We start from the raw sequence: 56,666 nt of genomic DNA on the forward strand, positions 1-56,666 counted from the left end.
GCGGCCGTCCTGGATGCGGATCTCGGTGCCGGACAAGGGGACACCCTCGTAGACGCAGCCGCCGCAGGTTTCGCTCATGCCGTAGGTGCGGACGACGTTGATGCCTGCGGTGCGGGCCCTTTCGAGGACCGGGGCAGGTGTCGCCGCGCCGCCGACCAGGACCGCGTCGAGCTGCGATAACGCCGCGGTGGCCACCGGCTCGTCGAGGGCCTTGATCAACTGGGTGGGGACCAGGGAGGTGTAGCGGCGGTCGCCGCGCATGCCGGCCACCGCGCTCGCGAGGCCCTGGGGGAGGAAGCCGCCGGAGACGTCGAGGATGGTCGGCTCGGTGCCCGCGAGAATGCTGCGCAGCAACACCTGGATGCCCGCGATGTGATGGGTGGGCAGCGCCAGCAGCCACTGGCCGGGGCCGCCGAGACGCTCGTGGGTGGCGTCCCCGCTGGCCCGCAGGGCGGACGCGGACAGCATGGCGCCCTTGGGGATTCCGGTCGTCCCGGAGGTGGTGACCACCAGGGCCACGTCCTCGTCGATGGGCTCGCCCGGACCCAGGCTGCCGCTGAGTCGCTTCGCCTCCCGGCGATCCGCGCTGGGCACGGGTAGCCAGGCAGGACCGTTGCCGTCCAAGGCTTCCCGGAGATGCGGCATAACGTCACCCAGTCCGGAGCCGGTGGGCATGGGAAGTGTGCGGAGGGTGCTGCTGCTCACGTTCGCGATCGTGTCATGTCGTCGGGTGGCGGCGCACGAACGGGTCGGCGCCCCTGGGTCGATGGGTCGTTCGGTCAGTCGGACGTCGGTGTCGCCAGCGGCCAGCCGCCGGCTGCGAGCCGAGAGGCCACCCGAGCGATATCGTCCTCGCCGGGCTGCTCCTTGGCAACTCGGGCAATGGCCGCTTCGATGTCGGCGCGCGCGATGTCGTCGGCCGCCACGCGGTCGCGCACCAGATGCTCGACCACCAGCTGCACCTCGTAATCGGTGAGCCGCCGATGCAGCACCGCCAGCAGCGCCACATAGTCCGACTGCGGAATACCCTGCGGATATCCGGCTTTCAGCCAGTCCAGCACCTTCTGCAGGACAGCGCTCCACGACTGCGGCGGCCGGATCGCATCGGGGCGACCGGCGGGGTTCGGCGATTCCTCTGAGCTCAATCTCGTGCCTTTCGGTACGGCGGCGTCACGCGCCGAGCAAATGTATGCCGAGCCGGGAGGCGAGGAAGCCACGTGCGATGAAGAGCACACCGACCACCACCGCGATCATGACTACCCCGAAACAGGTGGCGGACACCATGATCGACATCGTGCGCGCGGAACCCGTGGCCCCGTCGTCGATCCGGGCGCGATGCCGGATGCCGAGCGCGAAGATCGTGGGCAGCCCGGCCCCGAACAGCAGGGCGGCCAAGGTGACCTGCCAGAGGTCTTCCAGATTGGACAGGAACGTCTGCATGGTTGGCTCCCTAGCCGATTCCGTTGCTGACGGGCTTGCCGTCCTTGCGGGACGCCTTCGCCGGTGTGGCGGCGGTCTTCGCGGCCTGGTCGCCGGCCGCGTCCGCCGTGTTCGCCCCGGTCGCACCCGCGGCATCCGGCGCCTGCCAGTCGTCGTTCACATTGTGCGAGTTCACCGCATTGCGCTTGGAGCGCAACCAGATCAGCGTGGCCATGGCGATCAGCAGCGCGAACACCACCAGCACCCCGGCCGTCCCGCCGATGGCGTGCAGGATCGCCCAGCAGATGGCACCCACCACACCCGCCATGGGCAGGGTCAGGATCCAGGCCACCACCATGCGCCCCAGCACCGCCCAGCGCACCTCCGCGCCCGGCCGTCCCAGCCCCGAGCCGAGGATCGAGCCCGTCACGGTCTGTGTGGTGGACAGCGGCAGCCCGAAGTGCGCCGAGGTGAGAATGATCGCCGCCGAGGTGGATTCGGCCGCGAACCCCTGCGGCGGCGCGATGTCCACCAGCCCCTTGCCCAGCGTGCGAATGATGCGCCAGCCGCCCAGGCAGGTGCCCGCCGCGATGGCGACCGCGCACGACACGATCACCCACAGCGGCAGCGGATCGCTGGCCTTGGCGGATCCGTGCGCGATCAAGGCCAGGAAGATGATGCCCATGGTCTTCTGCGCGTCATTGGTGCCGTGCGCGAGCGAGACCAGCGAGGCGGAACCGATCTGCCCCCAGCGGAATCCGCCCTCCACGGTCCTCTCGTTGCTGCCGCGCGTGATCCGGTAGACCAGCCACGACCCGATGGCCGCCACCAGCGCGGCCACCACGGGCGCCAGCAGCGCCGGAATGATGATCTTGGCGAGCACACCCTTGTGGCCCGAGGTCCAGATGACCCCGCTCCAGCCGAGCGCCGCGATGGTCGCACCGATCAGACCGCCGAACAGCGCGTGCGAGGAACTCGACGGCAGGCCCAGCAGCCAGGTGAACAGATTCCACAGAATGCCGCCGACCAGACCCGCGAACACGATGTCGAGCAGTGCCTTACCGCTGACTTCGGAGAGGTCGACGATGCCCTCGGCGACCGTCGCGGCGACGGCGACGCTGAGGAAGGCGCCGATCAGATTCAGAGCTCCGGAAAGGAGTACGGCTGTACGCGGGCGGAGCGCACCGGTTGCGATCGAGGTGGCCATCGCGTTCGCGGTGTCGTGGAATCCGTTGGTGAAATCGAACGCCAGGGCCGTGAGAACAACGATCAGCAGAACAAGCAGTTCGGCAGACACGCGTCCAGTCTGCGCTACGCCATTAACGATTCGTTAACCGGTGCCCCCGCGCGTCGTCACACTCCCGTGCGTGCTAAAGGGTCCGCGTGTCCCGTCGGAGGGGGTGATCTGCGGGGACCTGGACCAGCACGATCGGCGTGCCGTCCGGATCGTGCACCCAGAGTTCGATCAAGCCCCATGGTTCCTGCTTGGGGCCGCGCACGATTCGTACGCCTTTGAGCGCGAGCTCCGCGGCGGCGTTCTCGCAATCGCGCACCTGCAACCAGATCGCCCCCGCGAACCCGGCCGGATCGTCGTCCTTGCGACCGTGGCCGGCCACCTCCAGCAGGGACTGCCCCGCGAAGAAGACGGTCCCGCCCGGATACTCCCGGGCGATGGCCAACCCCAGAGCATCCCGGTAGAACGCCAGCGTCCGCTCGTAGTCGACCGGACGCAGGATCACTCGACTGCCCAGAATCTCCATACCGAGACCATGCCACCTCAGAAGTAGTACGGGTACGGCTTCCAGTCGGGCTCGCGCTTTTCCAGGAAGGCGTCGCGGCCCTCGACGGCCTCGTCGGTCATGTAGGCGAGGCGGGTCGCCTCACCGGCGAACAGCTGCTGACCGACCAGACCATCGTCCTGAAGGTTGAAGGCGTACTTCAGCATCCGGATGGCCTGCGGCGATTTGCCCAGAATGTCCTTGGTCCATTCCAGCGCCACGTCCTCGAGTTCGGCGTGGTCGACGACCGCGTTCACCGCGCCCATGGCGTGCATCTCCTCGGCGGTGTACGGCCGCCCGAGGAAGAAGATCTCGCGAGCGAACTTCTGCCCCACCATCTTCGCCAGATACGCGCTGCCGTACCCGCCGTCGAAGCTGCCCACATCGGCGTCGGTCTGCTTGAACCGCGCGTGCTCGCGCGAGGCGAGAGTGAGATCACAGGTGACGTGCAGGCTGTGGCCACCACCGGCGGCCCACCCGTTCACCAGCGCGATGACGACCTTGGGCATGAAGCGGATCAACCGCTGCACCTCGAGAATGTGCAGCCGCCCGGCGCGGGCCTGATCCACGGTGTCGGCGGTCTCGCCGCTGGCGTACTGATAGCCGCTGCGCCCGCGAATGCGCTGGTCGCCGCCGGAGCAGAAGGCCCAGCCGCCGTCCTTGGGGCTCGGGCCGTTGCCGGTGAGCAGCACCGCGCCCACATCGGAGGTCATGCGCGCGTGATCGAGTGCGCGGTACAGCTCGTCGACGGTGTGCGGGCGGAAAGCGTTGCGCACCTCCGGCCGATCGAAGGCGATCCGGACGGTCCCCTGATCGATGTGCCGGTGATATGTGATGTCTGTGAGGTTCTCGAACCCGGGGACGGGTCGCCAGAGCGCTGCATTGAAGGTCACGGGCTTGAACATAGTGCTAGGGCGCACCTCACAGTGACTCCGACTTGGCCGTATTTGTCTTCGGCACGCTCGAACGCGTTCGCGGGATCGCACCTGTCGCCGTGGCTCGAAGATTGCCAAACTGGGCAGTCTTATTTTTCTGATACTGCCGGTCAGTGAACATCGCGAATCTGAAACGCTGCCAACCGATTGCGGAGGCTTTACAGTGCAGTTGCTGCGTGTGCGGCAACAGCCACGACGGCACCGTGTGCGCGGGGACACAGGTGCGTATAGTTGCGTGCGCTCGTTCATCGAAAAACTATCCGGAGGAACCTGAAAGTGGTTGCAGCACTGTCTGAATCCCTGCTCGATGACACCAAGCGTGCGGCCTTCCTGGCCGACGCCCAGGAGGTTCTGGACGCGGAGGTGTCGGGCAAGGGCGGCGCGTCGGGCCTCGCCGTGAAGGGTGGCTACGCCGCGATCAAGAAGGTCAGCCCCACCATCGTCGGTGACGCGCTGGCGTCCTTCGCCCCCAAGCTGGTCGGTCAGCTCGAGCCGTACTGGGCCGAATACCAGGCCAACCCGGCCGGCTCCTTCGCCGACCTGCTGGTCTCCAAGCAGGACGAGGTCGCCGAGGCCCTGCTCGCCGTCACCGACGCGCGCGCCGAGGCCTCCTCCCGCCCCGCCCTCACCAAGGTGTACAACTCGCTGCGCGGTTCGGCGAAGAAGCATGTCGCCGAGGCTCTTCCGCGCGTGGGTGACCTGGTTCAGCGCCACGCGTGAGTTTCCGGGGCGGCGCGAAAGCGCTTGCCGCCCCGAGAAACAGCAAAAGCCGGGTTCGCGTTCCTGCGGGACGCGAACCCGGCTTTTGTTTTTCGCTTATCCGGCGGCCTTGCCGATGCGCCAGTAACCGGTGAAAGTGATGTCCGCCTTGGGGATTTGGCGATCGTGGACCAGATGCCGGCGCACGCCCGCGACCAGGGCCTGCTCGCCGGCGAGGAAGGCGTAGACGCCGGTGGCCGGAAGGTCGGCGCGGCGCGCGGCATCGGCTGCGAGGGCGCCGATTTCGCCGTGCGCGTCGGTGCGGACCAGCCAATTCACCTGGACCCCAGCGGGTTCGCCCAGATCCTGTTTGTCTTCTTCGTTCGGAATCTCGAGGTAGGCCGCGCCCTTCAGATCCCGCGGGGCCGAGCGCAGCGCACCCGCGATGGCGGGCAGCGCGCTCTCGTCGCCGACCAGCAGGGTGAAATCCGCGTGCTCGGGGAGCTGGTACATGATGCCCTCGTCCAGCAGGCCGATCTTGCTGCCCGGGGTGGCATTGTTGGCCCACGTCGAGGCCGGGCTGTCGTCACCGTGCGAGACGAAGTCGATGTCGATCTCCGCGGTGCTGCCGAACTCCCCGAAACCGGCAGCACGGTAATCGCGCACGGTGTAGTTGCGCACCAGCGGCCGGTGCTCCTTGCCCATCATGAGGTACTGCGCGTACCAGCCCAGGCTGCTCGCCGAGGTCGGCAGCTTCAGGCCGCCGTCCTTGCCCGGCATGAACAACCGGAACCACTGGTCGAATCCCATTGCGGTGAACGACCCCAGCCCGTCGCCACCGATGGTGACGCGGACGAAGTTCGGGCTGATCCGCTTGCTGGCCAGAACTTCCGCGGTGAGGATCTCCCGGTGTTCGGGCTTGAGGTACTTGGTGCGCTTCGCCATGGGCTTAGGTTAGCAAAGCCTAACCTGCGGGAATAGGGCCGCGTGCTGCGAGGAGCGGGTCCGCCGAGCGGGTGTGAGCGGGCTGACGCAGCGCGATGATCGACTGTCTGAGAGGCTGGTGGTGTGAACCCTTCGACAGCACAGGCGCAAGTCGTCGTGGATGAACTCGCGCGCGGGGGTGTGCGGGACGTCGTCCTGTGCCCCGGATCCCGAAACGCTCCGCTGGCCTTCGCATTACAGGCCGCGGACGCCGCCGGGCGCATCCGCCTGCACATGCGCATCGACGAGCGCGGCGCCGGGTTCCTCGCCATCGGGCTCGCCGCGGCCTCCGGCCGGCCGGTCCCGGTGGTCATGACCTCGGGCACGGCTGTCGCCAATCTCGGGCCCGCCGTCCTCGAAGCCAACTACGCGCGGCTGCCGCTCATCGTGCTCAGCGCCAACCGGCCCTACGAGATGCTCGGCACCGGCGCCAACCAGACCGTCGAACAGTTCGGGCTGTTCGGGTCACAGGTGCGCGCGGCCATCAGCCTCGGCCTCGCCGAGGACGAACCGGGCGATCACCTCTACAGCAAGCAGAACAGCGTGTGGCGCTCCGCGGTCTGCCGCGTGCTCGCCGCCGCCCGCGGCACCCGCTCCGGCAATGCCGGGCCCGTGCACTTCGACATCCCGCTGCGCGAACCGCTCGTCCCGGACGCCACCGCCGGGGATCTGCTGCCGCCCGGCCGCGCCGACGACCGGCCTTGGACCGCAACGCAATACGCGACCCTCGACGTGCCGCTCGACATCGATCTCACCCCCGACACCGTGGTCATCTCCGGCCACGGCGCGGGGCACCGGCCCGAACTCGCGGCCCTGCCGACCGTCGCCGAACCCACCGCGCCCATGCACGGGCCGCCGCTGCATCCCCTCGCGCTGCCGCTGCTGAAACCCAAGCAGGCCATCATCACCGGACGGCCCACCCTGCACCGGCAGGTGTCGAAGGTGCTCGCCGATCCCGAGGTCACCGTGTACGCACTGACCACCGGCCCGCGCTGGCCCGACGTCTCCGGCAATGTGGTCGGAACCGGTACGCGCGCGGTCACATACGGCGCACCGCGGCCGGAATGGCTGGAGCTGTGCCGGGATCTGAACGAGAAGGCCACCCGCGTGGTCCGCACCGAACTGTCCGGGCATCCGAAAACCACCGGCCTGCATGTGGCGACCGTGGTCATGGACGCGCTGCGGGAAGGTGATCAGCTGCTGCTGGGCGCGTCCAATCCGGTGCGGGACGCCGCGCTCATCTCGCATCCGAAACCCGGTGTGCGCGTGCTGTCCAATCGTGGCGTGGCCGGAATCGACGGCACCGTGTCGGCGGCCGTCGGTGCGGCACTGACACATTCGGGCCGCACCATCTCGCTCATGGGCGACCTCACCTTCCTGCACGATGCCTGTGGCCTGCTCATCGGCCCCGGCGAACCGCGGCCGGAGGACCTCACCATCGTGGTCGCCAATGACGACGGCGGCGGCATCTTCGAACTCCTCGAGCAGGGTGATCCGCAGTACGCGGGCGTGTTCGAGCGCGTCTTCGGCACCCCGCACGGGATGGATCTGGCCGCGCTGTGCGCCGCCTACCGGGTGCCGCACCGGCAGGTCGATCCGGCCGAACTCGCCACCGAACTGGCCGGGCACGCCCACGGCATTCGCGTGCTGGAGGTCGTCACCGAGCGCTCCAGCCTGCGGGAACTGCACGCGGGCGTGCGCGCCAACGTGGCGAACTAGTACGCGCCGCCGGCGGCCTCGTCGTATTCGTCGTCCAGCGGGACGGGAATGGCCTGTTCGACGAGGTCGCCCTCGGCGGCCGTCCAGCCGATGTCGTCCTCGGGCACGGGCGGGATCTCGGAGTTCGCGTCGCTCGATTGCTCCGCCTCGGCGTCGGGATACGCCGGGATCTGCTGTTCGACGAGATCGGCCTCGGATACCGCGTCCATGATGCGATCGTTCATCGTGTGCTCCTCTCCGCCGGATCGGCCTGGCCGCTGCAGTCGGGACACCTTCGAGGATGCCCTCCGATCTACTCGTCGTCCAGGGGGCCCGGATCGGCGGGATGCTCGACCAGCGCCAGCACCCGGCCCGACAGGAAGCGGGCGGTGCGCACCGCCGTGCCCGTCCTGGTCACTTCACTGACCTCGACCACCCCGCGCGCGATGCGCACCTCGACCTTGCGGCCGGCGCGGGTAGCGGTCACCTCGTAATTGCGGGAACCGTCGCCGGTATCGACGACAATCTCCACTCGATCACCCTTCATCTTCCAATTCTCCTCCCCACCAGCGATTTTCGCCGCTAACGAGTCGGTTGCGACCGGTCGGTGCACGTGCATTCCGGCGCGACGCGATGAATTCCGGTGCAGCGGGTAGTCCTCATTCGTGAGCGTGGCCGCCGCCCGGCGACCGCCCGCGCCTCTGGGAGGACCCATGAACACTCCGCAATTCGATCTGGAACCCGCAGCGACGGACATGGAGGCCGTGGTCGCCGGCATCGGCGACTCGCAGATGGATGCCCCCACCCCGTGTGCCGGAACCTCCGTGCACATACTCCTCGCCCACGTCGTGGGCCTCACCGAAGCCTTCCGGCAGGCCGCCACCAAGGAAATGCTCGGCCGCTCGCAAACTCCCGCCTCGGCGCGCCCGGAACTCCCGCACGACTGGCGCAATCGGATACCCGCCCAGCTCAAGGCCCTGGTCGCCGCGTGGCGGGAACCCAGCGCCTGGACCGGTGACACCGAAGCCGGCGGCGTGCAGCTGCCCGCCACCCAGATGGCCGAGATCGCCCTGAACGAACTGGTCGTGCACGCCTGGGATCTGGCCCGCGCCACCGGCCAGCCCTACCTGCCCGACTCCGACGACCTGAACATCCTGCTCGACATGCTCCGCGACACCCCCGCGGAAGGCACCCCCGGCCTGTTCGGACCGGTCATCCCCATCCCCGACAACGCCTCCACCCTGGACCGCGTGCTCGGCCTCACCGGCCGAGATCCGGCCTGGACCGCACACAAGGCGACCGCCTGACCTTCCGGGCGGGGATCAGGGTTGCCGCTCAGGCGAATACGCCCGCTTCGGCGGCGAGGGCCGCGGCCTCGGCGGCCGAGGCGGCGGCCGCGTCGTCTATCGGATCGCCGCTGGCGAGGAGGCGATAGTAGAGCGGGGCCGACACGGCGGAGAGCACCGCGTGCGGGTCGGTGCCGGACGGGAGTTCGCCTCGGGCAATGGCGGATTCGACGACGGGGGCCCATTCGGCCAGTCGCGTCGCGTAGAAGCCGTGCAGGGCGGTGGCGGTCGTCTCGTCGCCGGTGGCCGCCGCGATGAGGGCGCGGAACAGGGGGCCCTGGCGGGGATCGGTGAGGGTTTTGGCGACCAGGCGGGCATTGGCCAGCAGGTCAGTGCGCAGCGAGCCCGTATTGCTGTGGGGGAGTGAGCTTTCCGCCATCTCCACCAGTAGATCCGCCACCAGTCCGGCCGGCGTGCGCCAGCGGCGGTAGACGGTGGTCTTGCCGACTTCGGCGCGGGCCGCCACTTCGGTCAGATCCAGTGCGGCATAACCGCGTTCGGCGAGGAGGTCGCCCGCGGCGCGCAGCACCGACTCGCGCACGCGGGCGGTGCGGCCACCGGGACGGATCGAGCCGGGGGCGGCTGTGTCCGAGTTCATAACGGGCCTCCAGTTTCATTTACGGCGACATGAGTGTAGCGTCTCCGGTGTTAACGAAACAGTAGTCCCGTTAGGAGAAGGCAATGGAATACCGTCGGCTGGGCGCATCGGGTCTCATGGTTCCGGCACTGAGCTTCGGGGCCGGTACGTTCGGCGGGCGCGGCGAACTGTTCAGCGCCTGGGGCGACACCGACGCGCAGCAGGCGCGCAGGATGGTCGACATCAGCCTGGACGCGGGCGTCACACTGTTCGACACCGCCGATGTGTACTCGGACGGGGCCTCGGAAGAGGTGCTGGGAGAGGCGATCCGGGGCCGCCGCGATCAGCTGCTGATCTCCACCAAGGCCGGACTGCCCACCGGACCGGCCGCCGCTGACGCGGGAACCGGGCGCGCCCGCCTCATCAAGGCCGTCGAGGCGTCACTGCGCCGCCTCGGCGTCGACCACATCGACCTGTTCCAGCTGCACGCCTTCGACGCGGGCACCCCCGTGGAGGAAACCCTTGCGGCCCTGGACGATCTGGTGCGCGGTGGCAAGATCCGCTACGTCGGCGCCTCCAACTTCGCGGGCTGGCAGCTCATGAAATCGCTTGCGGCAGCGGACAAGCACGGCTTCCCCCGCTATGTCGCGCATCAGGTGTACTACTCGCTGGTGGGCCGCGACTACGAGTGGGAGCTCATGCCGCTGGGCGTGGACCAGGGCGTCGGCGCGGTGGTGTGGAGCCCGCTCGGCTGGGGGCGGCTCACCGGGAAAATCCGTCGCGGACAGCCGCTTCCGGAAGGCAGCCGGCTGCACAAGACCGCCGAGGCCGGACCGCCCGTGGACGACGAACTGCTCTACGACGTGGTCGACGTGCTCGACGAGATCGCCGCCGAAACCGGCCGCACCGTGCCGCAGATCGCACTCAACTGGCTGCTCACCCGGCCCAGCGTGGCGACCGTCATCGTGGGCGCGCGCAATGAGGAGCAGCTGACGCAGAACCTGGGCGCGCTCGGCTGGAGCCTGACGCCCGATCAGGTCGCCCGCCTGGACAAGGCCAGCGCCGTCACCCCGCCGTACCCCTACTACCCGTACTACCGGCTGCCCGACTTCGCGCGGCTGAATCCGCCTGCGGTGTAAAGACAAACGTGGACCCCGGCCAAGCGAGGCCGGGGTCCACGATTACACAGTGTGGAGAAACCTGTGGATCACGGGGCCGAGTTCAGCCCGCGCTCCAGCACCTCCCACGAGGTCTTCAGATCGTCCTGCCAGTAACCCCACGAGTGCAGGCCCACATTGCGGTAGACGAACGTCGCCGGGATGCCGAGCGAGTTCAGCTTGGCCTCGAAGTTGTGGTTGAACAGGTTGATCGCGCCCTCGATGATCATGCCGAGCGCGATCGTCTTCGGGTACTCCGAGGTGTTCGTGGTCGCCCACTTGCTGCTCGGCAGATCGTAGGCGCCCGGAATGCCATTGCCGGTCGACACGAAAAGCTCTACGCCACGCAACTTTTCGGCCTGCACGGTGGGATCGTTCTCCACCCACAGCGGATTGTCGGTGGTGCCCCACATGTTCTCGTAGGTGCCGCCGCCCCAATCGTTGACGGTCAGCCGCACGGCCTCCTGCGCGATCGGGTCACTGGTCTGCGTCAGACCCGAGTACACCGCCGCCGCTCGGAACAGGCCGGGATTGTGCGTCACCAGGTTCAGCACCGAAAGCCCCGACATGGACAGGCCCGCAATGGCATTCACGCCATTGGAATTGAGCGCGGCGTCCATGAGCGTCGGCAGTTCCTTGCCGATGTAGGTGTCGTACTTGTAGACGCCCAGCTTCGGATCCGGCTTCAGCCAGTCGGTGTAGAAGCTGAACCCGCCGCCCAGGATCTGGATGACGTTCACGTTCTTGTCCGACAGGAACTGCATGGCATCGGTCTTGCCCTGCCAATTCGCCTGCTCCGCACCGCCGTCCGCGCCACTGAGCAGATACAGGTTCGGCCGCGAGACCGACGTGTCACCGGCCGTCATGACCTCCACCGGCAGCACGGTGTCCATGGCCGCGGAGTAGATGTCGAAATGCAGGGTGCGGGCATCGACGGGAACGATGTTCTTGATGTACGAGCCGTCCGCGGACCGCACCGACGGAATGGTGACCTGCGGCTTGGGGCCGCCGCCCTGGCCCTCCGGTCCCTGGCCCTCCGGCGCTCCCGCCGGCGGATTACCGCCCTGCGGTTCGGCGAGCGCCTGCCCGCCGAGGCTCAGGGACACGGCGGTCACCATGGCCGCCACGGCCGTACGCATGATTGTTCGACGGATCAAAATCCCCGCCCCTCCCGAATTCCCTCATCAGACCGCCCCGTGACGGCAAACTACGCCGTCGATCAACATACCTTTCCGGGCGCGCGGTGACCATGCGGCCCGGCATTCCCGGAAGTCGCGGAATCAGTACACGTCACGGACGTAGCGCTTCTCGGCCACCAGTTGCTTCTTGAAGGCCAGCGCCGCGTCCTCGCTCAGCTTCCCGTGAATGCGCGCGATCTTCAGCAGGGTGTCGTCCACATCCTTGGCCATGCGGGAGGCGTCACCGCAGACGTAGAAGTGCCCGCCTTCGCGCAGCCATGCCCACAGCTCGGCGCCGTGCTCGATCATTCTGTGCTGCACGTAGATCCGCTCGCGCTGGTCTCGCGAGAACGCCAGATCCAGGCGGGTCAGGAAGCCGGAGCGGAACATGTCCTCCAGCTCGGCCCGGTAGTAGAAGTTGTCCTTGGCGTGCTGGTCGCCGAAGAACAGCCAGTTGCGGCCCTTGGCGCCCATGGCGCGGCGCTCGTGCAGGAAGCCGCGGAACGGCGCGATGCCGGTACCCGGACCGACCATGATCATCGGGGCGTTCGGGTCCAGCGGCGGCCGGAAATGCGGTGCGCGCTGCAGGAAGATCGGCACATCCAGATCGGCCCGATCCGCCAGGAACGTCGAACTGACGCCGCCGCGCCGGGCCGCCGAACCGATGGCGGCCGGGTCGCCGTAGCGCACGACGCCGACGGTCAACTGCACTTCCTTCGGGCTCACCAGCGGGCTCGATGAAATCGAATACTGGCGCGGCTGTAGCTTTTTCAGCGTCCCCAGCCATTCCACGAGATCGGCCCGCACCGGGAAATCGCGCAGCACGTCCACCGGCTGCCGATCCCACAGATATCCGTCCAGCTCATTGCGATTGTCCCGCCGCAACAGCTTGGCCAAGCGCGGGCTCGCATTCCGCTCCGCGATGAACGACAGCAGATCCGAACTGACCTTCGTGATGTCGAAATGCGTGCGCAGCGCCTCGGCCAGCGTCAGCTCCCGATCCTCCACGTCGATCAGCCGGTGTCCCTCCAGTCCGGTCACCGCGAGCCACTCCGCCACCAGCGCTTCGCAATTGGCCGGTTTGATGCCCAGCGAATCGCCGACCTCGTAGGTCACATCCAGCCCACTGAGGTCGAACCCGAACTGCCGCACCTCTTTCCCGGAGCCCGCGCGAGACAGCAGCTCATTGGTCACCAGGGGGGCGGGCAGTGGCGCATTGCGCGTGAACGGAGCGGCCGGCGACCGCCGCGCCCCGCCGAGCGAGGTCGGTGCGGCTGTCGCCACGCGCCCGGCACCCGGCCGGACGCCGGTGGCGGTCGCTACCCCGCCGGAACCTGTGACCGTACCGGCGACGCCCGCCGGACCGCCGAAGCTGCGCGGATTCGCGAAACGGCCGCCGCCTCGGGCCGGCCGAGCAAATCCTCCATTCGGACCAGAATTATTGCCGTACGGACCAGTTTGATCGCCGTTCGGATCGATTGAGGTGCCGTTCGGACCGAGCTCCGGGCCATCGGGGTGGTTGTCCGCTGCGGACGGACGGTCGGCGTCGGCGCTGCCCGTGCTGTCGGCGTTCATACTCTCCGGCGCGAGCGCGACGAGGACGTCCGCCATCCACTGCGCGGACAGATCCTCGTGATCGGGTTCGCTGTCCACGCGCGGGAGCAGCCGGGCCGCACCGCGTTTGGCGAGGAGCTCGTCGAGTTTGCGGCCGTGGCCGCAGAAGTCGTCGTAGGAGGAATCGCCCAGGGCGAAGACGGCGTAGCGGACGCCGGTGAAACGGGTCGCGCTGTCGGACAAGCGTTCCCAGAAATCCGCGCCATTGTCGGGCGGGCCGCCGTCGCCGAAGGTGCTGCTGACGATCAGGACATCGCCGGACAGGTCGGTGAGCTCGGCCGAATCCATATCGATCAGGCGTGGCTGGAAGCCGGAATCGGCCATGCGCGTGGCGATCTCGGCGGCCAGCTCTTCGGCGGTGCCGGTCTGGGACGCCCAGAGCACGGTGATCGTCCGGGTGCTCGCCGGGCCGGCGTCCGTGCTCGACGTCGTGACGGCGGGGGAGCGGTCCGCACCGAATTCGGTCGGCGCGTCGCCACCCGCGGTGCGCGAGTACATGCCGGCCAGCAGGCCGTCGATCCACATCCGGCTCGCTCGCGACAGCGGCGCGGTTTCCGGCAGCACCGGCTGCCCGGTCACCGGAAGCGATTGCAGCGCAGCCAGATAACCGCCCAGATAGATGCGCTCCGTCTCGCTCAGCATGGGCGCGGTCGCGGTTTCCAGACCGAGCATCACCGCCAGCGGATGCGGTCCGCCGCTCCCCGTCATCCCGGCATGCTTTTGGCCGGGATCCATCACAGTCGGCTGGTCCTCTGATGGTGTGGATCCCGGCCAAAAGCGCGCCGGGATGACGGCGGCTGGGGAGGTCGCGTCCTGGTTCTGCGGTTGCGCGTCGGGCAGGACGGACACCTTGCGCAGGTGTACCGCGCACGCCTTGAACTCGGGCTGCAGGGAGGCGGGATCGACGGCATCGTTGGTGACGGCATTGATGGTCAGATACTCACCCTGTTCATCGTTCCAGTGGAAGGGCGCGAAGCAGGTGCCCGGCAACACCCGGTCGCTGATCACCGCGGGGAGCACGGCTCGCCCACGGCGGGAAGCGATTTCGAGCTGATCGCCCGCGCGCAGGCCGAGCGCGGCGGCATCGTCGGGATGGACCTCGACGAACGGCTTGCCGTTCAGCTTGGTGAGCTTCGCGATCTTCCCGGTCTTGGTCATGGTGTGCCACTGGTGCTGCAGGCGACCGGTATTGAGCAGGAACGGGAAGTCGGCATCCGGCATCTCGGCGGGCAGCAGGTGCGGGCGCGGCCAGAACACGGCGCGACGACTGGGTGTGGCGAAGGCCAGCCGCGGAGTGCGGCCCTGCGCGTCGGTGAACAGTTCCTGGCTCACGCCGTCGTTCACGTAGCGAATCGGATTGCGGCGCTGGGCGGGATCGGGGCACGGCCACTGCATCGGGCCCTCGCGCAGCGCCTCGTAGCTGATACCGCGCAGGTCGTATCCGGTGGCCGGATTCGCGAATCCCCGGATCTCCTCGAAGATTTCGGCGCTGGAGGCGTAGTCGAAGCCCGGGAACCCCATGGCCGTCGCCACCTGCGCGATGAGCTGCCAGTCCGGGCGCGCCGCACCCACCGGAGCCACCGACCGCTGCAGCAGCGTCATGGTGCGTTCCGAATTCACCATCACCGCATCGGCTTCCGCCCACAGCGTGCCCGGCAGCAGTAGATCGGCGTAGGCGGTGGTGGCGGTGTCGGCGTACACGTCCTGCACGATCACCAGATCCGCGGCCTCCAGCCCGCCGATCACGGTCTTCCGATTCGCGATGGAGGCAACGGGATTGCTGCAGATGATCCAGGCGGCCTTGATGCGCCCGTCCTCGAGGCCGCGGAACATCTCCACCGTGCCGGGACCGGCCTCGGAGCGGATGGCGCCCGGTTCCAGCCCCCACGCCCGCTCCGCGAACGCGCGATCACCCTCGGCGAGCACACTGCGCTGACCGGGCAGACCCGGTCCCATGTACCCCATTTCGCGCCCGCCCATGGCGTTCGGCTGCCCGGTGACGGAGAACGGCCCGCTGCCGGTCCGGCAGATCGCGCCGGTGGCCAGGTGCAGGTTCACGATGGCGTTGGTGCTCCAGGTGCCGTGGGTGGACTGGTTGATTCCCATGGTCCACAACGACATCCACTCACCGGCCGCGCCGATCCACTCGGCGGCGGTGCGAATGTCCGCCTCGTCCAGTCCGGTGATCTCTGCGACGATCGCGGGCGGGTACGCGGCCAGGAACTCCGGCATCGCCTCCCAGCCCTCGGTGTGCTCGGCGATGAATTCGCGGTCCACCCAGCCGTTTTCGACCAGCAGGTGCAGCAGCCCGTTCAGCAGGGCCAGATCCGTGCCGGGCTTGATCTGCAGGAACAGATCCGCCCGCGCCGCGGTATCGGTGCGCCGCGGATCCACCACGATGAGTTTCGCGCCCGCCTTGAGTCGATCGGCCATGCGCAGGAACAGAATCGGATGGCAGTCGGCCAGATTCGCGCCGGTGACGAAGAACAGATCCGCGTGATCGATGTCATCGTAGGACCCGGGCGGCCCGTCCGCGCCCAGCGACTGCTTGTAACCGGTCGCGGCGGAGGCCATGCACAGCCGCGAATTGGCCTCGATGTGCACGGTCCGCAGATAGCCCTTGGCGAGTTTGGTTGCCAGATACTGCGCTTCGATCGACATCTGCCCGGACACGTACAGCGCGATGGCGTCCGGTCCGTTCGTGTCGAGGATCACCCGCAGCCGTTCGGCGGCCTCGCGCACGGCCTCGTCCACCGGGACGGGCACCGGCGCCTGCCCGCGCTCGGGTCGGCGGAACGCGGTCTCCATCCGGCCCGGCGTGCGCATGAGCTCGGCGTGCGTCGCGCCCTTGGTGCACAGCCGCCCCCCGTTCACCGGGTGCAACTTGTCGCCGCTGACCTTCGCGATGACGGTCGCCCCGGACGCGTCGGCCTTGGTGTCGACGGTGATGCCGCAGCCCACACCGCAGTACGAGCACGCCGTGCGGGTGCCCGTGGCGGGGGTGGCTGCATCCGTCATGTCTCCGATGATGGCCATCCCCGATTGCGGGAGATTTACCGAACGTTATCGGCAGATGACAAAAATCCTCACCGCCGCGAAAAACGGCGGTGAGGGCGGAAAATCGGTGACAAGCCTCACAAAACCGCAGCGTGACGGGGGTGGCGAGAATTCAGGCGAGCTTGTACCCGCGATGCAGCGCCACCGCGCCGCCACTGAGATTGCGCCATTTCACCGCCGACCAGCCCGCATCGGCGATGCGCAGCGCCAGCTGCGACTGGGTCGGCCACGCACGGATCGACTCGGCCAGGTAGACGTACGCGTCCGGATTCGAGGAGACCTTCTTCGCCACCCACGGCAGCGCCTTCATCAGGTACTCCATGTAGACGGTCCGGAACGGTCCGAAGGTCGGGGTGGAGAACTCGGCCACCACCAGCCGCCCGCCCGGCTTGGTGACGCGCAGCATCTCGCGCAGCGCCAGATCCGGGTCCGCCACATTGCGCAGACCGTAGGAGATGGTCACCGCGTCGAAGGATTCGTCCGCGAACGGCAGCGCCATGGCATCACCGGCCACCATCGGCACATTGCGGAAACGGCCGGCGGCCAGCATGCCCTGTGAGAAGTCGGCGGCTACGCACCATGCCCCGGACTTGGCCATCTCGACGGTCGAAACACCGGTTCCCGCAGCCAGATCCAGCACGCGCTCACCGGGCCGCAGCGCCAGCGCCTTGCGCGTCTCGTACCGCCAGTAGACGTCCTGGCCCCCGGAAATCAGCGTATTGGTCAGGTCGTACCGCTTCGCGACCCCGTCGAACATCGACGCGACCTCGTGCGGCTGCTTGTCCAGCGAGGCCCGAATCAGTTCCTGCCGCTCTGTTTTCGCCACACCCGCACCCTAGCCCTCGACGCGGGAGCGCGACCATCGTGCCCGGGTGCGGTTGAACGCGGCCAGCCAGGCGGTCGGCGGCGAGCCCAGCAGCCACAGCAGCGGCAGTGCGACACCCCACGTCACCACGATCACCGACAGGATCGGGATGACCGCGACACGAACGTCGCGACCGGCGACACGCACGAGGTCCGGATCGCTGCGATCGTATTCGACATTGATGCGTTCGCCGGCCGTCAGCTTGGTCGGATACAGCACGCCGACCTTCGGATTGTGGGTCACCCCATCGGGTGTCACGAAGATGACCGCCGAGCGCAACCGTCCCGCCGACAGTACTTCCGCGCTGGTCACGCCCTTGTTCGCATTGATCAGCTGGTCGTCGCGCCAGGCCGCCGCGAGCAGCAGCAGCGCCAGCACGCTCACCGCGCACGCGGTGACGACGACCCCGATCCGGGCCCGCCGCAAGCGAATCGCGCGGCGCCGCGTGCTGGTAGCAGACTGGCTAGTTTCCGACACTTCACCAGGCTATTCCACGGCCGGGCTACCCTTGCCGCCATGTCCCGTAAATTCAGCTTCACCGTGCAGTACAGCGTTCCGGTAGAAGATCTTCACCGGGCACTCACCAATGACGAGATGTGGCAGGCGCGGTTCGCGGACGCGGCCACCGCGACCCTGGATCTGTCCCACCCGGACGGGCCCGGAACCATTCGCATTCATATGACCGAAAAGGCTCCCGAGGACAAGATTCCCGCCGTCGTGAAGAAGGTGCTCAAGAGCGAGCTCATGCTCGAGCGCACCGACACCTGGGGCGCGCTGGACGGTGACACCGCCAAGGGCAGCTTCGTCGGCAAGTCCGGCGGCATCACCACCGCCATGGAGGGCACCTTCGAATTGCGGGCCACCGCAGAGGGTTCCGAGATCGAGGCCGCCGGCACCGTTGATGTCAGCGTGCCGGTTGTCGGCGGGCTCATCGAGCCGCTGGTCGAGAACCTGCTGGAGAAGACCATGAACAGCGAGCGCAAGTCCGTCGAGGAATGGTTCGCCGCGCAGAACGCCTGATCAACCTGGGCCCGGGGGTTCGCCCCCGGGCCCGTACCATCGCTACCGCATTGCGCTCGGGTCGAATTCGCGCGGTTCGACCAGCACCAGCCAGTTGCCGGAGTTGTCGCGGATGACGGCCTCCACGCCGTACGGACGCTCCGACGGCGGCTGCACGAACTCCACGCCTTTGGCGGTGAGCTCCTCGAAAGTCTTGTGACAGTCGTCGGTCCGCAGACCCAGCGCGCCGTGCGTGCCCTTGTTCAGGGCCCGGCGAGTGGCCTGCGCGAGTTCGTCGTCCAGCGGCGGACCGGGGACCATGAGCGTCACCTCCAGCTCCCGATGATCGGGATGGGCCACGGTCACCCAGCGGAAACCATTGTCGCCCATGGTCACATCGCTGACCTCCACGAAGCCGAGCTTCTCGGTGTACCACTGCTTGGCGGCATCCTGGTCGAGCACGTACACGGTCACCAGGGAGATGTTCGTAATAGTCGTCATGCTCCGAGGCTATGGAACCGGGGGCCGCGCGGGCTTCTCCGAAATTGCGGTGTTCTCAGTCCGGCAGCTTGCGGTCCGACAGACCGTGCATGAAGACGTAGCAGCCCGGAATGTGCGGCACGCCCTCCACCGCGAACTTGGCCTGATACTCCGACGGCGACATCCCCACCAGTTCGGTGAACTTGCGGCTGAACGAACCGAGACTGCTGTAGCCCACCAGCATGCAGGCTTCCGTGACCGTGATGTTGGTGGCACGCAACAGATCCTGCGCCCGCTCGATGCGCCGCTCGGCCAGATACAGGGCCGGGGTCTTGCCGTACGTCGCGGCGAAACAACGCAGGAAGTGATACTTCGAGACGCCCGCGGCCGCCGCCAGACTGTCCAGGTCCAGCGGCTGCGCGTAGTTCCGGTCGGCCAGATCCCGGGCCCGCCGCAGATGCGGCAGCAGGTCCTCGGGAACCGGCCGGGAGCTCATGAGAAGGGCTGCAGCTCGTCCAAGCGCAGGGACGCGCGGCCCGCGCCCCGCCACAGCTTGGCCGTGAGATCGGTGTCCTCGTCGTCCACCAGATTGCCCATGACGCGAACAGCGGTGCGCTGCAACAACTTCGAACGCATGACCGGCGGGCCGCCGAGCGGCACCGTGCGCGGATGCGTGGCCAGGGCGGCCAGCCGCCGCGCCACCGAGAACGTGCGCCCGTAGCGGGCCCGCAGCATCTCCGGCCAGATCTTCGACAGATCCGGCTCGTCCAGGATGGCGGCGAGCATGTGCCCGCCCTCCAGGCCGTAGTCGATGCCCTCGCCGTTCAGCGGATTCACGCAGCCCGCGGCATCGCCGACCAGCGCCCAGTTGCGTCCGGCCACATTCGACACCGCACCGCCCATGGGCAGCAGCGCCGAGGTCACCGCACGCGCCTCGCCCTCGAAGCCCCACTCCCGGCGGCGCAGCGAAACATAATGCTGCAGAAGTGGTTTCAGCGCGATATGGGAGGGCCGCTGCTCGGTGGCCAGTGAACCCACGCCGATATTGACCTCACCGTTGCCCAGCGGGAACACCCAGCCGTAGCCCGGGATCAGCGTATTGTCCGCGTCGCGCAATTCCAGGTGCGAGGTGATCCACGGATCGTCGCTGCGCTCCGAACGGATGTAGGCGCGCGCCGCCGTCCCGTACGCGTACTGCCGATGCCAGGTGCGCCCCAACAGTTTTCCGACCGGAGACCGCACACCGTCCGCCACGATCAGCGTCTTGCACGACACCGCCCGCAACCCGGCGGCCGTCTTGATGCTCACCCCGGTGACCCGATCGCCGTCCAGCGCGACCTCGACCACCTTGGCCCCGTCCACCATGCGCGCACCCGACTTCACCGCGGTATCGCGCAGCTTGTCGTCGAGTTCCATTCGCGGAACGGCACTTCCGTACGCCGGGAACGACCCGCCCGGCCACGGCAGCAGCGCCTCCCGCCCGAACCCGGCCATCCGCAACCCGTGATTGACCGTGTGCTCACGCACCCAGTCGCCGAGCCCCAGATGCTCCAATTCGGCCGTGGCGCGCGGCGTCAGGCCGTCACCGCAGGTCTTGTCGCGCGGAAAGACGGCCGAATCCGTGAGCAGCACATCGCGCCCCGCCCGCGCGGCCCACGCGGCCGCCGCCGATCCGGCCGGACCTGCCCCAACCACCAACACATCGGCGTGCGCAGGCAGCACATCCGACGTTTGCCCCTGCTCGGGTGCGGCATCCGGTGAACCCATGCGGTCAATACTTGCAGCACATCAGTTTCTGTGCACTCCCGCCTCCCCCGAGCCTGCCGCGCCCGGCCGTTCGATTTCATGTGATGTTCATCCGGTTCGGTAAATGTTCCTTTCATCGCACTACGGTGGTGTCCATAGGGGGTGATCGGCTCACACGCTAGGTTCTTTGGCGTGGGGTCGGACGCGGCACTGGGAGATGAAATGAGCGCATCGGCTGTGAGCGATGAGAGCACGGTGGTGGCGGGGGTGGATCTCGGCGATCCCGAGCTCGCGGCGACGGTGAAGAAGGGTCTCGAAGAAGTCGAGGATCTGCTGATCACAGAGCTGTCCGACGGCGAGGACTTCCTGCAGGAGGCGGCGCTGCACCTGGCCAAGGCCGGCGGCAAGCGCTTCCGGCCGCTGTTCACCATCCTCACCGGCCAGCTGGGCCCGAACCCCACCAGCCCGGACCTGATCACGGCGGGCACCGTGGTCGAACTCGTGCACCTGGCCACGCTGTACCACGACGACGTCATGGACGAGGCCCCGCTGCGCCGCGGCGCGCCCAGCGTCAACTCGCGCTGGGGCAACAGCGTCGCCATCCTGGCCGGCGACTACCTGTTCGCGCACGCCTCCCGCCTGGTCTCCACCCTCGGCCCGGACGCCGTGCGCATCATCGCCGAAACCTTCGCCGAACTGGTCACCGGCCAGATGCGGGAGACCATCGGCGCCAAGCAGACCCAGGACCCGGTCGAGCACTACCTGCGCGTGGTGTGGGAGAAGACCGGCTCGCTCATCGCGGCCTCCGGACGCTTCGGCGGCACCTTCTCCGGCGCGAGCCTGGATCACGTGGAGCGCCTGGCCCGCCTCGGCGACGCCGTCGGCACCGCCTTCCAGATCTCCGACGACATCATCGACATCTCCTCGGTCTCCGAGCAGTCCGGCAAGACGCCCGGCACCGACCTGCGCGAGGGCGTACACACCCTGCCCGTCCTCTACGCGCTGCGCGAAGAGGGCGCCGAGGGCGACCGCCTGCGCAAACTGCTGGCCCACCCGCTGGAATCCGACGAAGAGGTCGAAGAGGCCCTCGACCTGCTCTCCCGCTCCCGCGGCATGGTCCTGGCCAAGGAGAAGCTCCAGGGCTACGCCGACATCGCCCACGCCGAACTCTCCGCCCTGCCCTCCGGCCCGGCCAACGAGGCCCTGGAGCGCCTGGTCCGCTACACGATCGAACGAGTCGGATAAAAGGGAACTTTCGCTCTCGCCTCTATCGTTGACACCCTGGGACGTGATCGCAGGGCGGTGCCCGACGAGACAAGTGATCTCGTGCGGGCCGGGTAACTCGCCGGGGACGTCCGGAATTTGGGACGTGCTCGACCGCACCACGCGAATGGGACTGGTAGCGGCTCTCAGCCCGGCGCTGAAGTCGCGGAGAGGCGGGCTGAGACCGATGCACTCGCACGGCTATGCGAACGGGTTGAAGACATTCGGCTTGCTGGTCGGGATGTCGGCGCTGATCGTCTTCGCCGGAGCGATGTTCCGCAATCCGACGATCCTGGTGCTGTCCATCCTGCTGGCCGTGGGCATGAACGCCTACGCGTACTTCAACAGCGACAAGCTGGCATTGAAGGCCATGCACGCCCAGCCGGTGACCGAACTCGAGGCGCCGGTCATGTACCGCATCGTGCGTGAGCTGGCCACCGCGGCACGGCAACCCATGCCGCGGCTCTACATCAGCCCCACCAACGCCCCCAACGCCTTCGCCACCGGCCGCAATCCGCGGCATGCGGCGGTCTGCTGCACCACCGGCATCCTGCAGATTCTCGACGAGCGCGAACTGCGCGCGGTGCTGGGCCACGAGCTGTCGCACGTCTACAACCGCGACATCCTCATCTCCTCGGTCGCGGGAGCGCTCGCCTCGGTCATCTCCGGCCTGGCGAACCTGGCCTTCTTCGCGAGCATGTTCGGCGGCAACCGCAATGGCGAAGGCCCGAATGTCATTGGCGTGCTTCTGATTACGCTGCTCGGCCCGATCGCCGCGGCACTCGTCAAACTGGCCGTCTCGCGCTCCCGCGAGTATCAGGCCGACCAGGACGGCGCCGAGCTCACCGGCGACCCCCTCGCTCTCGCCTCGGCCCTGCGCAAACTCGAACGCGGCGTCCAGGCCGCCCCCCTGCCGCCCGAACCCCAGCTCACCGCCCAGTCCCACCTGATGATCGCCAACCCCTTCCGGGCCGGCGACAAGATGGCGCGCTGGTTCTCCACCCACCCGCCCATGGCCGAGCGCATCGAACGCCTCGAAGCCATGGCGGGCTACGGAAGCGGGGGCCGGGAAGTCTAGCGACGCAGCCGGATCGGGCCGGGCGGCTCAGCGGTACAGCCGGATCGGCTCAGCGGCGCAGCCTATGGGGTCCGGGGGCTTGGCCCCCGCCCCCTCCACCGCTGCTAGCGGTAGTTGACGAACTGCAGCGCGATGTCGAAGTCGCTGCCCTTGAGCAGCGAGATCACGGCCTGGAGGTCGTCGCGGCTCTTGGACGAGACGCGCAACTCCTCGCCCTGAATCTGCGCCTTCACGCTCTTGGGCCCCTCGTCCCGGATCTTCTTGGCGATCTTCTTCGCATTCTCGGTGGTGATGCCCTGCACCAGCGTTCCTGTGATCTTGTACACCTTGCCGGAGGCTTGCGGATCACCCGCGTCGAACGCCTTGAGCGAGATGTCGCGGCGAATCAGCTTCTCCTTGAACACATCCAGCGCCGCCTTCACCCGGTCCTCCGAGTCGGCGGTGAGGACGATCTTCTCCTCGCCCGACCATTCGATGCCCGCACCGGTATTGCGGAAGTCGTACCGCTGACTCAGCTCCTTCGCGGCCTGATTGAGCGCGTTGTCGACCTCCTGACGGTCGATCTTGCTCACCACATCGAACGACGAATCCGCCACGCCTGTGCTCCTGTCCAAGATCCGGCTGGATCTTTCCGAAGATCGGTTTCCGACCGCCGACGGTAGCCCGTCCGGCACGGCCATATCCAGCCGGTTTGCATTACGGGCGGGGGTTGGATGTATTCTCTTCACCGCGCCGCAAGGCGTGTCCGGCAGATTGCCCGAGCGGCCAATGGGAGCGGACTGTAAATCCGTCGGCGAAAGCCTACGTAGGTTCGAATCCTACATCTGCCACACCGAAACCCCTCGGACCACAGCGGTCCGGGGGGTTTCGTGCATCTCGGTTCGAGTCGGTGATCCACCGGGTTCCGGGGGAGCGCGCGCACCGGATCGACGGTCCCCGCAGGCGAGCCTCCGAACCCGACCGGTCGCTCGTTGATCTGGCCCAAAAACTGGCTCTGAACAGCCGGTTTGGAGATGCTCCGAAGTGTTGTGTAATCTCGTTCAAGTCTTCAGCGCCCCGCCTGAACGGTGGAGCCAAGCAGACATGCCCCCTTAGCTCAGTCGGCAGAGCGTTTCCATGGTAAGGAAAAGGTCAACGGTTCGATTCCGTTAGGGGGCTCGCCGGATTGCCGGTGGTGACCGACTCGGCATCCCAAGAAAGATTGACCGGGCCGTCGCTATCGTCAATACCGCGTGTATGGCGGTGTAGCTCAGTCGGTAGAGCAAACGACTCATAATCGTTGTGTCGCCGGTTCAAGTCCGGCCATCGCTACCCAACTTAACCAGTAGGTTGACCGGAAAGAAGGCAAATCGTGGCCGCGAAGTCCACTGATATCCGGCCAAAGATCACCTTGGCCTGCGAGCAGTGCAAGCACCGCAACTACATCACCAAGAAGAACCGGCGTAACGACCCGGACCGCCTGGAGCTGAAGAAGTTCTGCCCCAACTGCGGTACCCACCGGGCGCACCGGGAATCTCGCTAACTCAACCCCGCGCGATCTACCGCGTGGAAGAAGTGCCGGAACGGCCGGCCGCTTCGTCCCCCACACAAAGGGACAGTGGCCCCCGGTCCGGCACTTGGTGTATATAGCGGTAATTAGCGCTCCGCCGACCCCGGGCTCGGGGTCAGATAGGGATGTCCTGCCGTGACTATCAACACCGAGGTCGACGAAATGGCCGAATTGGGCGAGGTTTTCGATCCCGCCGCACATGCCGCTGCCATGGTCGGTCATCACTACCGCGTCGACGACTACTACGAGGTCGGCCGCGAGAAGGTCCGTGAATACGCCCGGGCCGTGCAGGACTACCACCCCGTGCACTGGGACGAGGACGTCGCCCAGGAGTACGGCTACGACGGCCTCGTCGCGCCGCTCACCTTCATCTCGCTGGTCGGAATCCTGGCCCAGCGCACGCTGTTCGAGCAGATCGTCACGGGTTACGACCTGAGCCAGATCATGCAGACCGATCAGATCCTGGAGTTCCACCGGCCCATCAAGGCCGGCGACCAGCTCTCCTGCATCGTGTACCTGCACTCGTTCCGCCAGGCCTTCGGCGGCGACATCATCGTCACCAAGAACGACGTGGTCGCGCAGAACGATGAGCTCGTGCTCACCACCTACACCACCCTCATCGGCCGCAGCGGCGGTGACATCGACCCCAATATCGGTGACGCCGTGCGCAATGTGCTCATGCACGGCATCGGCCCGGACGAGCGCCCCGAGCACCACCCGCGCACCGACGGCGCCGCCGTCGAGTCGCCGGCCCTCGCAACGGTTCCCGTCCCGGTGCAGGCCACCGCGGGCGCCATCGTGGCGAGCAAGCACGCCATCCGCTTCGAGGACGTGACCGTCGGCGCCGAATTGCCTTCGCGCGTGGTGCGTCTCACCCGCGGCGATCTGGTGAACTACGCCGGCGTCTCCGGCGACGCCAATCCGATCCACTGGAGCGACGATGTCGTGAAACTGGTCGGCCTGGAAAACGTTGTGGCACACGGCATGCTGACCATGGGCCTGGGCGGCGGCTTCGTCACCTCCTGGCTCGGCGACCCGGGTGCGGTCAAGGAGTACAACGTCCGCTTCACCAGCCCGGTCTACGTGCCGGTGGACCGGCCCGCGGAGATCGAATACACCGGCAAGGTGAAGTCCGTGGACCCGGAAACCCGCACCGCCGTGGTGGCCATCGTGGCGAAATCGGAGGGCCGCAAGATCTTCGGCCGCGCCACCGCGACGGTGCAGTTGGCCTGACCCTGGACGGGTGACCCCGATTGGCGATTGCTGCGTTGGGTAACGTACACTCGGAAATCTGGGGTCACCAGCCGATGCGCGCTGCTCCGAGGAGCGGCGCGTAAGTTTGTGAGGGCCCCGAAAGCAAAACCCGTAGTACAACTGAATAGAACCGTGGCTGGGCATACGACACCAGAGTCCAGCCGAAGGGGCGTAGCTCAACTGGCAGAGCAGCGGTCTCCAAAACCGCAGGTTGCAGGTTCAAGTCCTGTCGCCCCTGCCCTGAGTGCCAGCGACGAGAGAGGATCGACGTGAGCGACGAGCGGGATACTCGCCACGAAGATGGCGAAGACACCGCTGCGGCACGTCCGAGCGGTAAGCGTTCCGCCCGGCGTGGTCGCGCAGCGTCCTCGTCCTCGGCGGCGGTCATCGACCGTCCCTCGACGCAGGTCAAGGCAACCAAGCAGTCCGGCAAGGCCGGTCGTAGCGGTACGGGCAATCCGTTCAAGCGCCTGGTGAAGTTCCTCAAGGAAGTCATTTCCGAGCTTCGCAAGGTGATCTGGCCCAACCGCAAGCAGATGGTCACCTATACGAGCGTTGTTCTGGTGTTCGTGATCTTCATGGTCGCGTTCATCAGCGGGTTGGATCTGGCGTTCATCAAAGGTGTCAACTGGCTCTTCGGCTAGCTGACGGTCGGCGCCGGTAACCCGGTCCCCGAGCAGAGGCGGGGAGCGGGACCATCCGCCGGGGCTTCATGCCCTCGGCGCGCAGAGGATTACGTGACGACAAGGAAGCGAGTGCCCCAGTGAGCACCCCGGAGAACGGCACAACCGACGAATTCCAGGTCGACGACGTGGTGGACGACGAAACCATCACCGGCGCCGAGGAATCCGACGACTTCGCGGACGCGGAGCCGGTCGCCGATCTCTCCGCACCTGTCGACGCCGAGCCGGCCGATCCGGTCGCCGAGATGAAGGCCGCGCTGCGTCGCGCGCCCGGTGACTGGTACGTCATCCACTCCTACGCCGGGTACGAGAACAAGGTGAAAGCCAATCTCGAGACCCGCGTGCAGAACCTCGGTCTCGAGGACTACATCTTCCAGGTCGAGGTGCCGACCGAAGAGGTCACCGAGATCAAGAACGGCCAGAAGAAGAACGTCAACCGCAAGGTGCTGCCGGGTTACATCCTGGTCCGCATGGAGCTGAACGACGAGTCGTGGGGCGCGGTGCGCAACACGCCGGGCGTCACCGGCTTCGTCGGCGCTACTTCTCGCCCCTCGCCGCTGTCCATCGACGACGTGGTCAAGTTCCTGGTGCCGGCCTCGCAGCAGAAGAAGGCCGCCGCTCCGGCCGCCGCCGCTGCCGCGACCTCCGGTGCTTCGGGCGAATCCGTCGCCGCCAAGCCGATCATCGAGGTCGACTTCGAGGTCGGCGAGTCGGTCACCGTCATGGACGGTCCGTTCGCGACGCTGCCCGCCTCCATCTCCGAGGTCAATGCCGAGCAGCAGAAGCTCAAGGTGCTGGTCTCCATCTTCGGCCGCGAGACCCCGGTCGAGCTGGCGTTCACGCAGGTTGCGAAGATCTAAGACTTCCGGGTTCGTCCCGGAGCAGGCTTACGGGAATCCGTAAGGAACCTAAACCGCAAGGAAGAAAGATGCCCCCCAAGAAGAAGAAGGTCGCTGGGCTCATCAAGCTCCAGATCCAGGCCGGCCAGGCCAACCCGGCTCCGCCGGTGGGTCCGGCGCTGGGTCAGCACGGCGTCAACATCATGGAGTTCTGCAAGGCGTACAACGCGGCGACCGAGTCGCAGCGTGGCAACGTCATCCCGGTCGAGATCACGGTCTACGAAGACCGCTCGTTCGACTTCAAGCTGAAGACGCCGCCCGCCGCGCGTCTGCTGCTGAAGGCCGCCGGTGTGCAGAAGGGCTCCGCCGAGCCGCACCGCACCAAGGTCGCCCAGGTCACCATGGATCAGATCCGCGAGATCGCCAAGACCAAGCAGGAAGACCTCAACGCCAACGACATCGACGCCGCGGCGAAGATCATCGCTGGTACCGCCCGCTCGATGGGTATCACCATCGCGGAGTAAGAGCCTCTCGGCTCATGTGGGAGGGACGGCCAGTCCCGCACCACGTCTGACTACTTAAGGACAGAGAATCATGGCAAAACGAAGCAAGGCTTATCTCGAGGCGGCCGCCAAGGTCGACCGCGCTGCGCTGTACGCCCCGCTGGCCGCCGCGCGGCTGGCGAAGGAGACCGCCACCACCAAGACCGACGCGACCGTCGAGGTTGCCGTCCGTCTGGGTGTCGATCCCCGCAAGGCCGACCAGATGGTCCGCGGCACCGTCAACCTGCCGCACGGCACCGGTAAGACCGCCCGCGTCATCGTGTTCGCGGTCGGCGACAAGGCCGCCGAGGCCGAGGCCGCCGGTGCGGACGCCGTCGGCGCCGAGGACCTGATCGAGCGCATCCAGGGCGGCTGGCTGGACTTCGACGCCGCCATCGCCACCCCGGATCAGATGGCCAAGGTCGGTCGTATCGCTCGCGTGCTGGGCCCGCGTGGCCTGATGCCGAACCCGAAGACCGGCACCGTCACCCCCGATGTGACCAAGGCTGTCAACGACATCAAGGGCGGCAAGATCAACTTCCGCGTCGACAAGCAGGCCAACCTGCACTTCGTGATCGGCAAGGCTTCCTTCGACGAGAAGAAGCTGGCCGAGAACTACGGCGCCGCGCTCGACGAGATCCTGCGTGTCAAGCCCTCCACCGCGAAGGGCCGCTACGTCAAGAAGGTGACGTTCTCGACCAACACCGGACCGGGCATCCCGGTGGACCCGAACCGCACCCGCAACTTCGCCGAAGAGGACTGACGCGAAGTCGCAGTAGCGACGCAAGACAATCAAGGGCCGGCACGCGAAACGCGTGCCGGCCCTTGGCTTTTCGATAGGGGCGTGCTCAGAGGTCGCGCAACCCGCAGATCGCATCACCGGTGCTCATGGTGCACAGGGATCGGATCAGGTTACCCACGATCGGGTTGACGATGGCGGCCGATCCGGCGTACAGCAATCCGGATCCGGCGTCGATCGCCGTGGATCCGGTTTCGGGATTCGACGGGTCAGGCGCCGCACCCGCGGGCGCGGCGGCCAGTCCGGTGAGGGCTGCCGCGGCGAGAGCGCTGAGAAGTACTCGCTTCATGGAGGATCTCCGGGTTCAGTTCTTGGAGCTGCCGCTGTTGAGGGCTACGCAGAGGGGGCGGGTGTCGGGTTCGCTGCCGCCGTAGATTCCGCAGAGCAGCAGGTAGATGATGGAGCGGGGCATGAGCAGGAGCTCGGCGGAGCCGGAGCTCGAACCCGAGCTGGATCCGGAATCGGCTACCGGCTGGGCGGCGGGGGCGGCCTGGGCGGCGGGGGAGAGGGCGACTCCGGTGAGGGCGGCGGAGATCGTCACCGCGGCAAGGGTTTTGGTGAAACGGGAACTCAAGGGGTTACCTCCGAACAATGGTGTTCGTAGACCATAGCGGAGTTTCCTTTATGTGAAATACCCAGGTTTTACAGTCTTGGTATTCGTGGTGGCGCATGACAGCGTGCGGAAACTCGAGCGAAAGGTCTCCCTCATGCGACGTCTTGTATTACTCACCGCGGCAACAGCTTTGGCGGTCGGTGTGCTCGCGCCCGCCGCCGCGGCCGACAGCGGCTCCGATACCGGCTCCGGAAACTGGGGCGACGGGTCGGCACTGCACCTGCTACCCGGGGCGATCCTGTTCTTCCCCTGGGCGGGCTCCTCGATGGCGATGGGTTGCCCGTTGAGTTCCGGGTCCGGCGTGGCGGGTGTTCCGGCGCCGGAGCGTCCGGAGTACTGCAAGTGGCTCGATCGGCTCTACTCCGGCAGCGGGTAGGGGCCGTTTTGGCAGATAGATGGCCGTCGGCTATAGTTGTCGACGGTCATCTTCGATGATCACCCCAAATCGTTCTACCGAAGACCGTTGGTTGCTGCCCATTGGGTAGTCGAAGGTCCGGCGTTATTGCCGGCGGCCCACGCAGGGAGAGCCGAGGCTGGGATGAACACTGCGGGTTCTGCTCGTGTTGTTTTTCTTGTGCGCCCCGGGACCTCTGCGTCCGCGGGGCGTTTGCTTTATCGCCGGCCCCGATGGCGGACTTCGGTGGTTCACACCAGAAGAACCGACATCCAGAGAGGAGGCGAAGTATGGCAAATGCTGAGAAGGTCACCGCGGTTGCGGAGATCAAGGAGCAGTTCGAGACTGCTACGGCCACCGTTGTCACGGAATACCGTGGCCTGTCCGTCAGCAAGCTGACCGAGCTGCGTCGTGCCCTGGGTGCGGACGCCAGCTACTCCGTCGCCAAGAACACCCTGGTCAAGCGCGCCGCCGCCGAGGCGGGCGTGGAAGGCCTGGATGACCTCTTCGTCGGTCCGACCGCCATCACCTTCATCAAGGGTGAGCCGGTCGAGGCCGCGAAGGCGCTGAAGGCGTTCGCCAAGGACAACAAGGCGCTCATCATCAAGGGCGGCTACATGGACGGCGTCGCGCTGTCCGTGGCCGAGGTCGAGCGGATCGCCGACCTCGAGTCGCGCGAGGTGCTGCTCGCCAAGCTGGCCGGTGCCATGAAGGGCAACCTCGCCAAGGCCGCCGGGCTGTTCGCCGCCCCGGCCTCGCAGGTCGCTCGCCTGGCCGCCGCGCTCGAGGAGAAGAAGCGCAACGAGGAAGCCGCGTAAGCGGATTCCCTGCTTTTTCTTCGCACCACCCCCACAAACCTCTTCGTCGCCGTTCGCGCGGCGATGAACACACCGAAAGGAAATTTCAATGGCCAACGTTGAAGAGCTGCTCGAGACCTTCGCCGGCATGACCCTGCTGGAGCTGTCCGAGTTCGTGAAGGCGTTCGAGGACAAGTTCGAGGTCACCGCTGCCGCTCCGGTCGCCGCCGTCGCGGTCGCCGGTGGCGCTGCTCCGGCCGAGGCTGCCGAGGAGCAGGACGAGTTCGACGTCATCCTCGAGTCGGCCGGTGACAAGAAGATCCAGGTCATCAAGGTCGTGCGTGAGATCGTCTCCGGCCTGGGCCTGAAGGAAGCCAAGGACCTGGTCGAGGGCGCCCCGAAGCCGATCCTGGAGAAGGTCGCCAAGGACGCCGCCGAGGCTGCCAAGGCGAAGCTGGAAGAGGCCGGCGCGAAGATCACCGTCAAGTAAGGTTTTCCCAACTCTCGGGACTCTCAGGGGCATCGCCCCTGAAACCCCAGGAGCGGGTGGGGGCTTCGCCCCGGCTCGGGACCTTGCGACGCGTTGAACGCCTAGCTCGAAAAGGGCGGTTCCCATTGTGGAACCGCCCTTTTCGCGTATTTGTGCGTCGTGATGTGTCCGTTATTCACGGTTCTCGATACCCTTCGCTACTCGCGAGTCAGGTCCCGGTGTCCGAGACGGGGCATATGCGATACAGTGACCGAACCTACTGTGATGCGCCACACCGCGCGTTCAGTTATCAAGAGTGGTCGCCGCAGTAGTGCGCTCGTCTGAGAAATTGTGGAGGTTGGCGTGGGCGTCGAGGTCAGGACCGAGGGCATCACCAAGTCGTTCGGTTCACAGCGTATTTGGCAGGACGTCTCTTTGACGCTGCCGTCGGGGGAAGTCAGCGCTCTGCTCGGCCCCTCCGGTACCGGTAAGTCCGTCTTTCTGAAGTCTCTGATCGGTCTGCTGCGCCCTGAGCGCGGCTCCATCTACATCGATGGCACCGACATCACCACCTGCTCCAACAAGGAGCTCTACGAGATCCGCAAACTGTTCGGCGTCCTCTTCCAGGACGGCGCGCTGTTCGGCTCGATGAACCTGTTCGACAACACGGCCTTCCCGCTGCGCGAGCACACCAAGAAGAGCGAATCCGAGATCAAGAAGATCGTCATGGAGAAGCTCGAGATGACGGGTCTGCTGGGCGCTGAGGGGAAGCTGCCCGGTGAGATCTCCGGTGGTATGCGCAAGCGTGCCGGCCTGGCTCGCGCGCTGGTGCTGGACCCGCAGATCATCCTCGTCGACGAGCCGGACTCCGGTCTGGATCCCGTTCGCACGTCGTATCTTTCGCAGCTGCTGCTGAACATCAACGCGCAGATCGACGCGACGATCCTGATCGTCACGCACAACATCAACCTGGCCCGTACCGTGCCGGACAACATCGGCATGCTGTTCCGCCGCAACCTGGTCATGTTCGGCCCCCGCGAGGTGCTGCTGACCTCCGACGAGCCGGTGGTGAAGCAGTTCCTCAACGGCCGCATGATCGGCCCCATCGGCATGTCCGAGGAGAAGGACGAGGCGCAGATGGCGCGCGAGCAGGCGCTCGTGGACGCCGGTCACCACCACGGTGGCGCCGAAGAGGTCGAGGGCATCATCCCGCAGATGAAGGCCGAGCCGGGCATGCCCGTGCGCCAGGCCGTGGCCCGTCGTCGCCAGCGTGTGCGCCAGATTCTGCACACCCTGCCGCCGGCCGCGCAGGAGGCCATCCGGCAGTCGCTGGAGGAGAACGGCGACGACCCCGACACGCAGGTGATTCCCGCTTATCAAGGCGCGTTCGACTCCACGGTTCGACACAACCTGACTAACGGGTAACATACGCGGCGTGAGTACCCCCCTGACACGACTGCGCACCCCGGTCGAGTCGGGCCTTGCCCAGGCCGGCAACATTTTCGCACTCCTTCTGGACGTGATCCGGAAGACGTTCCGTCGGCCTTTCCAGTGGCGGGAGTTCATCGAGCAGTCGTGGTTCATCGCGTCTGTCTCGATCCTCCCGGCCGCACTGGTGGCAATCCCGTTCGGCGCTGTGGTGGCCCTGCAGACCGGCTCGCTGATCAAGCAGCTGGGCGCAGAGGCGTTCACCGGAGCCACCAGTGTTCTCGCTACCGTCCAGCAAGCCGCACCCGTGGTGACGGCTCTGATCATCGCGGGCGCGGCCGGTTCGGCCGTCGCCGCCGATCTCGGCTCCCGGACCATCCGGGAGGAGATCGACGCGATGGAAGTTCTCGGCATCGATCCCATTCAGCGCCTTGTGGTTCCGCGCGTGCTGGGCATGATGCTGGTCGCGCTGCTGCTCAACGGCCTGGTCTCGGTGGTCGGCATCTGCGGCGGCTACTTCTTCAATGTGGGTCTGCAGGGCGGCACGCCCGGCGCCTATCTGGCTTCGTTCTCCGCGCTCGCGCAGCTCCCGGACCTCTGGATCGGTGAGCTGAAGGCGTTGATCTTCGGACTCGTGGCGGGCGTCATCGCCTCCTACAAGGGTCTGCATCCAAAAGGGGGACCGAAAGGAGTAGGCGACGCCGTGAATCAGTCGGTGGTCATCACCTTCCTGGTGCTCTTCTTCCTCAATTTGATCCTCACCCTGATCTATCTTCAGGTCGTCCCCGCCAAGGGCGCGTGATCCATGGTTGTTTCACAGCGCACCAACCCCATTCAGCGGTCGGCGCGCCGGGTGACCGGCGTGCTCAAAGCCCCCGTGAACCTGGTGGACCGGGCCGGCGACCAGATGGCCTTCTACACCAAGGCCATCGCGTGGATCCCGAAAACCGTTGTGCACTACCGCAAGGAGGTCATGCGGCTGCTGGCCGAGGTGACCTTCGGCTCGGGCGCGCTCGCGGTCATCGGCGGCACCATCGGCGTCATCGTGTTCATGTCGGCCTCGGTCGGCGTGGTCGTGGGCCTGCAGGGCTTCAAGGCCCTCGATGCTCTGGGCTCCGGTGTGCTCACCGGCTTCCTGACCGGCTACATCAATACCCGTGAGCTCGCGCCGCTGGTTGCGGCACTGGCGCTTTCGGCGACGGTGGGCTGTGGCTTCACCGCGCAGCTGGGCGCCATGCGCATCTCCGAGGAGATCGACGCGCTCGAGGTGATGGCGGTGCCGGGCGTGCCGTTCCTGGTGACCACGCGTGTGATCGCCGGTTTCATGGCCGTCATCCCGCTCTACATCGTCGGCCTGCTGGGCACCTACATCGCCTCGCGGTTGATCAGCATCTATTTCAACGGGCAATCCAGTGGTTCCTACGACCACTACTTCAGCTTGTTCCTGCCACCCGAAGACGTCATATATTCGTTCTTGAAGGTGCTCGTCTTCGCGTTCGTGATCATCCTCGTGCACTGCTACTACGGCTTCAACGCCACCGGCGGTCCGGCGGGTGTGGGCGTGGCCGTGGGCCGCGCGGTGCGCGCCGCCATCGTGCTGATCAATATCCTCGATTTTTTCCTGTCCCTTGCCATTTGGGGCACGACCACGACGGTGCGGGTGGCCGGATGAGCAATCCGAAGCGCGTGCAGTTCTGGCGCTCGACCGAGAAGCTGCGCGCCCGCACGCTGGGTGTGCTGTTCTTCGTGATCCTCGGGCTGTTCCTGTGGACCACGACCGCCATCTACAACAAGCAGTTCGTGGACACCGTGAAGGTGGACCTGATCACCGACACCGTCGGAAACGCCTTGACCCGCAATGCGGATGTGAAGGTCCGCGGCGTGACGGTGGGCGAGGTCCGCTCCAGCGATTTCGACGGCAAGCAGGTCACCCTGAAGCTGGCCATCGATCCGTCGAAGGCCGACCAGATCCCCGTCAATGTGACGGCGCGACTGCTGCCCAAGACGCTGTTCGGTGAGCGCTACGTCGATCTGGTGTGGCCGGAGGACCCGAGCACCCAGCATCTGACCGAGGGCGTGACGCTCAAGCAGGACACCACCGGCAATGCCGTCGAGGTGAGCCAGCTGCTCGATCACATCCTGCCGCTGTTGCAGGCGGTGCCACCGCAGTACCTGGCCTCCACCCTGGGCGCGATCTCGCAGGCGCTGCAGGGCAAGGGTGAGGAGCTGGGCCACACCATCGACCGGCTGGACGAGATCTTCACCCAGGTGAACGGCGTCATGCCGACCCTGCAGGAGGATCTGGCCCGCTTCGCCGATGTGGCCGACATCTACGCCGATGCCGCACCGCAGCTGGTGGACGCGCTCGACAATCTGCGCACCACCAATGCCACCATCGTGCAGAAACGTTCGCAGATCGACACCATGCTCGCGGTGCTCACCCCCAGCTCCTCGGACCTGGCGGACTTCCTGATCACCAACCGCGACAACATCATCGACGTGGCCGCCGACTCGCGGCCCGCGCTGGAGGCGCTGGCCCGGTTCTCGCCCGGCTACACCTGCTCGCTGGCCAACTTCGCGGCCATGAAGCCGCGCATCGACGAGATCTTCGGCAAGGGCACCGACCTGCCGGGTTCGCGCGTGACGGTCGAGATCGTCAATACCCGCGGCCGCTACGTGCCCAACCAGGACGAGCCGCGCTGGTTCGATCAGCGTGGGGCCATGTGCATTCCGGAGTATCCGCTGACGGTGGACCCGGGGCAGTACACCAATGGTTCGGCCAATGACGGCTCCTACCAGCCGCCCAGCCGTACCCCGGGTGACCAGCACATCGGTGAGATGCCGTCGCCGCAGTACAAGGTGTACGGCCCGTACCCGGCCACCACCGCCGGATCGCCGCAGGAGAACCGCGCGCTGGGCGCGATCTACGGTGCGGCACACGGTGTTTCGCCCGACCAGGTGCCCGGCTGGGTGTCCCGGATCGCGGCGCCGGCCTTCCGCGGGAGCGAGGTGAGCATTCGATGAAGGACACATTGCGCGGCCTCGGGCCGACCCTGACCAAACTCATCGCCTTCATCGCGGTGACCGTCTTCGCCACCAGCATTCTGGCGCTGACCATCGCGAACTACGGTGGCGGTGGCGCCAAGTTCAATGCCCGGTTCACCGATGTGACATCGCTGAACCCGGGCGACGAAGTCCGCATCGCGGGTGTGCGCGTCGGCAAGGTCACCGAGGTGTCCATTGTCGACAAGCGCCTGGCCAATGTGGAATTCGAAGTCTCCGACCGGAATTGGCTGCCCGCCTCCACCACCGCGACCATCAAGTACCGGAACCTGGTGGGGCAGCGCTACATCGCGCTCGAGCAGGGCGCCGGCGAGCAGGGCCGCAAGCTCAACGAGGGCGGCACCATTCCGCTCGAGCGCACCAAGCCCGCGCTGAACCTGACCGAACTGTTCAACGGTTTCCGTCCGCTGTTCCAGACGCTGACGCCGGAGGACGTGAACAAGCTGTCCTACGAGATCATCCAGGTGTTCCAGGGTGAGTCGGGGACCATTCGCGACCTGGTGTCCAATACCGCCGCGCTGACCAACAAGATCGCCGACAAGGACGCGGTGATCGGCGCGGTCGTGGACAACCTGAACCGGGTGCTCGACGCCGTCAATTCCCGTGACGGACAACTGGATCAGCTCATCGTCAATACCGAGGCCCTCATCACCGGACTGAACGCCGAACGCGGCACCATCGGTTCGGCCCTCACCTCGCTGAGCAACCTCACCCAGGCCACCGCCGATCTGCTGGTCCCGGTGCGCCCGAACCTGCAGGGCGCGATCGCCGGCCTGAGCCAGCTGACCGCCACGCTCAACGAGCGCAGCGACGAGGTCAACGAGAGTCTCGCGAACCTGCCCATCAAGATGGAGAAGCTGGGCCGCGCCGCCTCCTACGGCTCCTGGTTCCAGTTCTATCTGTGCGGTATCGACATCGTGGCCGGACCCGGCACCGCGGACGCCCCGCAGCTGAATCTCGGTGCGGTGCAGAACATGCCGACCATCAACCAGCCCATCTACACCAATCCCGCTCCGCGCTGCCATGGGAAGGGAGGCCGCTGATGGACGATCGGATCGTGCTCGGCAAGCGCAGTCCGGCGTTCATGGGCGGGATCGGCCTGCTCATGGTGCTGCTGGTGACCGTGTCCGCGTTCAGCCTCGACAAGCTGCCGATCATCGGCGCGGGTACCAAGTACACCGCCGAATTCTCGGAGGCCGCCGGGCTGAAGAAGGGCAACGAGGTGCGCATCGCCGGCGTGAAGGTCGGCACCGTGCAGGACGTGCGCCTCGACGGTGACAAGGTGCTCGTCGACTTCCGCACCCAGGACGCCTGGATCGGCGACCAGACCACGGCGTCCATCCAGATCAAGACGCTGCTCGGGCAGAAGTACCTGGCGCTGGACCCCAAGGGCTCCGAGGTGGCGGATCCGAGCGATCGGATTCCGCTGTCGCGCACCGTGTCCCCCTACGACGTGGTGGACGCCTTCAGCGACGCGGCCACGGATATCGAACAGACCAATACCGATCAGCTGGCGCAGAGCATGCGCGTGCTGTCGGAGGCGTTCTCGGGCACCGCGCCCGAGATCCGCAGCTCCATCGACGGCGTCTCGCGCCTGTCGGAGTCCCTCGCGAAGCGGGACGAACAGCTGCGCAAACTGTTCGCCGCCACCAAGACCACCTCGCAGGTGCTGGCCGACCGCAATGCCGAATTCGAACGGCTGCTCGCCAATGGCGGTCAGCTGCTGACCGAGCTGAACGTGCGGCAGTCCGCCATCGCGCAGCTGCTGTCCGGCGCGAAAACCGTTGCGGCCGAACTGACCGCGCTGGTGCAGGACAACGAGGAGCAGATCGGCCCCGCGCTGACCAACCTCGAGGCCGCCATCAACCTGCTCAACGACAACCAGGCCAATATCTCCAAGACCCTGGAGCTGGCCGCGCCGTTCTACGGGCTGTACTCCAACGTGCTCGGCACCGGCCGCTGGTTCGACGCCGTGATCACCAACCTGATTCCGCCCGCCCTGCCCGAGATTCCGGGCGATCGGGAGCCGATCCGAAAGATGGGAGGCTAGCCGTGGCGAAGAACCCGCTGACCGCCCTTCAGGGCACCAGCACGAAGAACAAGGCCATCGCCGGGGCGGTTGCCGCGGCGGTCCTGCTCGCGGCCGTGGCCTGGTGGGGCTGGGGCAAACTCAACACCACCACCATCACCGCCTACTTCGACAAGTCCGTCGGCATCTACGAGGGCTCCGACGTCCGCATTCTCGGCGTCCCCGTGGGACACGTGGATTCGGTGACGCCGGAGGGCGAACAGGTCAAGGTCGTCATGAGCGTCGACCGGCGCTTCGACATCCCCGCCGACGCCAAGGCCGCGCAGATCACCCCGTCGGTGGTGTCGGACCGGTACATCCAGCTGGCCCCCGCCTACAAGGGCGGGCCCAAGATGGACCGCAATGCCACCATCCCGAAGGACCGCACCGCGACCCCCGTCGAGGTGGACCGGCTCTACACCAGCATCACCGAACTCTCGGATGCGCTGGGCCCCAACGGCGCCAACCGCGATGGCGCGGTCAACGAGCTGGTGCGCACCGCCGCCGACAATCTGGCCGGCAATGGCGACGCGCTGAACAACAGCTTCACGCAGCTGTCCAGAGCCGCTGCGGCGCTGTCGGATTCGCGCACGGACATCTTCGACACGGTGAAGAACCTGCAGGTGTTCGTGCAGACCCTGACCGAGAACGACTCGCAGGTACGGGATTTCAACACCCAGCTGGCGTCGCTGTCCTCCTTCCTGGCGGGGGAGCGGCAGAACCTCGGCGACGCGCTGAGCCTGCTGTCGGTGGCGCTCGGCGATGTCGCCCGTTTCATCGACGACAACCGGCAGCTGGTGCAGCAGAACGCGGACGCGTTGACCACGCTCACCCAGACCCTCGCCGATCAGCGCGACGATCTGGCCGAGGCGCTGCCGCTCATCCCGACCGCGCTGTCCAACCTGATCAATGTCCACAACGGTGAGACCGGCACGCTCGACATGCGGCCCAACTTCACCGACCTGCAGGACCCGTTCGGCGTCATGTGCAAGATGCTCGATCTGGGCAAGCTGCGGCCGGGCGACCCCAAGTTCGACGCCATCACCCGGCAGCTGCAGCCCATCCTCAGCCACTGCGAAACCATTGCCGCGCAGATCACCTCGGGTGTGAAGACGCCGACGCTGATCCTGCCGTTCGGCATCCTCAGCGGTGACAACGAGCAGCGCAACGCCGTGCCGGGCAGCGTCCCGGGCAACCCCTCCGACGCGCTCCCGCCGTCGCAGACGGAAGGTGGTCAGCGATGAAGAACCCCCGCTCCGTCATCCCGGCACGTTTTTGGCCGGGATCCACACTGGCAGGGCACCGGCTGAATGCGGTGGATCCCGGCCAAAAGCACGCCGGGATGACGAAGGCGGTGGCTGCCGCTGCTGTCGGTGCGGTGACGCTGCTCGTAGCGGGCTGCGGCGCGGAGAGCATTCCGCTGCCGGGCGGGCCCAGCGTGGGCGACAACCCGCTGCACATCGACATCCAGTTCGCCGATGTGCTGGACCTGGTGCCGCAGTCCACCGTGAAGGTGGACGGCATCGCGGTCGGCCGGGTCGACAAGATCGAACTCGCCCCGGACGGCTGGACCGCCAGCGTCAAGACCATCGTCAACGGCGATGTGAACCTGCCCGCCAATGCTCGCGCCGAAGTGCGGCAGTCCAATCTGCTCGGTGAGAAGTTCATCGAATTGTCCGCGCCCGCAACCGATCCCGCATCGGATCGGCTGAAGGACAATGCCACCATCCCGGTCGACCGCACTCGCACCGCGACCGAGGTGGAGCAGGTGCTGGGCGCGCTGTCGCTGCTGCTCAACGGCGGCGGTGTGGCGCAGCTGCAGCCCATCGTGGTGGAGCTGAACAAGGCCCTGGAAGGCCGCGAGGGCAAGGTGCGCTCCCTGCTGGAGCAGGCCAACACCCTGATCGACGGCCTGAACCAGCAGGTGGACAACATCACTCGCGCGCTGGACGGCCTCGACCGGCTCAGCAGCCGGGTCGGCACCCAGACCGAGCAGATCGGCAAGGTGCTCGATGAACTGCCCACCGGCATCAAGATCCTGGAGGAGCAGCGGCCGCAGCTGGTCGGCCTGCTCGGCCAGCTCGATCGCCTCGGCCAGGCCGGCATGGACGTGCTCGACGAGTCCAAGGAGAACCTGATCACCGACCTCAGCTCGCTGCGGCCCACGCTGCAGGAGCTCGGCAAGTCGGCCAATGATCTGGTGACGGCCTTCCCGCTGGTGCCCACCTACCCGTTCCCGGACGAGGCCATCAAGTCGGCGTTCGGCGGTCAGGTGAACACCTGGCTGTCGGTGGACCTGGAGATCGGCACGCTGCTGTCGAATCTCGGTGTGGGCAAACCGAATCCGGTGTACGTCCCGCCGCAGACCGGGCCGCAGCCGAATGTCGACCCGTCCAACCCGTACTACAACGGCAACGGGCCGCGCGGCGGCTGGCCGACGGTGTCGCTGCTGCCGCTGCTGCCGAATTCCGTGGTCGCGCCCATTACCGGGAATCCCGCGACCGATCCGCTGGGGACCATCCTCGAGCAGTTGGGAGTGGGTCAGCGATGACGAAACTGGTGCGCTATCAGCTGATCGCCTTCGCGATCATCGCCGTGCTCGGCGTCGTGTTCGTCGGCGCCAAATACGTGCGCCTGGACAATATGCTCGGCTTCGGGCTGTACGAGGTGAAGGTGCAGGCCACCGGGACGGGCAACCTGTCCAAGGGCGCCGAGGTCACCTACCGCGGCGTGCCCGTGGGCCGGGTCGGGGCGCTCGACATCACCCCCGACGGCGTGCTCATCACCCTCGAAATGGATTCCGGCGCACCGAAGGTGCCCGCCAGTGCCAAGGCCGTGGTGGCCAACCGCTCGGCCATCGGCGAGCAGTACGTGGACCTGGTGCCGACCTCCGGCGGCGAACCGTACCTGAAGGACGGCTCGATCATCGTCGGTGCGGCCCTGCCGATTCCGGTGGAGACGCTGCTGTCCAGTGTCGACCACTTCGCCAATACCACCGACCTGGTCGCGCTCAGCACCACCATCACGGAGCTGGGCAAGGCGTTCGACGGCAAGGGTGACGATCTGCAGGTGCTGGTGGACTCGCTCAACAAGTTCACCGAGACCGGCATCGAAAACCTGCCGCAGACACTGGATCTCATTCGCCAATCGCAGATCGTGCTGAATACCCAGGCGGACCAGGGGTCTTCGATCCGGCAGTTCAGCGACGGCCTGGATCAGCTGACCGCACAGCTGAAGTCGAACGACCCCGACATCCGGCGGTTGATCGGCACCAGCACCGACGCGGGCAGCTCCATCCAGCAGCTGCTGCGCGAGAGCGGCCCGGCGCTGACCACGAACCTGACCAACCTGCGCACCCTGCTGCTGGCCGTCTCGCCGAAGTTCTACGCGCTCGGCCCGGTATTGCAGATGCTGCCGCTGCTCTCGATCGGCGCCTCGGCGACCGCTCCCGGCGACGGCACCACGCACTTCGGCCTGGTGCTCGAGACCAACAACCCGCCCGCCTGCACCATCGGTTACGAAGGCACCCAGGCGATCATCGCCCAGATGAAGCGGGAGAACCCGAACTTCGACGACAGCCGCGACGACTTCCCGTTCAACACGGAAGCCAAATGCCTTGTCCCGCAGGGCAGTGAGACGGCCGTCCGCGGCGGCGAGCGCGCCGAACTGGCCGACCCGTCGGTCCCGCAGCCGTGGGACACCAAGCCGAAGTACGACCCCGACAAGCTCAACCTGAACCCCGTCGCGACCCAGCTCGCCACGCTCATGGGCGTCACCACCAAGTGATGACGCACCCACGCATGGGCGGTCAGGCGCGGAGGCGGCAGCGAAGCGTCACCACGCAGCGCCCCGCCCATGCGTTGATGAGTAGAGCCCCGGCGCTGCCGCGCGGAGTGGAAAGTATGGTGGCGGCGTGAGCCAGCAAAAGGACAGCGAACCGACTGTGGATCTCGACAAGACGGCCGACCAGTCGTCCGCCGAGCCACAGGCCGAGACCGCCGCCCCGGCTGACACCGCCACCGAAGCCGCCGTCGATCCGGACGAGCCGGCCGCGACCGAGGAATCGGCCGAGTCGGAGCCCGGGAAGGCGGGGGCGGTCTCGGCACGGCGGAAGTCGCGCACGGACCGTGAAGAAGCCGCCGCGGATGAACCGGAGTCATCGAGCCTCGATGCCCGGAAGGCCGTCACGCTCGGCTCCATCGCGCTGCTCGCCCTCGCGGGCATCGCGGCCGCGTGGTTCGCGGGCAGCTGGATCGTGGGCGGGCTGCTGCGGGATCGGCCGCGGGCCGAGGCGCGCGACGAAGCCCTCGCCGCGGCCCAGCAGGCCGCCATCAACATCACCTCGATGAACCTGAAGGACGTCGACGGTTCCCTGGCGCTGGCCCGCTCGTCCATGACCGGCGACCTGCTCGACGCGTCCACCAAGAACCAGGACCAGCTCAAGCAGAAGGTCATGGCGGACAACGTCAATATCTCGTCGAAGATCCTCGGCGGCGCGCTGACCGAACTCAACTCCGAGAAGGATCACGCCTCGGCGCTGGTCGTCTTCCAGGTGACCGAGTCCGGCGAGGGCAAGGCCACCAACGAGTACCGCTACACCTGGTCGGTGGACGTGGTGAAGAACGACGGCATCTGGAAGGCCGATCAGGTGCAGCAGATCGCCAATCCGATCGTGCTGAACTCCACCGACCAGGGTGCCACCACGCCTCAGCAACCGGGCGGCCAACCGGCGACCCCGCAGCCGGGCAACTAGGAAGGCGTGATCATGGCAAATCGTCGGCCCGTCAATCGCGTCTCCCCGAAGCGCCGCCCCGCCGCCCAGCGCGGCACGAGCGGGCGCACCACCGCCGCGGATCTCGAATTCACCGGCAGGCAGACCCGCACCGCCGAACCCGTCTCGACGGCGAAGAAGCCGAAGCCGTCCGCCGCGAAGCCGTCCCCGGTCCGCGCCGAGAAGTCGAAATCCGCTCCGGGCGAAGGCATTTGGAAGACCTGGCGCACGCCCATCGGGTGCGGCGCCGCCGCGGTCGTGCTGGCCGCTCTCGCGGTCGTGGGCGCGCTGCGACCCGGCGTGGACGACGGCAACCGGGCCTTCGTCGACAACTCCGCCACCGACGAGGTGAAGGCCGCCGCCGACCACGCCCTGCAGACCCTCTACGCCTACGAGGCCGGGACGCTGGACAAGGCGAAGTGGAAGGCCGATGTGGCTACCGTCCTGACGCCCGAGATGGCCGGCAAGTTCGAGCAGTTCCTCGACACCACGGTCGACACCATCAAGCAGACCCAGACCAACACCCAGGTCACCACCGACCCCACCGGTGTCACCCTGCTCACCGACGACCGAGCCGAGCTCCTGGTGAATCTCAACGTCGTGACGGTGAAGGACGGCAAACCGTCCCCGTTCGTCTCCGGCCCCATCCTGCTGCGCATGCAGAAGGTCGACGGCCACTGGCTGGCCTCGGAAATCGCCGACAAGTAGAGCTGAGCTATTCCCAGGGGCTCCGCCCCCGGACCCCCGGAATCGGGGGCGCTGCCCCCGGCCCCCGTGGCGGGGTTTTCCCGTCGACAGTGCGCGGGAATGACGACGGGGGCGGCATTCCGCGACGTCGCGGGGTGATCTTGCTGTAGGACAGGCGATCTCGTGGTTTGTCAACTTCTACCGCCACTTGACGACTTTCGTCCAAGGCGTCACGCTATTCACAACAGCGGCGGCTGTCACAGGGGATCAGACGCCGACACGGCCTTCACAGGACGCAGCCAGCGAACCGAAAAGCCGGTCGGCAGACGGTGTGAACATCGCCACGACACACTTCGGCGCGTTAGCCCGCCGAGGCTCGCCACGGGTGGTACTTTGACACCCCCGTAGGTTTGGGTGTACCTTTGGACGTTGCGCTGGCTGCCTCCTGTCCATACCTTGATCGCATCTACGAAAGTTCCACCTTCCGGTGTTACTTCCGCTGTTTGCTGTTCGGGTTTCGTTCGGGTTGCTACCAGCGGAATTCGTAGCAGACAAGCGACGGTCGCGGACCACCACGCGACGCGCGTGAGGTGCTGGAAGGACGCATCTTGGCAGTCTCCACCCAGACCAAGGCCGGTATTCCCGGAGCCCCGAAGCGGGTGTCTTTCGCGAAGATTCGTGAACCTCTCGAGGTGCCGGGTCTTCTCGATCTACAAACCGAATCATTCGCATGGCTCGTCGGTGCAGCGGATTGGCGGGAGCGTGCGGCAGCGCGCGGTGACGTCAACCCGGTCGGGGGCCTCGAGGAGGTGCTCGAAGAGCTCTCCCCGATCGAGGACTTCTCGGGTTCCATGTCCCTGTCCTTCTCGGACCCGCGCTTCGAAGAGGTCAAGGCCTCGATCGAAGAGTGCAAAGACAAGGACATGACCTACGCGGCGCCACTGTTCGTGACCGCGGAGTTCATCAACAACAACACCGGTGAGATCAAGTCTCAGACGGTCTTCATGGGTGATTTCCCGATGATGACCGACAAGGGCACGTTCATCATCAACGGCACCGAGCGCGTCGTCGTGTCGCAGCTGGTCCGTTCGCCGGGCGTGTACTTCGACGACACCATCGACAAGTCCACCGAGAAGACGCTGCACTCCGTGCGTGTCATCCCGTCGCGTGGCGCGTGGCTGGAGTTCGACGTCGACAAGCGCGACACCGTCGGTGTGCGCATCGACCGCAAGCGTCGTCAGCCGGTCACCGTGCTGCTGAAGGCCCTGGGTCTGACCACCGAGGAGATCACCGAGCGTTTCGGTTTCTCCGAGATCATGATGTCCACCCTCGAGAAGGACTCCACCCCGGGTCAGGACGAGGCGCTGCTGGACATCTACCGCAAGCTGCGTCCGGGCGAGCCGCCGACCAAGGAGTCCGCGCAGACCCTGCTGGAGAACCTGTTCTTCAAGGAGAAGCGCTACGACCTGGCTCGCGTCGGCCGCTACAAGGTCAACAAGAAGCTGGGCCTGAACCTGGACAAGCCGGTCACCGGTTCCGTGCTGACCAAGGAAGACATCGTCGCGACGATCGAGTACCTGGTCCGTCTGCACCAGGGCGATCGCATGATGACCGCTCCCGGCGGCTCCGAGGTTCCGGTCGAGGTCGACGACATCGACCACTTCGGCAACCGTCGCCTGCGCACCGTCGGCGAGCTGATCCAGAACCAGATCCGCGTCGGTCTCTCGCGTATGGAACGCGTTGTGCGCGAGCGCATGACCACCCAGGACGTCGAGGCCATCACGCCGCAGACCCTGATCAACATCCGTCCCGTCGTGGCGGCGATCAAGGAGTTCTTCGGCACCTCGCAGCTGTCGCAGTTCATGGACCAGAACAACCCGCTGTCGGGTCTGACCCACAAGCGTCGTCTGTCGGCGCTGGGCCCGGGTGGTCTATCGCGTGAGCGCGCCGGCCTGGAGGTCCGTGACGTCCACCCGTCGCACTACGGCCGCATGTGCCCGATCGAGACCCCGGAAGGCCCGAACATCGGCCTGATCGGTTCGCTCTCGGTCTACGCCCGGGTGAACCCGTTCGGTTTCATCGAGACCCCGTACCGCAAGGTCGAGAACGGCCGCGTCACCGATGAGGTCAAGTACCTCACCGCCGACGAGGAGGACCGCGAGGTCCGCGCCCAGGCCAACTCGCCGGTCGACGCCGACGGCAACTTCGTCGAGTCCAAGGTGCTCGCCCGCAAGGGCAACGAGGAGATGGAATACGTCTCCCCGACCGAGGTGACCTACATGGACGTCTCGCCGCGCCAGATGGTGTCGGTGGCGACCGCCATGATTCCGTTCCTCGAGCACGACGACGCCAACCGTGCCCTCATGGGCGCGAACATGCAGCGTCAGGCCGTGCCGCTGATCCGTTCCGAGTCGCCGCTGGTCGGCACCGGTATGGAGCTGCGTGCCGCGGTCGACGCTGGCGATGTGGTCGTCAACCAGAAGGCCGGTGTGGTGGAAGAGGTTTCGGCCGACTTCATCACCGTCATGCACGACGACGGCACCCGCCGTTCGTACCGCCTGCGCAAGTTCGAGCGCTCCAACCAGGGCACCTGCGCCAACCAGCGTCCGATCGTGGACGAGGGCCAGCGCGTGGAGGCCGGTCACGTGCTCGCCGACGGCCCCTGCACCGAGAACGGTGAGATGGCGCTCGGCAAGAACCTGCTCGTGGCGATCATGCCGTGGGAGGGCCACAACTACGAGGACGCGATCATCCTGTCGCAGCGCCTCGTGGAAGAGGACGTGCTCACCTCGATCCACATCGAGGAGCACGAGATCGACGCTCGCGACACCAAGCTCGGTGCCGAGGAGATCACCCGCGACATCCCGAACGTGTCGGACGAGGTCCTGGCCGATCTCGACGAGCGCGGCATCGTGCGCATCGGCGCCGAGGTCCGTGACGGCGACATCCTGGTCGGCAAGGTCACCCCGAAGGGTGAGACCGAGCTGACCCCCGAGGAGCGCCTGCTGCGCGCCATCTTCGGTGAGAAGGCCCGCGAGGTTCGCGACACCTCCCTGAAGGTGCCGCACGGTGAGTCCGGCAAGGTCATCGGCGTCCGCGTGTTCTCGCGCGAGGACGACGACGATCTGCCCCCGGGCGTGAACGAGCTCGTGCGCGTTTACGTTGCGCAGAAGCGCAAGATCCAGGACGGCGACAAGCTGGCCGGCCGCCACGGCAACAAGGGCGTCATCGGCAAGATCCTCCCGCAGGAGGACATGCCGTTCCTGCCCGACGGCACCCCGGTCGACATCATCCTGAACACCCACGGTGTGCCGCGTCGTATGAACATCGGCCAGGTGCTGGAAACCCACCTGGGTTACATCGCCAAGACCGGCTGGCAGGTCGAGGGCGCCCCCGACTGGGCCAAGAACCTGCCGGAGGAGATGCTCGGTCAGGAAGCCGACACCAATATCGCCACCCCGGTGTTCGACGGTGCGCGTGAGGAGGAGCTGACCGGTCTGCTCGGTTCGACTCTGCCGAACCGCGACGGCGAGCGGATGATCAACGACGACGGCAAGGCGATCCTGCTGGACGGCCGCTCCGGCGAGCCGTTCCCGTACCCGGTCGCGGTCGGCTACATGTACATCCTGAAGCTGCACCACCTGGTCGACGACAAGATCCACGCGCGTTCGACCGGCCCGTACTCGATGATCACGCAGCAGCCGCTGGGTGGTAAGGCGCAGTTCGGTGGTCAGCGTTTCGGTGAAATGGAATGCTGGGCCATGCAGGCCTACGGTGCCGCTTACACCCTGCAGGAACTCCTCACCATCAAGTCGGACGACGTGGTCGGCCGCGTGAAGGTGTACGAGGCGATCGTCAAGGGCGAGAACATTCCGGAGCCGGGTATTCCGGAGTCGTTCAAGGTTCTGCTCAAGGAGCTTCAGTCGCTGTGCCTCAACGTGGAGGTGCTGTCCTCGGACGGCGCCGCCATCGAGATGCGCGATGGCGATGACGAAGACCTCGAGCGTGCCGCGGCGAACCTGGGTATCAACCTGTCCCGCAACGAGGCTGCGACGGTCGACGACCTGGCGCAGTAAGAGCGATCGGTCCTGGAGCGTCGAAAGGCGCTCCAGGTCAACGGATTTAGCGAACTTTTGCTCATACTCAACCCGAACAGGGGAAAGGAAGTTACGTGCTAGACGTCAACTTCTTCGATGAACTCCGGATCGGCCTGGCGACCGCCGAAGACATTCGTAACTGGTCTTTCGGCGAGGTCAAGAAGCCGGAGACCATCAACTACCGCACGCTGAAGCCGGAGAAGGACGGCCTCTTCTGCGAGAAGATCTTCGGTCCCACCCGGGACTGGGAGTGCTACTGCGGTAAGTACAAGCGCGTCCGCTTCAAGGGCATCATCTGCGAGCGCTGTGGTGTCGAGGTGACGCGTGCCAAGGTGCGTCGTGAGCGCATGGGCCACATCGAGCTGGCCGCGCCGGTCACCCACATCTGGTACTTCAAGGGCGTGCCGTCGCGCCTGGGCTACCTGCTCGACCTCGCGCCGAAGGATCTGGAAAAGATCATCTACTTCGCCGCGTACGTCATTACCGCCGTGGACGACGAGCTCCGCCACAACGAGCTCTCCACCCTCGAAGCGGAGATGGAGGTCGAGAAGAAGAACGTCGCCGACCAGCGTGACGCCGACCTGGAGGCCCGCGCCCAGAAGCTCGAGGCCGACCTGGCCGAGCTCGAGGCCGAGGGTGCCAAGTCCGACGTGCGCCGCAAGGTGAAGGACGGCGGCGAGCGCGAAATGCGTCAGCTGCGCGACCGCGCCCAGCGTGAGCTGGACCGGCTCGACGAGATCTGGTCGACCTTCACCAAGCTGTCGCCGAAGCAGCTCATCGTGGACGAGGTCCTCTACCGCGAGCTGCAGGACCGCTACGGCGAGTACTTCACCGGCTGCATGGGCGCCGAGGCGATCCAGAAGCTGATGGAGACCTTCGACATCGCGGCCGAGGCCGAGAACCTGCGCGAGATCATTCGTACGGGCAAGGGCCAGAAGAAGCTGCGCGCGCTGAAGCGTCTGAAGGTCGTGGCCGCGTTCCAGACCAACGGCAACTCGCCGATGGGCATGGTCCTCGACGCCGTGCCGGTGATCCCGCCGGAGCTGCGCCCGATGGTGCAGCTGGACGGTGGCCGCTTCGCGACCTCCGACCTGAACGACCTGTACCGCCGCGTCATCAACCGCAACAACCGGTTGAAGCGACTGATCGACCTCGGTGCCCCGGAGATCATCGTCAACAACGAGAAGCGCATGCTTCAGGAGTCCGTTGACGCGCTGTTCGACAACGGCCGTCGCGGCCGTCCGGTCACCGGTCCGGGTAACCGCCCGCTGAAGTCGCTGAGCGATCTGCTCAAGGGCAAGCAGGGTCGTTTCCGTCAGAACCTGCTCGGCAAGCGTGTCGACTACTCCGGCCGTTCGGTCATCGTGGTCGGTCCGCAGCTGAAGCTGCACCAGTGTGGTCTGCCCAAGCTGATGGCGCTCGAGCTGTTCAAGCCGTTCGTCATGAAGCGTCTGGTGGATCTGAACCACGCGCAGAACATCAAGTCCGCCAAGCGGATGGTCGAGCGTCAGCGCCCGCAGGTGTGGGACGTCCTCGAAGAGGTCATCTCCGAGCACCCCGTGCTGCTGAACCGTGCGCCCACCCTGCACCGCCTGGGTATCCAGGCGTTCGAGCCGCAGCTGGTCGAAGGTAAGGCCATTCAGCTGCACCCGCTCGTGTGTGAGGCGTTCAACGCCGACTTCGACGGTGACCAGATGGCCGTGCACCTGCCGCTGTCGGCGGAGGCGCAGGCCGAGGCCCGCATCCTGATGCTGTCCTCGAACAACATCCTGTCGCCGGCGTCGGGTCGTCCGCTCGCCATGCCGCGTCTGGACATGGTGACCGGTCTGTACTACCTGACCCGCCTGGAAGAGGGCGCGAAGGGCGAGTACCGCGAGGCCACCAAGGACGAGGCCGAGTTCGGCGTCTACTCCTCGCCCGCCGAGGCGCAGATGGCCGTCGACCGCGGTGAGCTCACCGTGCGTTCGCTGATCAAGGTCCGCCTGACCAACCAGCGCCCGCAGCGCGAGGTCGAGGCCGAGCTGTTCCCGGACGGCTGGCAGCGTGGCGACGCGTGGATCACCAAGACCACGCTGGGCCGCGTCATCTTCAACGAGCTGCTCCCGGCGGACTACGCGTTCATCGACGAGCCCATGCCGAAGAAGCGTCAGGCAGCGATCATCAACGATCTCGCCGAGCGCTACCCGATGATCGTCGTCGCGCAGACCGTCGACAAGCTGAAGGACGCGGGCTTCTACTGGGCCACCCGTTCCGGTGTCACCGTCTCCATGTCGGACGTGCTCGTTCCGCCGGAGAAGGCGGAGATCATGGAGCGCTACGAGGCGCAGTCGGATCAGATCGAGAAGAAGTACCAGCGTGGTGCGCTCGATCACCAGGAGCGCAACAACGCCCTGGTCAAGATCTGGCAGGAAGCGACCGAAGAGGTCGGTAAGGCGCTGCGCGCGCACTACCCGGCCGACAACCCGATCATCACGATCGTCGACTCGGGCGCGACCGGTAACTTCACCCAGACTCGTACCCTCGCCGGTATGAAGGGTCTGGTTACCAACCCGAAGGGTGAGTTCATCCCGCGGCCGATCAAGTCCTCCTTCCGTGAGGGCCTGACCGTTCTCGAGTACTTCATCAACACCCACGGTGCGCGAAAGGGTCTGGCCGACACCGCGCTTCGCACCGCCGACTCGGGTTACCTGACCCGTCGTCTGGTGGACGTGTCGCAGGACGTCATCGTGCGCGAGACCGACTGTGGCACCGAACGCGGCATCGTCGTCCCGATCGCGGAGAAGCAGGCCGACGGCACCATCATTCGTGATGCGCACGTCGAAACCTCCACCTACGCACGCACTCTCGCGGCGGACGCCGTGGACGCGAACGGCAACGTGGTGGTCGAGAAGGGTCACGACCTGGGCGACCCCGCCCTGGAGGCGCTGCTCGAGGCCGGCATCACCGAGGTGAAGGTCCGCTCCGTGCTGACCTGCACCACCGGCACCGGCGTCTGCGCCACCTGCTACGGCCGTTCCATGGCGACCGGCAAGCTGGTCGACATCGGTGAGGCCGTCGGTATCGTCGCCGCCCAGTCCATCGGTGAGCCGGGTACCCAGCTGACCATGCGTACCTTCCACCAGGGTGGTGTCGCGGGTGACGACATCACGGGTGGTCTGCCCCGAGTCCAGGAGCTCTTCGAAGCTCGTGTGCCCAAGGGCAAGGCCCCCATCGCCGAGGTCTCCGGCCGCGTGCGCCTGGAGGACGACGACCGCTTCTACAAGATCACCATCATTCCGGACGACGGTTCGGACGAGGTGCTCTACGACAAGCTGTCGAAGCGTCAGCGTCTGCGGGTGTTCAAGCACGAGGACGGCACCGAGCGTCTGCTCGCCGACGGCGACCACGTGGATGTCGGTCAGCAGCTCCTCGAGGGCTCGGCCGATCCGCACGAGGTGCTGCGCGTGATGGGCCCGCGTCAGGTGCAGATCCACCTGGTCCACGAGGTCCAGGAGGTGTACCGGTCGCAGGGTGTGTCCATCCACGACAAGCACATCGAGGTGATCGTCCGCCAGATGCTGCGCCGCGTCACCATCATCGATTCGGGTGCGACCGAGTTCCTCCCGGGTTCGCTGGTGGAGCGCGCCGAGTTCGAGTCCGCCAACCGCCGCGTGGTCGCGGAGGGTGGCGAGCCCGCCTCGGGTCGTCCGGTCCTCATGGGTATCACCAAGGCGTCGCTCGCGACCGATTCGTGGCTGTCGGCGGCCTCCTTCCAGGAGACCACCCGCGTGCTCACGGACGCCGCGATCAACTGCCGCTCCGACAAGCTGATCGGCCTGAAGGAGAACGTGATCATCGGTAAGCTCATCCCGGCCGGTACCGGTATCAACCGCTACCGGAACATCCAGGTGCAGCCCACCGAGGAAGCCCGTCAGGCCGCGTACGCGGTGCCGTCCTACGACGACACCTACTACACCCCGGACGGCTTCGGCACCACCACCGGTGCCGCGGTTCCGCTGGACGACTACGGCTTCAGCGACTACCGGTAAACGGTTGAGCTGAAACCGAATCGCCCCCGCTCCTTCCCGGAGCGGGGGCGATTGTCGTTCATGGGAGCAACATCGGAGTTATCCTGGCGGCAAAGCCGTGACGCCCTGTGCCGGAGGAGTTGGCATGCCTGCTCATCGTCGTGCGTTCGCCGCCCTGCTGTGTGGAATCGCCGTATCGGGAGCGACTGCCGGTGCCGCCGCGGCCGAACCCGCGAAAGACGCACTGGGAGGGTGCTTTCGGGCGGACACGCTCACCGGGCAGATGGTGGCGGGAACCGGGAGTGCGGGGCAGACGGTGCGGCGGCAGCTGGGATTGTGGGAGTGCCGGAGTTCGCTGCTGCCGGGGATCGACTCGGCACAGTTCTCGGCGGAGGTGCCGTGGCTGAGCTTCGGGACGCTGTCGTCGGGGCGGTTCGCCTGGTCGGACGGGAGCGTCAGCGCGGCGGTGGGGCATCCCAATGGCCTGTGGACGCTCACGTCGGGACCGGGAAGCGGGCACACGATCGTCTTGAACACCGATCCCGTGTCCACGGGGGATTGGTACTACACCAGCGGAAGCCGGCCTGTCAGTTCGGCGACGTTCCTGGAGTAGACAGCGAATCGGCGTAGGCGAGCGCGGCGTCGATGGCCGCTTGGCCGCCGGACATATTGAAGCCCACGATGCCGCCGATGATGGTGCCCAGGACGGTGGTGATGGGCACCGTGAAGATGTCGAAGACGAAAAGCCCTGCGGGGAAACCGATCAGGAAGCCGAGCACCGCGCCGAGGGCCGCGCCGCCGAGAATGCCGGGGACGGTGGCGGCGGCCGCGTCGAAGAAGCGCTGCTGGGCATTGATGTCGCGCAGGGGAGCGGGGGACCCGCCGATGGGGGTGAGGGTCAGGCGGCGACCGCCGTCGCCGATCTCGGGGGTGAGCTGGAGGGACTTGCCCGCCACATCGTATTGCAGTGGGACGGTGGTGATTTCGAGGCCGGCGTCATCGGTGACCAGGACGGCCCGGCCGTCCCAGGTGGCGAGGAAGCGGCCCGCCTGCAGGGTGCTCACCGTGGAGCGGTAGTCGTCGGTGACGGCGGACTGGAAGCCGATGCCGTGATCGGTGCCGGTGATCCGGAGCGACGACTGCGGGGTGGACTCCGTGGGGGCCGGTGCGGCTGCGGCGGGAGTGGCCGCGATCGTCGTCGCCGCTGCCAGGCAGAGCAGAACCGGCGCAATGGTTTTGGTCGTGCCCATGGAAATGCCCCCTCGTGTGCTGGGCGCGCGGCCCGGAGTATCCGGACGAACGTACCCAGACGCGCCGCGGGAGGGGAATTCCCGCGGCGGAGATGGGATGGGGGTTACAGCGCGGGTGCGAGCGGCATAGCTCGGCGATTGCCGTGGTCAGCGGCCCTGCGGTTGCGGAAGGGCGTCGAAGGCGGGGCGGATGGCGTCGGAGGCGCCGGGGACCATCGATTCGGCGTAGGCGAGCGCGGCTTCGACGGCCTCATCGCCGCCGCTCTGCTGCAAGCCGATGGCGCCGCCCACGATCGCACCCACCACGGTGGTGATCGGGATGGTGATGAAGTCGAAGATGAACAGGCCCGCGGGGAAGCCGATCAGAAAGCCGAGGGCCGCGCCGATGGCCGCGCCGCCCGCCACCGCGGGGAGGTTGGCCTGGACCACGTCGAAGAAGCGCTGCTGGGCATTGATGTCGCGCAGCGCCACCGGGGACTCGGCGACCGGGGTGAGGGTGAGGCGGCGACCGCTGTCGGTGATCGACGGGGTGATCTCGAGGGTCTTGCCGGCGACATCGTATTTCAGGGGGACGGTGGCGATCTCGAGGCCGGAGTCGTCGGTGACCAGGACCGCCTGGCCGTCGAAGGTGGCGAGGAAGCGTCCGGCCTGCAGGGTGCCGACGGCGGCCCGGTAGTCCTCGCTGAGGGCGGCCACGAAACCGACGCCGTGATCGGTGCCGTCGATCCGGAGGGGAGATTGCTGACCGACCGGCGCGGGTTCGGCCGTGGCGGTGGTGGCCGCGATCGTGGTGGCCGCTGCCAGGCAGAAGAGAACCGGCGCAATGGTTTTGGTCATGCCCATGGAGTTGTCCCTCGCGTTGCGGGGCCGCACGGCCCGAAGTATCCGGACGAAAGTTACCCGGGCCACTGCGATAGCGGAACCCTCTCGGCACATCTGGGCCGAGGATTAGGGGGCTTGCCAGGTGTCCGGGGCGGGACTAGGGGTTTCTCACAGTCGTCCCCGGTCCGCCTGCGTGGTTATTGCTCCGCGTGCGCGGCGGTTTCGGGTTCGCCGAGGCGGACGGCCACCACACCGATGAGAATCAGTGCGCCGCCGAGCAGTTGGATCGAGCGGGGTGCTTCACCCAGCAGGGCCCAGGCGAACAGGACGGCGGCGAGCACCTCGGTGAGTGCGGCGAAGGAGGCCATGCGGGAGCCGAGCAGGCGGGCCGCGACGATGCCGGAGGCGTAGGCCAGGGCGGCGGTCACCGTGCCGAGCACGAAAACGACCGCCCACCACGGCGTGGTGAAGTCTTCGAATGCGACGGGATTCGCGGTGGCGTGCATGGGCACGATCCCGACCGCGCCCGCCGCCAGCAGGGTGAGCCCGCCGACGAGCAGGCCGCCCGCCGCCAGGACGGTGCCGGGAATCGTGCCCTCACCCTTGGCGGAGAGCACGAAATAGGCTGCCGCGCCGACCATTGCGCCCAGCGCCCACAGCATGCCGATGCCATTGGTGCTGACGCCCGACGTCACATCCAGCACGAGCACCAGGCCGATCAACCCGAGCAGTCCGCCCGCGATGGTGGCCGCGCCGGGACGCTGCCGGTGCCGCAGCCACATCCAGCCCACGACCGCGATGGGCGCGGTGTATTCGACCAGCAGGGCGACGCCGACCTGTAGGTGGGCGACCGCGTTGAAATAGGCGAGCTGCGTACCGGCGACCGGCACGACGCCGTACGCGAGGATCAGGGAAGCATTGCGGCGCAGCACATCCCAGTCGCCGCGCAGCTGTACGAGGGCGAAGGGCAGCAGTACCGCCGCGCCCACCAGCACGCGCACCGCGACCACGGCCGCCGGACTCCAGCCGGCGTTCATGAGCCCGCGGGCCAGCGCCCCGGAAAGCCCGAACGACGACGCGGACACCACCGCGATGATCAATCCGGTTCGCAACCGTCCCCGCACCGCGGTGTCATGAGTCATTGTCGCCATGACTAATGACGCTAAGACCGTATGTGTAATATGTCAACATGACTTTTGCTCATGACACCGAAGCGGCCATGGCCGCCGCGGTGGAGCTGGTGAACTCGGCCGAGGATCCGGACACTCTGACCGAGATCGACCAACTGGCCGAGTTTTTCGTCAGGCACGGCTACACCGGCGCGCACGCCCGCGATGCCCGCGAGCTCACCGAGGTCCGCGCCACCCGGGCGCCGCTGCGCCGCCTGCTGCTCAGTGATCGCGATACGGCGGTCGATCTGGTGAACGAGATCCTGCGCAGGCATCGCGCCGTCCCCCAGCTGGTTTCGCACGACCATCTCGGCTACCACATCCACGCCGTCCCCCCGGAGGCGCCGCTGGCGGTGCGCATCGAGGTCGAAACCGCCATGGCCATGATCGACCTGATCCGCGCCGACGAACTCAGCCGCCTCGCCGTCTGTGCCGACGACGCCTGCGAGGGCATCGTTCTGGACCTGTCCCGCAACAGGTCTCGCCGTTACTGCTCGACCGCCTGCGGCAATCGCAATGCCGTGGCGGCCTATCGGGCCCGCAACCGGTCCTGAAGGCCGTCCAGCAGCGTGTCCAGCCCGAACTGGAAGCTGCTCTCGGGCGCCGCGTTGTAGTCGGTGCCCGCCGCGCGTTCGATGCGCGTACGCAGGCGCGGGTATTGCATGGCGATCTCGGTGGCCTCCGACATCGCTTGCGCCAGTTGGGCTTCCGGATCCGCCCCGGTGCGCCCGAGGCGCCGGTTGAGCGAGACGTTCGCCGCCGCGCCCGCGGCATTGCCGAGCACGAACATGAAGACCGTGGCGACCGCCCGATCGGCTTCCGCCTCGTCGAATCCGGCCTGCTCGTAGATCTCCAGCGCGCGATCGTCGTGCCGAGACTTGTTGGGGCCGTAGACCAGATATCCGGATTGCACCTGAATGATCCAAGGATGCCGGCTGATCATGGCGTACATGCTCGCGGCCATGGCCTCGGCCGCGTCGCGCCAGCTCTGGCCCGGTTCGGGTAGTTCGATCTCGCCCCACACCTCGTCGGTGGCCAGCCGCACCAGATTGTCCTTGTTCTTGACGTGCCAGTACATGGCGGTCGCGGCGGCGTCGAGGCGCTTGCCCAGGCTGCGCATGTTCAGGCCGTCGAGTCCCTCCTCGTCGAGCAGGGCGATGGCGGCGCTGACGATCTGTTCGCGGGTGAGCGTGTCGCGGGGCATGGCCCCACCCTAGGTGCTCACCTGCGACTTTCACAAAGTTCAAGAAATCTCTTGCACTTAGTTCAAGCCGCGATGTACGTTCTTCTTGCACTTAGTTCAAGAGAGTCGCGGGCAGCGGCTCACCAGCAGGGAGATTCGCAATGAACACCGTCATCGCCACCGTCGAACTGGTCGCCGCCGCCGCATTCCTGAGCATGCCGCTGGTGCGCAATCGCTTCGGCGCCGCCGCCATGGACGAGGCCGAGAACGAGCTGGCCCGCCAGGGCGTGCGCACCACGGCCCTGCGCGAGAACGGCATGCGCTTCGACGCCAGCGGCCACGAGTGGTGGGCTCCCGGCGGCATCGCCACGCTGCTGCTGGTCATGGCCGGGCTCAACCTGGCCGGCTTCGACTGGATGCGCCCGGTGAACTGGGCGGTCATGGCCCTGTTGCTGCTGGCCAATTCGGTCATCGTCTACAGCAATCTGACCGCCGTGCGGTCCGTTCAGGCCGCCTTCGCCAAGAAGAACGATCCCGAACTCGCCCGCATCGATGTGCCGGCGCTCATCCAGGTCGCGGAATCCGGCTTCCCCGACTGGGTTTGGACGCTCCAGAAGATCCGCAACACCCTCGTCTTCGCCGGTTCACTGCTCGGTCTGCTCGTGCTGGCCTTCGCGTAATTCGCTGTTCCCGGTAATCCGGCGACTGAGCGGGTATCCCGGTTCGGTGCTAGCGTGCCCGTGCGCTAAGAGTTGAATCCGGGGGTCACCGAGAGTTATGACAATGCGAATGCCAGCGGCCCTGCGCCCCTACGATGTGGTTCTGATCGGCGGCGGGATCATGAGCGCCACGCTCGGTATTCTGCTCAAACATCTCGAACCGAGCTGGTCCATCGCGGTGTACGAGCGGCTGCCCGAGCTCGGCGCGGAGGCGTCGGCGGCCTGGAACAATGCGGGCACCGGCCATTCCGGACTCTGTGAACTCAACTACACCACCGAAAATCCGGACGGCTCCCTCGATATCACGACCGCCGCCGCCGTCAACGAGCAATTTCAGCTGAGCCGGCAATTGTGGGCCGCCCTCGTGGAAGCCGGAATTCTCGGCAAGCCAACGAGTTTCATCAATCCGGTGCCCCATATGACGCTGGTCCAGGGCATCGAGGATTCCCAGTTTCTGCGGCACCGGCACGAAAAGCTTTCCGAGCACCCGCTTTTCGCGTCCATGCGGTTCAGCTCCGCCGCCAAGACCATCGAGGAGTGGGCCCCGCTGGTGGCCCGTGGCCGCCTGCCCTCGGAATGGCTGGCCGCCA

57 protein-coding genes and 4 tRNA genes (2 of these 61 only partly in view) are annotated in these 56,666 nt (G+C 66.7%); 37 read left to right on the forward strand and 24 right to left on the reverse strand.

What is annotated here, in order from left to right:
- The 6 genes from menE to H0264_RS08625 form a co-directional block, all read right to left on the reverse strand.
- Positions 1-675 carry the 5' portion of an o-succinylbenzoate--CoA ligase gene (gene menE, locus H0264_RS08600; protein ID WP_181585380.1) on the reverse strand. The gene continues 462 nt to the left of window position 1, outside the view, so 675 of the gene's 1,137 nt are visible here — the first part of the coding sequence; it begins with the start codon at positions 673-675; its stop codon lies beyond the left edge, outside the window.
- Positions 676-779: 104 nt separating this feature from the next.
- Positions 780-1,145, reverse strand: a complete 366-nt coding sequence (locus tag H0264_RS08605) for a DUF3349 domain-containing protein (RefSeq protein WP_420832048.1) — start codon at positions 1,143-1,145, stop codon at positions 780-782.
- A gap of 25 nt (positions 1,146-1,170) precedes the next feature.
- On the reverse strand, positions 1,171-1,440 hold the full coding sequence (locus tag H0264_RS08610) for a hypothetical protein (protein WP_181583477.1): 270 nt from the start codon (positions 1,438-1,440) through the stop codon (positions 1,171-1,173).
- Positions 1,441-1,450: 10 nt separating this feature from the next.
- Positions 1,451-2,716 carry an inorganic phosphate transporter gene (locus H0264_RS08615; protein WP_181583478.1) on the reverse strand — a complete coding sequence of 422 codons (1,266 nt, stop codon included), beginning with the start codon at positions 2,714-2,716 and terminating at the stop codon, positions 1,451-1,453.
- A 73-nt stretch (positions 2,717-2,789) separates the two neighbouring features.
- Complete coding sequence (locus tag H0264_RS08620) at positions 2,790-3,179, reverse strand: VOC family protein (RefSeq protein ID WP_181583479.1); 390 nt, start codon at positions 3,177-3,179, stop codon at positions 2,790-2,792.
- 17 nt (positions 3,180-3,196) lie between these two features.
- Positions 3,197-4,090, reverse strand: a complete 894-nt coding sequence (locus tag H0264_RS08625; RefSeq protein ID WP_181583480.1) for a 1,4-dihydroxy-2-naphthoyl-CoA synthase — start codon at positions 4,088-4,090, stop codon at positions 3,197-3,199.
- 318 nt (positions 4,091-4,408) lie between these two features.
- Between H0264_RS08625 and H0264_RS08630 the strand changes: the two genes are divergently transcribed.
- Positions 4,409-4,852, forward strand: coding sequence for a DUF6918 family protein (locus tag H0264_RS08630; RefSeq protein ID WP_181583481.1), 444 nt, complete (start codon positions 4,409-4,411; stop codon positions 4,850-4,852).
- 96 nt (positions 4,853-4,948) lie between these two features.
- Here the strand turns inward: H0264_RS08630 and H0264_RS08635 are convergent, their stop codons facing one another.
- The gene (locus tag H0264_RS08635) at positions 4,949-5,776 is read right to left on the reverse strand and encodes a siderophore-interacting protein (protein ID WP_181583482.1); all 828 of its coding nucleotides are present in this window, start codon (positions 5,774-5,776) and stop codon (positions 4,949-4,951) included.
- A 123-nt stretch (positions 5,777-5,899) separates the two neighbouring features.
- Here H0264_RS08635 and menD point away from each other — a divergent pair, with 123 nt between their 5' ends.
- On the forward strand, positions 5,900-7,534 hold the full coding sequence (menD, locus tag H0264_RS08640) for a 2-succinyl-5-enolpyruvyl-6-hydroxy-3-cyclohexene-1-carboxylic-acid synthase (RefSeq protein WP_181583483.1): 1,635 nt from the start codon (positions 5,900-5,902) through the stop codon (positions 7,532-7,534).
- On the opposite strand, the gene H0264_RS08645 is transcribed toward menD, so the two are convergent.
- Together H0264_RS08645 and H0264_RS08650 are read right to left on the reverse strand one after the other, a co-directional pair.
- The gene (locus H0264_RS08645) at positions 7,531-7,758 is read right to left on the reverse strand and encodes a hypothetical protein (RefSeq protein ID WP_181583484.1); all 228 of its coding nucleotides are present in this window, start codon (positions 7,756-7,758) and stop codon (positions 7,531-7,533) included. The two genes, menD and H0264_RS08645, sit on opposite strands and share 4 nt — an antisense overlap.
- Positions 7,759-7,826: 68 nt before the next feature.
- Positions 7,827-8,060 (reverse strand): hypothetical protein, encoded by a 234-nt coding sequence (locus tag H0264_RS08650; RefSeq protein WP_181583485.1) that lies wholly within the window; start codon positions 8,058-8,060, stop codon positions 7,827-7,829.
- A gap of 166 nt (positions 8,061-8,226) precedes the next feature.
- Here H0264_RS08650 and H0264_RS08655 point away from each other — a divergent pair, with 166 nt between their 5' ends.
- Positions 8,227-8,820: a TIGR03086 family metal-binding protein gene (locus H0264_RS08655; RefSeq protein WP_181583486.1), complete on the forward strand. Its 594-nt coding sequence runs from the start codon at positions 8,227-8,229 to the stop codon at positions 8,818-8,820.
- A gap of 28 nt (positions 8,821-8,848) precedes the next feature.
- Here the strand turns inward: H0264_RS08655 and H0264_RS08660 are convergent, their stop codons facing one another.
- Positions 8,849-9,457, reverse strand: coding sequence for a TetR/AcrR family transcriptional regulator (locus tag H0264_RS08660; protein WP_181583487.1), 609 nt, complete (start codon positions 9,455-9,457; stop codon positions 8,849-8,851).
- Between the two features lie 83 nt (positions 9,458-9,540).
- Between H0264_RS08660 and H0264_RS08665 the strand changes: the two genes are divergently transcribed.
- The gene (locus H0264_RS08665; RefSeq protein WP_181583488.1) at positions 9,541-10,575 is read left to right on the forward strand and encodes an aldo/keto reductase; all 1,035 of its coding nucleotides are present in this window, start codon (positions 9,541-9,543) and stop codon (positions 10,573-10,575) included.
- Positions 10,576-10,643: 68 nt separating this feature from the next.
- Here H0264_RS08665 and H0264_RS08670 read toward each other — a convergent pair whose 3' ends face one another.
- From H0264_RS08670 to H0264_RS08685, 4 genes are all read right to left on the reverse strand, one after another.
- Positions 10,644-11,732 (reverse strand): alpha/beta hydrolase, encoded by a 1,089-nt coding sequence (locus H0264_RS08670; RefSeq protein WP_231083487.1) that lies wholly within the window; start codon positions 11,730-11,732, stop codon positions 10,644-10,646.
- A 141-nt stretch (positions 11,733-11,873) separates the two neighbouring features.
- Positions 11,874-16,403 carry a bifunctional nitrate reductase/sulfite reductase flavoprotein subunit alpha gene (locus H0264_RS08675; protein ID WP_181583489.1) on the reverse strand — a complete coding sequence of 1,510 codons (4,530 nt, stop codon included), beginning with the start codon at positions 16,401-16,403 and terminating at the stop codon, positions 11,874-11,876.
- Positions 16,404-16,554: 151 nt separating this feature from the next.
- Positions 16,555-17,268, reverse strand: a complete 714-nt coding sequence (locus H0264_RS08680) for a demethylmenaquinone methyltransferase (protein ID WP_181583490.1) — start codon at positions 17,266-17,268, stop codon at positions 16,555-16,557.
- Between the two features lie 9 nt (positions 17,269-17,277).
- Complete coding sequence (locus H0264_RS08685; protein ID WP_231083480.1) at positions 17,278-17,784, reverse strand: DUF3592 domain-containing protein; 507 nt, start codon at positions 17,782-17,784, stop codon at positions 17,278-17,280.
- A gap of 39 nt (positions 17,785-17,823) precedes the next feature.
- Between H0264_RS08685 and H0264_RS08690 the strand changes: the two genes are divergently transcribed.
- Positions 17,824-18,327, forward strand: a complete 504-nt coding sequence (locus H0264_RS08690; RefSeq protein WP_181583491.1) for a DUF2505 domain-containing protein — start codon at positions 17,824-17,826, stop codon at positions 18,325-18,327.
- A gap of 42 nt (positions 18,328-18,369) precedes the next feature.
- Here the strand turns inward: H0264_RS08690 and H0264_RS08695 are convergent, their stop codons facing one another.
- The 3 genes from H0264_RS08695 to H0264_RS08705 are packed head-to-tail and all read right to left on the reverse strand — an operon-like array spanning position 18,370 to position 20,553.
- Complete coding sequence (locus H0264_RS08695; RefSeq protein WP_181583492.1) at positions 18,370-18,807, reverse strand: VOC family protein; 438 nt, start codon at positions 18,805-18,807, stop codon at positions 18,370-18,372.
- Between the two features lie 55 nt (positions 18,808-18,862).
- Entirely contained in the window at positions 18,863-19,282 is a 420-nt protein-coding gene (locus tag H0264_RS08700) for a helix-turn-helix transcriptional regulator (RefSeq protein WP_181583493.1), read from the reverse strand.
- Entirely contained in the window at positions 19,279-20,553 is a 1,275-nt protein-coding gene (locus H0264_RS08705; protein WP_181583494.1) for a geranylgeranyl reductase family protein, read from the reverse strand. The genes H0264_RS08700 and H0264_RS08705 overlap by 4 nt, the downstream gene beginning before the upstream one ends.
- Positions 20,554-20,754: 201 nt before the next feature.
- Here H0264_RS08705 and H0264_RS08710 point away from each other — a divergent pair, with 201 nt between their 5' ends.
- Both H0264_RS08710 and htpX read left to right on the forward strand, forming a co-directional pair.
- Positions 20,755-21,777: a polyprenyl synthetase family protein gene (locus H0264_RS08710; protein ID WP_276313951.1), complete on the forward strand. Its 1,023-nt coding sequence runs from the start codon at positions 20,755-20,757 to the stop codon at positions 21,775-21,777.
- Positions 21,778-21,982: 205 nt separating this feature from the next.
- On the forward strand, positions 21,983-22,873 hold the full coding sequence (gene htpX / locus H0264_RS08715) for a zinc metalloprotease HtpX (RefSeq protein WP_181583495.1): 891 nt from the start codon (positions 21,983-21,985) through the stop codon (positions 22,871-22,873).
- Positions 22,874-22,977: 104 nt separating this feature from the next.
- On the opposite strand, the gene H0264_RS08720 is transcribed toward htpX, so the two are convergent.
- Entirely contained in the window at positions 22,978-23,469 is a 492-nt protein-coding gene (locus H0264_RS08720; RefSeq protein ID WP_181583496.1) for a YajQ family cyclic di-GMP-binding protein, read from the reverse strand.
- 151 nt (positions 23,470-23,620) lie between these two features.
- Between H0264_RS08720 and H0264_RS08725 the strand changes: the two genes are divergently transcribed.
- From H0264_RS08725 to rplA, 10 genes are all read left to right on the forward strand, one after another.
- A tRNA-Tyr gene (locus tag H0264_RS08725) sits at positions 23,621-23,703 on the forward strand.
- A gap of 255 nt (positions 23,704-23,958) precedes the next feature.
- Positions 23,959-24,031: transfer RNA gene (locus H0264_RS08730), tRNA-Thr, on the forward strand.
- A gap of 80 nt (positions 24,032-24,111) precedes the next feature.
- Positions 24,112-24,184 (forward strand) — tRNA-Met (locus H0264_RS08735).
- Between the two features lie 40 nt (positions 24,185-24,224).
- The gene (gene rpmG / locus H0264_RS08740; protein WP_029925945.1) at positions 24,225-24,395 is read left to right on the forward strand and encodes a 50S ribosomal protein L33; all 171 of its coding nucleotides are present in this window, start codon (positions 24,225-24,227) and stop codon (positions 24,393-24,395) included.
- A 189-nt stretch (positions 24,396-24,584) separates the two neighbouring features.
- Positions 24,585-25,655: a fused (3R)-hydroxyacyl-ACP dehydratase subunits HadA/HadB gene (locus H0264_RS08745; RefSeq protein WP_181585384.1), complete on the forward strand. Its 1,071-nt coding sequence runs from the start codon at positions 24,585-24,587 to the stop codon at positions 25,653-25,655.
- A 186-nt stretch (positions 25,656-25,841) separates the two neighbouring features.
- Positions 25,842-25,914 (forward strand) — tRNA-Trp (locus H0264_RS08750).
- A 31-nt stretch (positions 25,915-25,945) separates the two neighbouring features.
- On the forward strand, positions 25,946-26,320 hold the full coding sequence (gene secE, locus H0264_RS08755; protein WP_181583497.1) for a preprotein translocase subunit SecE: 375 nt from the start codon (positions 25,946-25,948) through the stop codon (positions 26,318-26,320).
- Between the two features lie 119 nt (positions 26,321-26,439).
- Entirely contained in the window at positions 26,440-27,219 is a 780-nt protein-coding gene (nusG, locus tag H0264_RS08760) for a transcription termination/antitermination protein NusG (RefSeq protein WP_181583498.1), read from the forward strand.
- Positions 27,220-27,287: 68 nt separating this feature from the next.
- On the forward strand, positions 27,288-27,722 hold the full coding sequence (rplK, locus tag H0264_RS08765; RefSeq protein ID WP_040862031.1) for a 50S ribosomal protein L11: 435 nt from the start codon (positions 27,288-27,290) through the stop codon (positions 27,720-27,722).
- 70 nt (positions 27,723-27,792) lie between these two features.
- Entirely contained in the window at positions 27,793-28,503 is a 711-nt protein-coding gene (rplA, locus tag H0264_RS08770) for a 50S ribosomal protein L1 (protein ID WP_040862030.1), read from the forward strand.
- A gap of 85 nt (positions 28,504-28,588) precedes the next feature.
- Here the strand turns inward: rplA and H0264_RS08775 are convergent, their stop codons facing one another.
- Complete coding sequence (locus H0264_RS08775; RefSeq protein WP_181583499.1) at positions 28,589-28,828, reverse strand: hypothetical protein; 240 nt, start codon at positions 28,826-28,828, stop codon at positions 28,589-28,591.
- Positions 28,829-28,843: 15 nt separating this feature from the next.
- A complete protein-coding gene (locus H0264_RS08780) occupies positions 28,844-29,113 on the reverse strand; it encodes a hypothetical protein (RefSeq protein WP_181583500.1) in 270 nt (89 codons plus the stop codon).
- 133 nt (positions 29,114-29,246) lie between these two features.
- Between H0264_RS08780 and H0264_RS08785 the strand changes: the two genes are divergently transcribed.
- From H0264_RS08785 to H0264_RS08865, 17 genes are all read left to right on the forward strand, one after another.
- A complete protein-coding gene (locus tag H0264_RS08785; RefSeq protein WP_181583501.1) occupies positions 29,247-29,528 on the forward strand; it encodes a hypothetical protein in 282 nt (93 codons plus the stop codon).
- A 308-nt stretch (positions 29,529-29,836) separates the two neighbouring features.
- Entirely contained in the window at positions 29,837-30,364 is a 528-nt protein-coding gene (gene rplJ / locus H0264_RS08790; protein WP_181583502.1) for a 50S ribosomal protein L10, read from the forward strand.
- An 88-nt stretch (positions 30,365-30,452) separates the two neighbouring features.
- Complete coding sequence (gene rplL / locus H0264_RS08795; RefSeq protein WP_420832049.1) at positions 30,453-30,833, forward strand: 50S ribosomal protein L7/L12; 381 nt, start codon at positions 30,453-30,455, stop codon at positions 30,831-30,833.
- A gap of 342 nt (positions 30,834-31,175) precedes the next feature.
- Positions 31,176-32,237 (forward strand): ABC transporter ATP-binding protein, encoded by a 1,062-nt coding sequence (locus tag H0264_RS08800; RefSeq protein ID WP_181583503.1) that lies wholly within the window; start codon positions 31,176-31,178, stop codon positions 32,235-32,237.
- Positions 32,238-32,247: 10 nt separating this feature from the next.
- Complete coding sequence (locus H0264_RS08805; protein ID WP_181583504.1) at positions 32,248-33,042, forward strand: MlaE family ABC transporter permease; 795 nt, start codon at positions 32,248-32,250, stop codon at positions 33,040-33,042.
- 3 nt (positions 33,043-33,045) lie between these two features.
- On the forward strand, positions 33,046-33,912 hold the full coding sequence (locus tag H0264_RS08810) for an MlaE family ABC transporter permease (RefSeq protein WP_181583505.1): 867 nt from the start codon (positions 33,046-33,048) through the stop codon (positions 33,910-33,912).
- Positions 33,909-35,264 (forward strand): MCE family protein, encoded by a 1,356-nt coding sequence (locus tag H0264_RS08815; protein WP_181583506.1) that lies wholly within the window; start codon positions 33,909-33,911, stop codon positions 35,262-35,264. Before H0264_RS08810 ends, H0264_RS08815 begins: the two co-directional genes overlap by 4 nt.
- On the forward strand, positions 35,261-36,346 hold the full coding sequence (locus tag H0264_RS08820) for an MCE family protein (RefSeq protein WP_181583507.1): 1,086 nt from the start codon (positions 35,261-35,263) through the stop codon (positions 36,344-36,346). Before H0264_RS08815 ends, H0264_RS08820 begins: the two co-directional genes overlap by 4 nt.
- Positions 36,346-37,353 (forward strand): MCE family protein, encoded by a 1,008-nt coding sequence (locus H0264_RS08825; protein ID WP_181583508.1) that lies wholly within the window; start codon positions 36,346-36,348, stop codon positions 37,351-37,353. Before H0264_RS08820 ends, H0264_RS08825 begins: the two co-directional genes overlap by 1 nt.
- 2 nt (positions 37,354-37,355) lie before the next feature.
- Positions 37,356-38,615, forward strand: a complete 1,260-nt coding sequence (locus tag H0264_RS08830) for an MCE family protein (RefSeq protein ID WP_244976139.1) — start codon at positions 37,356-37,358, stop codon at positions 38,613-38,615.
- Positions 38,616-38,713: 98 nt separating this feature from the next.
- Positions 38,714-39,922: an MCE family protein gene (locus H0264_RS08835; protein ID WP_181585387.1), complete on the forward strand. Its 1,209-nt coding sequence runs from the start codon at positions 38,714-38,716 to the stop codon at positions 39,920-39,922.
- Entirely contained in the window at positions 39,919-41,157 is a 1,239-nt protein-coding gene (locus H0264_RS08840) for an MCE family protein (protein WP_181583509.1), read from the forward strand. The genes H0264_RS08835 and H0264_RS08840 overlap by 4 nt, the downstream gene beginning before the upstream one ends.
- Positions 41,158-41,284: 127 nt before the next feature.
- Positions 41,285-42,124: a hypothetical protein gene (locus tag H0264_RS08845; protein ID WP_181583510.1), complete on the forward strand. Its 840-nt coding sequence runs from the start codon at positions 41,285-41,287 to the stop codon at positions 42,122-42,124.
- A 12-nt stretch (positions 42,125-42,136) separates the two neighbouring features.
- Entirely contained in the window at positions 42,137-42,850 is a 714-nt protein-coding gene (locus H0264_RS08850; protein WP_181583511.1) for a hypothetical protein, read from the forward strand.
- Between the two features lie 569 nt (positions 42,851-43,419).
- Entirely contained in the window at positions 43,420-46,905 is a 3,486-nt protein-coding gene (gene rpoB, locus H0264_RS08855; RefSeq protein ID WP_181583512.1) for a DNA-directed RNA polymerase subunit beta, read from the forward strand.
- Between the two features lie 95 nt (positions 46,906-47,000).
- Positions 47,001-50,954 carry a DNA-directed RNA polymerase subunit beta' gene (locus tag H0264_RS08860; protein ID WP_181583513.1) on the forward strand — a complete coding sequence of 1,318 codons (3,954 nt, stop codon included), beginning with the start codon at positions 47,001-47,003 and terminating at the stop codon, positions 50,952-50,954.
- 124 nt (positions 50,955-51,078) lie between these two features.
- Entirely contained in the window at positions 51,079-51,546 is a 468-nt protein-coding gene (locus H0264_RS08865; protein WP_181583514.1) for a hypothetical protein, read from the forward strand.
- On the opposite strand, the gene H0264_RS08870 is transcribed toward H0264_RS08865, so the two are convergent.
- From H0264_RS08870 to H0264_RS08880, 3 genes are all read right to left on the reverse strand, one after another.
- Positions 51,521-52,183 (reverse strand): DUF8020 domain-containing protein, encoded by a 663-nt coding sequence (locus H0264_RS08870; protein WP_181583515.1) that lies wholly within the window; start codon positions 52,181-52,183, stop codon positions 51,521-51,523. The genes H0264_RS08865 and H0264_RS08870 overlap by 26 nt on opposite strands.
- 147 nt (positions 52,184-52,330) lie before the next feature.
- The gene (locus H0264_RS08875; RefSeq protein ID WP_181583516.1) at positions 52,331-53,026 is read right to left on the reverse strand and encodes a DUF8020 domain-containing protein; all 696 of its coding nucleotides are present in this window, start codon (positions 53,024-53,026) and stop codon (positions 52,331-52,333) included.
- A gap of 176 nt (positions 53,027-53,202) precedes the next feature.
- The gene (locus tag H0264_RS08880; protein WP_181583517.1) at positions 53,203-54,156 is read right to left on the reverse strand and encodes an EamA family transporter; all 954 of its coding nucleotides are present in this window, start codon (positions 54,154-54,156) and stop codon (positions 53,203-53,205) included.
- Between the two features lie 38 nt (positions 54,157-54,194).
- Between H0264_RS08880 and H0264_RS08885 the strand changes: the two genes are divergently transcribed.
- The gene (locus H0264_RS08885) at positions 54,195-54,728 is read left to right on the forward strand and encodes a CGNR zinc finger domain-containing protein (protein WP_181583518.1); all 534 of its coding nucleotides are present in this window, start codon (positions 54,195-54,197) and stop codon (positions 54,726-54,728) included.
- Here H0264_RS08885 and H0264_RS08890 read toward each other — a convergent pair.
- Entirely contained in the window at positions 54,704-55,378 is a 675-nt protein-coding gene (locus H0264_RS08890) for a TetR/AcrR family transcriptional regulator C-terminal domain-containing protein (protein WP_181583519.1), read from the reverse strand. The genes H0264_RS08885 and H0264_RS08890 overlap by 25 nt on opposite strands.
- A 140-nt stretch (positions 55,379-55,518) precedes the next feature.
- On the opposite strand from H0264_RS08890, the gene H0264_RS08895 reads away from it, so the two are divergent.
- On the forward strand, positions 55,519-56,037 hold the full coding sequence (locus H0264_RS08895) for a hypothetical protein (RefSeq protein ID WP_181583520.1): 519 nt from the start codon (positions 55,519-55,521) through the stop codon (positions 56,035-56,037).
- 103 nt (positions 56,038-56,140) lie between these two features.
- On the forward strand, positions 56,141-56,666 hold the 5' portion of the coding sequence (mqo, locus tag H0264_RS08900) for a malate dehydrogenase (quinone) (RefSeq protein WP_220139956.1). Its footprint extends 983 nt past the window's final position; 526 of the gene's 1,509 nt are visible here — the first part of the coding sequence; its start codon is at positions 56,141-56,143; the stop codon falls past the right edge of the window.

Source organism: Nocardia huaxiensis (assembly GCF_013744875.1).
Taxonomy (GTDB): Bacteria; Actinomycetota; Actinomycetes; order Mycobacteriales; family Mycobacteriaceae; genus Nocardia; species Nocardia huaxiensis.

Coding starts and splice junctions, on each gene's coding strand:
- H0264_RS08610 (WP_181583477.1), bottom strand. CDS start 1,440: ATGCAGACGTTCCTGTCCAATCTGGAAGACCTCTGGCAGGTCACCTTG.
- H0264_RS08620 (WP_181583479.1), bottom strand. CDS start 3,179: ATGGAGATTCTGGGCAGTCGAGTGATCCTGCGTCCGGTCGACTACGAG.
- H0264_RS08635 (WP_181583482.1), bottom strand. CDS start 5,776: ATGGCGAAGCGCACCAAGTACCTCAAGCCCGAACACCGGGAGATCCTC.
- H0264_RS08645 (WP_181583484.1), bottom strand. CDS start 7,758: ATGAACGATCGCATCATGGACGCGGTATCCGAGGCCGATCTCGTCGAA.
- H0264_RS08650 (WP_181583485.1), bottom strand. CDS start 8,060: ATGAAGGGTGATCGAGTGGAGATTGTCGTCGATACCGGCGACGGTTCC.
- H0264_RS08655 (WP_181583486.1), top strand. CDS start 8,227: ATGAACACTCCGCAATTCGATCTGGAACCCGCAGCGACGGACATGGAG.
- H0264_RS08660 (WP_181583487.1), bottom strand. CDS start 9,457: ATGAACTCGGACACAGCCGCCCCCGGCTCGATCCGTCCCGGTGGCCGC.
- H0264_RS08665 (WP_181583488.1), top strand. CDS start 9,541: ATGGAATACCGTCGGCTGGGCGCATCGGGTCTCATGGTTCCGGCACTG.
- H0264_RS08670 (WP_231083487.1), bottom strand. CDS start 11,732: ATGCGTACGGCCGTGGCGGCCATGGTGACCGCCGTGTCCCTGAGCCTC.
- H0264_RS08675 (WP_181583489.1), bottom strand. CDS start 16,403: ATGACGGATGCAGCCACCCCCGCCACGGGCACCCGCACGGCGTGCTCG.
- H0264_RS08690 (WP_181583491.1), top strand. CDS start 17,824: ATGTCCCGTAAATTCAGCTTCACCGTGCAGTACAGCGTTCCGGTAGAA.
- H0264_RS08695 (WP_181583492.1), bottom strand. CDS start 18,807: ATGACGACTATTACGAACATCTCCCTGGTGACCGTGTACGTGCTCGAC.
- H0264_RS08700 (WP_181583493.1), bottom strand. CDS start 19,282: ATGAGCTCCCGGCCGGTTCCCGAGGACCTGCTGCCGCATCTGCGGCGG.
- H0264_RS08705 (WP_181583494.1), bottom strand. CDS start 20,553: ATGGGTTCACCGGATGCCGCACCCGAGCAGGGGCAAACGTCGGATGTG.
- H0264_RS08710 (WP_276313951.1), top strand. CDS start 20,755: ATGAGCGCATCGGCTGTGAGCGATGAGAGCACGGTGGTGGCGGGGGTG.
- htpX (WP_181583495.1), top strand. CDS start 21,983: ATGCACTCGCACGGCTATGCGAACGGGTTGAAGACATTCGGCTTGCTG.
- H0264_RS08745 (WP_181585384.1), top strand. CDS start 24,585: ATGGCCGAATTGGGCGAGGTTTTCGATCCCGCCGCACATGCCGCTGCC.
- rplK (WP_040862031.1), top strand. CDS start 27,288: ATGCCCCCCAAGAAGAAGAAGGTCGCTGGGCTCATCAAGCTCCAGATC.
- rplA (WP_040862030.1), top strand. CDS start 27,793: ATGGCAAAACGAAGCAAGGCTTATCTCGAGGCGGCCGCCAAGGTCGAC.
- H0264_RS08775 (WP_181583499.1), bottom strand. CDS start 28,828: ATGAAGCGAGTACTTCTCAGCGCTCTCGCCGCGGCAGCCCTCACCGGA.
- H0264_RS08785 (WP_181583501.1), top strand. CDS start 29,247: ATGCGACGTCTTGTATTACTCACCGCGGCAACAGCTTTGGCGGTCGGT.
- rplJ (WP_181583502.1), top strand. CDS start 29,837: ATGGCAAATGCTGAGAAGGTCACCGCGGTTGCGGAGATCAAGGAGCAG.
- rplL (WP_420832049.1), top strand. CDS start 30,453: ATGGCCAACGTTGAAGAGCTGCTCGAGACCTTCGCCGGCATGACCCTG.
- H0264_RS08810 (WP_181583505.1), top strand. CDS start 33,046: ATGGTTGTTTCACAGCGCACCAACCCCATTCAGCGGTCGGCGCGCCGG.
- H0264_RS08815 (WP_181583506.1), top strand. CDS start 33,909: ATGAGCAATCCGAAGCGCGTGCAGTTCTGGCGCTCGACCGAGAAGCTG.
- H0264_RS08820 (WP_181583507.1), top strand. CDS start 35,261: ATGAAGGACACATTGCGCGGCCTCGGGCCGACCCTGACCAAACTCATC.
- H0264_RS08825 (WP_181583508.1), top strand. CDS start 36,346: ATGGACGATCGGATCGTGCTCGGCAAGCGCAGTCCGGCGTTCATGGGC.
- H0264_RS08835 (WP_181585387.1), top strand. CDS start 38,714: ATGACGAAGGCGGTGGCTGCCGCTGCTGTCGGTGCGGTGACGCTGCTC.
- H0264_RS08840 (WP_181583509.1), top strand. CDS start 39,919: ATGACGAAACTGGTGCGCTATCAGCTGATCGCCTTCGCGATCATCGCC.
- H0264_RS08850 (WP_181583511.1), top strand. CDS start 42,137: ATGGCAAATCGTCGGCCCGTCAATCGCGTCTCCCCGAAGCGCCGCCCC.
- H0264_RS08865 (WP_181583514.1), top strand. CDS start 51,079: ATGCCTGCTCATCGTCGTGCGTTCGCCGCCCTGCTGTGTGGAATCGCC.
- H0264_RS08870 (WP_181583515.1), bottom strand. CDS start 52,183: ATGGGCACGACCAAAACCATTGCGCCGGTTCTGCTCTGCCTGGCAGCG.
- H0264_RS08875 (WP_181583516.1), bottom strand. CDS start 53,026: ATGGGCATGACCAAAACCATTGCGCCGGTTCTCTTCTGCCTGGCAGCG.
- H0264_RS08880 (WP_181583517.1), bottom strand. CDS start 54,156: ATGGCGACAATGACTCATGACACCGCGGTGCGGGGACGGTTGCGAACC.
- H0264_RS08885 (WP_181583518.1), top strand. CDS start 54,195: ATGACTTTTGCTCATGACACCGAAGCGGCCATGGCCGCCGCGGTGGAG.
- H0264_RS08890 (WP_181583519.1), bottom strand. CDS start 55,378: ATGCCCCGCGACACGCTCACCCGCGAACAGATCGTCAGCGCCGCCATC.
- H0264_RS08895 (WP_181583520.1), top strand. CDS start 55,519: ATGAACACCGTCATCGCCACCGTCGAACTGGTCGCCGCCGCCGCATTC.